The sequence below is a fragment of the Brevibacterium sp. VCM10 genome (assembly GCF_000583215.1).
Taxonomy (GTDB): Bacteria; Actinomycetota; Actinomycetes; order Actinomycetales; family Brevibacteriaceae; genus Brevibacterium; species Brevibacterium linens.
Genome location: NZ_JAJB01000012.1, coordinates 1 through 55735, shown reverse-complemented (window position 1 = coordinate 55735; position 55735 = coordinate 1). Strand labels below are relative to the sequence as shown.

The window sequence follows — 55735 nt, the reverse complement described above, 5'->3', positions numbered from 1 at the left end:
TCACCTTTTTCTGTGCTGTTCGCGGATTCCGGCGTCTACAGCAGTGAGCTCGTCAGGCGGGCCACGTTCTCCACATACTTCTTCAGCATCGGCCGCGCCTCCCATTCCTCGGCATTGAGTTCGACCGAATTCGGCGCGTAGCGTTCGGCTTCGAGGTCATACATGCGCCGGGTGAATTCCTTGTTGACGATGAAGAGGGTCACCTCGAGGTTCATCGCGAATGACCGTTCGTCCATATTTGACGAACCGATGATCGAAACGTCGTCGTCGATGATGAGGAACTTCGAGTGCAGCACCGTCGGAGCGTGGTACATGAAGATCCGCACCCCGGCCCGCACCAGCTCGTCATAATAGGACTGCTGCGCCTTGTGGGTCAGCCAATGGTCGCTCGTCTCACCGACGTACAGGCGCACATCGACCCCGGATCTGGCCTCCGTCGTCAGCGCGTGCAGCAGCGATTCGTCGGGCACGAAATACGGTGAGCAGACGACGACCCGGTGATTCGCGTTGTAGATGAGGTGGTTGAACAGGCGCAGATTGTTCTCGTCTTCGAACCCCGGACCCGACGGCACGATCTGAGCCTGGATGCCACCGAACTCGGGGGCCTCGAGTTCGAAGCTGTCGGGTTCGTCGAGGATCTCATCGGTCTCCGAATACCAGTCTGCGATGAACACGGCATCGAGCTCTTCGACGACCGGCCCCCGGCATTCCACCGACAAGTCCTTCCACTGGAAGCCCTTCCGACGGTTGCGGGCCTTGTTGTACGTGCGGTCGATGATGTTCTGCGAACCGGTGAACGCGACCTTGCCGTCGACGACGAGGATCTTGCGGTGATTGCGCAGGTCGGGCCTCTGGTATTCGCCCTTCCACGGTCGGATCGGCAGGGCCCGGCGCCAGCTGACGCCCGAGCCGTCGAGCTTCTTCACCAGCTCCGAATATCCCGGGTAGCCCAGCGACCCCACATGGTCGATCAGGATCCGCACGTTCACGCCGCGCCGGTGCGCGTCCACCAGCGATTCGAGCAACCGCCTCGTCGTGTCATCGATGGCGACGATGTAGAACTCGAAGTGGACGAACCGCTGCGCGCGGTCGACGGCGTCGGCCATCGCCTCCATGCAGGCATGGTTGTCGACATGGAGGTCGAAGGAGTTGCCGTGCGTCATCGGCAGGGCACCGAGGTCGAAGTTGAGCTGCGCCGCGGTGCGCAGCGGCTCGGGCATATGGTCGCTGCGCCCGACGATCGCCTGGTAGCGGGTCTGATCACGGAAGAGATCGTTCATCTTCGACTGTTTGTCCCGCCGCCGCTTCGGCAGCTTCGCCGAACCCAGCAGCAGGAACGCCGCGATGCCCACATAGGGGATGAGGAAGATCGCGAGCAGCCAGCCGAGCGCGACCGACGGCCTGCGGTTGTGCGGAATCCAGCCGAGCGCGATGATGCGGATGATCAGGTCGATCAACAGCAGGATGATGATCAGCCAGTTCGGCCACGCCTGGTCGATGGTGAAGAACGGATAGATCCCGAAACTGCTCATATAGTGCCCGTTCAGCTCCGCCCTGTTCGTCACAGCTGAGGTATTCGGCCTCCGCTGGAGGATGTCAGATTGTCCCCCATCGTATCCTGCCCGTCCCGGGCCCATCCGGCCCACCCCGCCGTCGGCCGTCTGACCGTTCCCGGGCATACTGGACGGTGACATCAATTGCTGAGAGCGAAGGTGCTGAACGTGATTCGAGACATCAACCCCGAGGGTTCCGACCGTTCGGATACCGCCGACAGCGCGAGCCGCGGACCCGATATCGCCGACGCCGAGGCGGTCCCGATCAAGCCCGCCGTCAGCGTGCTCATGCTCCGCGACGGGGACGAAGGACTCGAGGTGTTCGTCCAGCACCGGGTGTCGACGATGGATTTCGCCGCCGGCGTCGTCGTCTTCCCCGGCGGTCGCGTCGACCCCATCGATCACACGATCGCACCGACCATCACCGTCCCCGATCCGCAGGTGCACACCTCCGCATGGTCGGCATCGACCATCGCCAAGGATGCCGAGGGGTGGCGTGTACTGCTCGCCACCGCTGTGCGCGAGGTCGAAGAGGAGACGGGCGCGGTCCTCGACCCGGCCGGACTCAGACCGTGGGCGAACTGGGTGACTCCGGTTGGTCGACCCAAGCGCTTCGACACGTATTTCTATACGATCGCGGCTCCCGAACTCGCCGCCGCCCAGCATCAGACGACGGAGGCACACACGAGCGAGTGGCGTTCCGTGACCGGGATCCTCGCCGATGAGGGGGCCGGACGGCTGAAGCTCATGCGTCCGACGTTCGTGCTGCTGCGTGAGCTCGCGGGGTTCTCCACCGTCGCCGAGGTGGTTGCCGCCGAGAGGATCATCGACCCCGTCCGCCCGGAGTTCCCCTCCAACCGCGGTTCTTGAGTTCGGCTCTTCGCCCGAGTCCTGCTGCCCGCGTCTGAGCCCAGCATCCCGCTGGTCGCAGCAGGACGCGGGAGTACCCGACTTCAGGCCTTGGCGCGAGCCTTCATCGCGGCCAGGCGAGCGGCAACGACCTGCTTCTGCTCGTCGGTGCCCAGCAGTTCGGCCAGTGCTTCCTGTTCGGCATCGAGTCCGGTGCTGAGGTCGGAGTCATATGACAGGTCGACGAGACGCTTCGCCCACACCAGCGCCGACCGAGACCGGGCGGCGATCTGCCCGGCCAGCTCGAGCGCCCGGGCCATGGGATCCTCGACGACCTCGTCGACGAGGCCGATGCGCAGAGCTTCCTCGGCACCGATCGTGTCGGCGGTGACGATGAGCTTCTTCGCCTGAGCCGGTCCGACGAGGCGCGGCAGCAGCTGCGTGCCGCACATATCGGGGATGATGCCCCAGTTGAGTTCCATGAGGGAGAGCTTCGCATCGGGTCCGGCCACGCGCATGTCCGCGCCCAGGGCGATCTGCAGTCCGCCTCCGAGTGCCGGTCCGCGTACCGCCGCGATGACCGGAACCTCGACGAGCGACCACACATGCACGGCCTTCTGTGCCAGCGCCCGGGCCGAGCCGAGTCGCTGCCCGAGATCGACGGCGGTGGCCACGGAGTCCGACTCCCCGCCCTCCCCGCCCTCGGCGGCCGCTTCCCCGGCGGCAGCTTCCCCGGCGGCAGCTTCCCCGGCGGCCGCTTCCTCAGCGGATGAGCGGGTCGCGGCTCCCGCCTCGGCGATCCGGGCGAGCTCGGTGAAGTCGAGGCCGGCGCTGAAGGCACGACCGCGACCGGACAGGACCACGGCCTTGACCTCGCTCGAACCCTTCAGCGCCAGCCCCGCCTCGACGAGGTCTTCGAAGACCTCGCGGGTGAGCGAATTGAGTGTGTTCGCACGGTCGATCTCGACGTGGGCGACGCCGTCGGTGATCGCATAGACGACGGTCGAGTTGGTGGTCTCGGACATGGAGGGGCCTTTCGACGACGATGCCGGCACGGAAGCCACCGGCGGATCAGGAACACGCCGCGACCGCAGGCCCCGCGGTGCCGGCCCCGGCGACGCTGAACGAGCGATCAGCTGCGTTTCTTGAACCCTATCGGAGCTGCCGTCAACGTCAAGACCAACACGGCGATCAGCGACGCCGCACACATGCCGACGACCCCGGGCCAGGCGAAGTCCGAGAAGAGGACTGCAGACAGCCAAGCGCCGAGACTCGTGCCCAGGTAGTAGACGGTGAGATAGATGGCCGCGGATCGGGTCGAGTCGACTCCCGGCCGGGCGGCACTCGCCGCCGCGGAAGCACCCGTATGGCCGAGGAAGAATCCGGCGGTGAGCAGCGACATGCCGATGATGATCACCACGAGCGAATCGACGAGAGTCAGCCCCGCGCCGGCGAGCGCGATGACCATTCCCGCCACGGTGATCCGAGTGCGCGGGTACTGCGTGGCCAGGCGGCCGTAGTACGTGGTGACGACGGTGCCGACGAGGTAGATGAGGAAGAACAGGCCGACCGCGCCCTCGCTCAGGTGCCACGGATCCTGCTGCAGGCGGGTGCCGAGCATCGTGAACGAGCCGCCGAAGACGATCATGCACAGGAACCCGGTGAGGTAGATCCGCCACAGTCCCCCGCGCAGCGGAATCGCTCGCCGAGGCGGCCGTGCACTCCCGGTCCCACCGTCGTCGGCGGCGGTGCCGGCAGAGAGGGAAGCGTCGTCGGCGGACTCATCGGTGGCGGCCGGGACGCCATCACCGTCGACGAGAGCATTGCTGGCACTGCCGTCACCTGCGGTGACAGCGTCGGGGTCGGCCGCCTCGGTGAAGGTGGGATCCGCATCGGGCGGACCGGAATCGTCCGTGTCGAGGACGGCGCGGCTGCGGGCGGTGGAGAAGAGGTCGTGGCGCAGCAGCCAGACGACGATGAGGCCGAAGGCCAGCGACACGATCGCGGTGAATGCGAGTCCGCCGTGCCAGCCGAGGAGCTCCGAGGCCAGCCCGGTGAGCAGCCTCGAGCACAGTCCGCCGATCGTGTTGCCGGCGATGTAGACCCCGATCGCTCCGGGCAGCGCGGCCGGCGGCAGGCGCAGGGACAGATAGGCCATGGCCGTGGCCGGCACCGAGGCGATCGCCAGTCCCTGGAGGAACCGGACGGCGATGAGCAGCCCCGGGGTCGGGGTGAAGGGAAGGACGAGCGCGAGGATCGCCGCAACGATCACTCCCGCACCGATCTGGCGAGCGTGGCCGATGCGCGGGGCGAGCATCGAGAACGGGATGAGGAAGCAGGCCATGGCCACATTCGTCGCGGACACGGTCAGGCTCGCCGTCGGACCGTCGATTCCGTAGGCGTCTCGGATCGCCGGCAGCAGCCCTTGAGTCTCGTAGAGGACGAGGAAGACGGCGATTCCCGCGAGGAAAACTGCCGCGACGGTTCGCCGAGTGCTCGTCGGACTCGGCTCACCTGTGCTCATGAGTCCAACGCTATGCCTCCGAGAAGCACCCGCTCAAACGATTCCGAGTCCCGGACCGTGTGAGTCCGGACACCGCGGGTGCCTGTGAGCGCCCGCTGCTGGTGCCGCACGATCGCATGGCGCCGCGGATTCGACGGCGCTGCGGATGTGGAGGATAACCCCATCGCCGAGGCGGCCCGACGTTTCATAGGCTGAAACCAGAAGTTCGACGAGCAGTGAATGGACGTGCCAGCGATGACGGCGACCAACGAGATTCCCGCACTCAGCGCAGACCCCGCAAACCGCCCTGCCGCGCCCTCCCCCGGCGTCCCCACCTCGTCCCTGGAATCGCTCGCGCCGACCGACGGTCGGCGCACGGCCGTTCCCGGCAACCGCTCCTTCGTCATCACCTGGCTGCTGTCGATGCTCTTCGGCGTCCTCGGTCTTGACCGGTTCTACACCGGCCGGTACCTCACGGGCGCGCTCAAGCTGCTCAGCCTCGGCGGGTTGGGGATCTGGTGGATCATCGATCTCGGCATCGTTCTGGCCGGCGGTCTGCGCTGTGGGAGAGCTCCGCTGCGCGGCTACGCTCAGGACAAGGAGATCGCGTGGATCGCCACCGGCTTCACCCTCATCGTCGCCTATTCGATGCAGGTCGACGAGCTGGTCACGGCGCTGCTGAGCTCCCTGTTCTGACGCATTTCCCACGCCTGTTCCGATGCGCTTCGCCGACTGTTCACAACCGTCTCAGGTCTGCCTTTCCTGAAATCTGCGTCTCCCGGGTCTAGGCTCGAAGTCAGAACAGTTCAAGGAGGCACAATGAAACGGCAATTCCCCATTGTCAGGATGGTCACCGGTGACTCGGTAGGCAAACAGATCGCGGGGGCGGCGGCGGCCGCCTCGGCGCTCGGGTTCGGCGCACTCGCCGCATGGGATCTCACGCAGAAGAAGCACTCGATCCTGCGCAACTATCCGATCGCCGGGCACGCCCGATTCCTGCTGGAGTCGATCCGGCCGGAGATCCAGCAGTACTTCATCGAACGCAACTGGGACGGTCGCCCATTCAGCCGCGACACTCGCACCACCATCTACGAACGGGCCAAGGGCACCCACTCCGAGCACGCGTTCGGCACCCAGCGCGATGTCGACCGTGCCGGCTACGAGTCGCTCATGCACTCGAATATGCCGATCCCCAATCCGCCCCGTCCGCCGCGAGTGCGCATCGGCGGTGACGACTGCACTCAGCCCTACGACATCTCGCTGCTCAACGTCTCCGCAATGAGCTTCGGTTCGCTGAGCAACAACGCCATCCGTGCCCTGAACAAAGGAGCGGCACTGGGCGGATTCGCCCACGACACCGGTGAGGGATCGATCTCGCCGTATCACCGTGAGCACGGCGGCGACCTCATCTGGGAACTCGGCACCGGATACTTCGGCGCCCGCACCCCGGAAGGACAGTTCTCCCCCGAGGTCTTCGCCGAGAAGGCTCGGGACCCCCAGGTGAAGATGGTCTCGCTCAAACTCTCTCAGGGAGCGAAGCCGGGCATCGGCGGTGTGCTGCCCGGGGCCAAGGTGACCGAGGAGATCGCGGAGATCCGCGGCATCCCCGTCGGCCAGACGTGCATCAGCCCGCCCGGACACACGGTGTTCTCGACCCCGATCGAGCTGCTCGAGTTCATCCGGCAGATGCGTGAGCTCTCCGGCGGCAAACCTGCCGGCTTCAAGCTGTGCATCGGTTCGCGCACGGAGTTCCTCTCGATCGTCAAGGCCATGGTGGAGACGAACATCCTGCCGGACTTCATCATCGTCGACGGCTCCGAAGGCGGCACCGGTGCGGCACCGCTGGAGTTCGAGGACAATGTCGGTCTGCCGCTGACCCAGGGGCTGATGATCGTGCACAACGCGCTCGTCGGCGCGGGACTGCGGAAGAAGATCAAGGTCGGCGCCTCGGGCAAGATCGCCACCGGCACCGATATCGTCAAACGCCTCATCCAGGGCGCGGACTTCACGAACTCGGCCCGCGCGATGATGATGGCCGTCGGCTGCATTCAGGCTCAGGCCTGCCACACAGGCAAATGCCCCGTCGGCGTCGCCACTCAGGATCCGCGGCGAGCGCGCGCCATCGACGTGCCCACCAAGGCCGAACGTGTGCGCAACTATCACGACGGAGTCGTCGCCGAGGCAGTCCGGCTCATGGCGTCGATGGGTGCGGCCGCACCGGATGAGCTCGAACCGACGATGCTGCGTCGCAATGTCTCGGCCTCCGAGTCCTGGTCCTATGCCCGCCTCTACGACTGGCTGAAGCCCGGCGAACTCCTCGACGACACCCCCTCGGAGTGGGCCGACGACTGGTCCACGGCCCGCGCCGACACGTTCGCGATCCCCCGCGGACACAGCCGCTGATCCGCCGAGGCGGTCACTCGGCCCCGGCCGCTTGACGCTGACCTGACCATTCGGCTGCGGCCGCACGGTCGGTCGCTCGGCTCCGGCCGCTTGCCCTCGACCATTCGATTCCGACCGATTGCCCTCGACCATTCGGTTCCAAGCGCCTTGTCGACTTCGCCGATCCTCCGAAAGGAACTCGATGACCACCCTTGTCCTTCTCCACTCGGCTCTGGGACGGACGTCCGGAATGGATGCCGTCGCCGAACGCTTCGCACTGGCCGGGTATGCCGTCCACACTCCCGACGTCTACGCGGGCAGAACCTTCGACACCGCCGAAGCGGGAGTCGCCCACTCCCAGGAGGTCGGGTTCTCGGGCCTCGTGGATCGGATGAAGGAGGAGTGCGAGGATCTCGGCGACGACCTCGTCTTCGGCGGGTTGTCGCTGGGAGCCGCGCTCGCGCAGCAGATGGGCAAAAACGATCCGCGCGCTCGCGGCGTCCTGCTCTTCCACGGCGGCGGATTCCCGAAGCCGACGCGCTGGCAGGCCGGTGTGCCGGTGCAGGCGCATTTCGCCGTCGACGACTCGTGGCGCAGCCCGGGCACGATCGAGACCCTGATGGAATCCGCTGCGAGGGCCGGCGCGCAGGCAGAGTACTTCCTCTACCCGGGCAACACCCATCTGTTCAGCGACCCGACGACCCCGGATTACCGCGAAGACAGCGCCGAACTCCTCTTTGAGCGGGCCCTGGCCTTCCTCGACCGCTTCTGAGGTCTCCCACTCACCATCGGGGTCGTCCTCGCTGGCCGGCCTCCTCGCGGTGGAAGCGCCCAGCGCTCACGTCAGCGCCGAGCGCTCATGTTGCCGTCGACCGATCACCTCAGCACTCCACCTCCTTGCCGACCGCTCGAGTCAGCGCCGAGCGCTCAACGCAAACCTTGATACAGCGGCGTTGAGTCGAGCGGTCGGCGAAATCAGTCCCTTGCAGATGAGAGCTGACCACCCTCACATGCATTCGTTTAATTCCATTTGCTGAATTTTATTGCCATTTGACTTCCATGAAGGCACACTGTTGTCATGGTGACCGTCTTCAGCACCAAGAGACTTCGCAGCCTCGGCTTCGCGCACAAGGAAATCGTCAAGGCCCTGCAGTGCTGTCTGCAGAGGGTCCGACGTGGCCAATTCGTCCTCACCCGGCCCTGTGATCAGCAGGCTCACGCCGTGCTGCAGGACGTACACTCGGCATCCTCGACCTCGTACCCTCGGACCTACGGGGACATCAGAGACACAGCCGAAGACCTCAAGTCCCTGATCCGGTCTTACGCTGATGACCGGCTGCCCGACGCAGTCTTCTCCCATGTGTCAGCGGCCTTGTTACATGGTCTCGATCCACCGTTCCCCGCAGTCGACAAGTGCGAGATGATCCGGACCGGAACTCGCCGGAGCAGCGACACTCTCCACATTCGTGATCGGCACCTGCCTCCAAGCGACGTCGATTCGATCGGAGGACTCCCCGTCACGACATTGCTCAGGACCCTCGTGGACATTGCTCGCGAATACGACCCAGAGTTCTCGGTCCCATTGCTCTCGGACGCACTTCGCCGGCGGCTGGTCACCAAAGCAGCACTGCGAACCGCCCTTCCACCGGCCCGCCGAGGCTGTCGCACCGCCGCTCTTGCCATCAGCCTCGCGGACGCGAACCACGAGTCAGCAGCAGAATCGATCACTGCCGTCAAGTTCTATCGCTTCGACATCACCGGAATGATCCCCCAGGTCGAGACCTGCGACGCGGCTGGAAATCTTCTCGGCCGCAACGACTTCCGCCACGAGAAGTACGGACTCATCGTCGAATGCCACGGTGTCGGAAAGTATTTCATGGGGCACAACAGCCCCGACGAAGCCAGCAAGAAGAACCATGAACGCCACATGAAGCTGCTCAACGCGGGGTTCCGCATCTTCAATCTCGTCTGGGCGGACCTGTTCCGACCCCATGAGTTCATCAAGATCAAAGCTGAACTGGACACGCTGGCGAAGAGCGAACTCACCCAGCGCAGCGAATGACCTCGACTCCCCTGCCGACCGCTCATCTCAGCGTCGCTGTATCAAGTTATACGCCGCGCGCTCGACGCGGAGTCGAGCGGTCGGCGAGCTGAGCTGCTCTCTCGGCGACAATACGTGCGGTCGAGGCTAGGGCGCGCGGTGGGCACTGAGTCGAGCGGTCGGCGAAGTGACTGTGAGCTGAGTTGGTTCGCTCTACGTTGCGGCGGGACCGGTCACCCCATGACGAGGCCGTTGTCGACGATGAGGTTCTGGCCGGTCACCGCACGCGAAGCGGGAGAGGCGAAGAACACCACCGCCGAGGCGAAGTCCTCCGGAGTCGTCACCCGTCGCAGAGCGCTGGCGGCGGCGATCTGGTCGAAGACCGCTTCGGGTGTCGCCGAGGAGGCGTCCGTGGTGCGCAGCAGTCCGCCGGAGACCATGTTCACCCGCACCCCGGCCGGGCCGAGATCCTTCGCGAACGTCCTCGTCAGCGACAGCAGCGCCGCCTTGCCGGCCGTGTAGTCGTGGTACGGCACGACCGGATCCTGGAACAGGTTGGTGCCGATGTTGATAACGCGGCCGGAACCGAGCTCGCGGAAGCCGTGCATCGCGGCCTGGATCGTGTTGACCGCACCTTCGACCGAACCGCGGAACTGGTCGGCGAAATCCGAATAGTCGATCTCGTCGGCCGGCTGGCGCTCATCGCCGTTGAACGAGAAGTCGGCGAGCGCGTTGTTGACGACAGTGGATACCGGAGCTCCGAACTCGGCTGCCGCGGTCTCGAACATGGCGTCGACGGCGCGGGAGTCGGTGACGTCGGCCTCGATTGCCACGGCGCGCCCACCGCGAGCGCGGACCGCCTCGGCGAGCTCTTCCGCGGCCTCGGCCGAATACCGGTAGTTGATGACCAGCGCCGCACCCTCCGGCGCGAAGGCCTTCGCGATCGCAGCGCCCAGGCCGCGTCCGGATCCGGTGACAAGCACGACCTGCTCGTCGAGAGGCAGTGCCTCGGAGGTGAATGCCTGGGGGTTGCTCATCGCGTGTCTCCTTCGGACGTCGGTGGGCGGATCTCGCAGACCTGATCCCACCCTACCCAGGAAGCGGGCTCGCCGAGACTGAGCGGCGCGAGACGGGCAGCAGCGCGGCGATTGTTGGGTCGATCCACGGTGATATCGCGGCTTAGAACACCGCGGATCGACCCAACAATCGCGCAATGGCCGTGCCCGCACCTCCTCCAGCAGGAAGCAGATTGGCCACAGAACTGCACTGAACCGCGCGCATATGCGCTGAGGAACGTGCTCTGAGCGGCCTGAGTCCATAGACTGAAACGAAGACCACCGTTGTCCATCCCCAGAAAGTCACCCTTATGAACGAGCTCGGCGCCGGCATCTCCATCGGAGTCCTCGCGGCTCTCGTCGTCTTCGTCATCTACTTCGTCGGAGCGAAGATCGGACGATGGCAGCCCCGGAACCAAAGCGCCGGACCGGGCGCTCAGGGCGGCTATCCGCAGACTCAGGGCTACGGTCAGAACTCGTACGGCCAGAACCCCTACGGCCAGTCCGGCTACAGCCAGTCCGGCCGTCCGTGGAGCAGCGAGGATGAGACCCGCGTCCTTCCCTCCAATGCGCAGGGCTACGACGACGTCGACGCCGATCAGCCGCGGGCCACGAAGAGAGAACTCGCCGCCAACATCCAGCACTCCGGTCAGATGATCGAGGCCAACCGGCGGGCCGCCACCGCGGCCAACGGCGACACCGTCGCAGTGTTCACCTACATCCTCGGCGCCGCACTCATCGCCGTCGTCGCCTTCGTGTTCTTCAACAATCTGCTGCTGCCGGCCACGATCGGTGCGCTGACGGGCGCGATCATCTGCGTCGCCCTGTCGGCGACCTACACGATCAAGCATCTGGACTTCTGGCCGGACAATGCCACGATCTCGATCATCAACCTGCTCGTCGCCCTGGCCGCGTCGATCTTCATGTACATCGGGTCCGTGCAGACGGTGCGCGACAATATCAGCCTGTCCACGATCACCGACTCGTTCGACGCACTGCCCTTCAGCGACGGCTTCTCGGCCTTCGCCGTGGCCATCGGCGACCGGGTGGTGACGTTCTTCAAGGACTTCGGCTTCCTCGGCTTCGTGTTCCTGCTGTTCATGGGCATCGGCTGCATCATCGTGTTCACCCTGGCCGCGAAGTCGCTCGTCGACGTCATGGACTGGCGGATCTTCGCCCAGTTCGGCCACAACGTCACCGACCGCCCGATGTCGCATTCGCGTGCCGTGCGCTTTCAGACCTCGAAGGTCTCGCACACCGTGACCTCGCTCGTTCTCGCCGTCATCGCCGTGCTCGCGGCCACAGGATTGCTCTATGACGGCTTCACCTGGTTCACACGCTGAGGAACATCTCAGAAACCGGGCGGTAAGATAGGTCCGGAATTCCCCGTCGTGACGCGTCACGCGCGCGCCGCTGCGGCCGATATCGACACCGACGAACGACCCGAAAAGGGATGAGTTACTCAATTGGCGAATGGCAACGCAACATTTCGGCACTCGAACGTGGCCCTGCTCGGCCTGACCGAGACCCTGGCCCCGAACGAAGTGACCTCGCAGGAATTCGACGAACGCCTCGCCGATACGCTGTCATCGCTCAAACTGCCGCAGGGTCTGCTCCAACGCGTCGCCGGTGTGTACGCCCGCCGCAACTGGGATGAGCCCCACCAGTTCGCCGATGGTGCGATCGCGGCCGGAAAGAAGGCCCTCGCCGAGGCGGGGGTCCCTCCCGACGCCATCGGACTGATGGTCAACACCTCCGTGACCCGTGAGCACCTGGAACCGTCCGTGGCCGTCGGCGTCCACGCCGGCATCGGGCTCGGCCCGCAGGCGATGAACTTCGACATCGCCAACGCCTGCCTGGGATTCGTCAACGGAATGACCCTGGCCGCGAACATGATCGACGCCGGGCAGATCGAATACGCCCTCATCGTCGCCGGTGAAGACGCCTCCCGCGTCCAAGACGCGACGCTGCGTCGCCTCAACCGCCCGGAGATCACCCGCGAGGAGTACCTCAACGAATTCGCGTCTCTGACCCTGGGCTCCGGCGCTGCCGCCGCCGTCCTCGGCCCGGCCGACAAGCATCCGGAGGGCCACCGCATCCTCGGCGGGATCACCCGTGCGGCAACCCAGCATCACGAACTGTGCGTCGGCGACCACAACGGAATGTTCACCGACACGAAGGGGCTGCTCTCCGGCGGCATGGAGCTCGTCGTCGCCGCGTGGGAGGAAGCCCACGAGACCGGGTGGGACTGGCGGGAGATGGACCGCTACGTCATGCACCAGGTCTCCGATGTGCACACGAATTCGATCACGAAGGCCGCGAACCTCGACCCCGACCGGATCCCCGTGAGCTACCCGGAGCTGGGCAACGTCGGCCCCGCCTCACTGCCCATCACCCTGTCCCGTGAGGCCGAGAACCTCAGACCCGGCGACCGCATCCTGTGCATGGGCGTCGGCTCCGGCCTCAACACCGCCATGACCGAGATCGAGTGGTAGAGAGCTTCATGAGATTTCCTGCACGGCCGGCCACGATTCCCCCGCAGCTGCCCGAGTGGGACCCCGCCTGGTCCCGGATCGTCGAGGCCGCGACCGGCGATGAGACACACGAGTTCCACGTCCTCGACACCCTGCCCGCCCTGACCGAGGCCGGTGTCGAGCCGACGGGCACGATCGTCGCCCTCCACGGCAACCCCACCTGGTCGTACCTGTGGCGTCGGCTGGCCAGCGCCACCATCGCCGCCGCACTGTCGGGCGGACGTGCCTGGCGGCTCATCGCCCCCGACCAGCTCGAAATGGGCTTCTCCGAACGGCTCGCCCACTCTTCCATGCCGGCCCCGAAGTCCGCCGAGGTCCGTCGCATCGCCGATCGCCTCAGCGATTTCGATGCGGTCGTCTCCAACCTGTTCGCCGAGGTGGCCGCCACCGGATCCGCCACCCACCCGATCGTGACGATCGGTCACGACTGGGGCGGAGTCCTCTCTCTCGGTTGGGCCGCCAGAAATACCGACAGGGTGTCCGCGGCGATCAGCCTCAATACGGCCGTCCACCAGCCCGAGGACACGCCGGTGCCTGCACCGCTGCGGGCGACCCTGGCCGGGCCCATGCTGCCTGCGGCCACCGTGCTCACCGACGGGTTCCTGCGCGTGACTTTGGGACTCGGCGACCTCGCTGCCGAGACCAGGGACGCCTTCCGCGCCCCGTACCGCACACCTGCGGACCGGTGGGCGATCGGCAATTTCGTCGCCGACATCCCCGTCGACGACACACATGCCTCCGATCCCGAACTCCAGCGCATCGGCCGGGACATCGCCGCCTTCGACAAGCCGGCGCTACTTATCTGGGGCCGGAAGGACCCGGTGTTCCTCGAACGCTATCTGCGGGACCTGCGCCGGCGCCTGCCGCAGGCCGATGTGCATCGGTTCGAAACGGCCTCCCACCTCGTCAGCGAAGATCACGATGTGCCCGGTCTCGTCCTCGACTGGCTGGACGCGCAGTTCGATACACCCACCACTGCGAACACCCCCACCGAGGCGGCCCCTGCGAAGGGATCGTCCGCGCGGTCGGGCACAGCCGCCTCGGCGAGGGGATCGGCGTCCGATATCGCGGATGACTCCGCCGCCGGCGACGGATCCGCGGATGTCCGCTCGGTCACGGCGATCCTCGATGCGCGCCGTGACGACGAGGCGATCGCCTCGGTGGACTTCGCGCAGAACCCGGCGCAGCAGATCAGCTGGCGGCACCTGTGGCACGTGACGACGTCGATCGCGAACGGCCTCCTTGACCTCGGCGTGAAGCCCGGGGACCGGGTGTCCATGCTCGTGCCTCCGGGCAACAATCTCACCGCCGCGCTCTATGCGTGCCTGAAGATCGGTGCGGTCGCCGTCGTCGCCGATGCCGGACTCGGCCCGAAGGGAATGACTCGGGCGATCACCTCGGCGGACCCGCAGTGGATCATCGGGGAACTGCCCGGGCTCACTCTGGCGCGGGCCTTCGGCTGGCCGGGACGGCGGATCTCGGTGAGTCCGCTCGGGCCCGTGCGCTCGCGCCTGTTCAAGGCAGAGAAGAGCCTGACCGAACTCTCCCGCACCCCGCACCGGGCTGAGATGCCGACCCCGGCCTCGGATGCCGATGCGGCGATCCTCTTCACCTCCGGTTCGACGGGACCGGCGAAGGGCGTGCGCTATACGCATGGGGACATCTCCGCGCTGGCGGCCGTACTGACCAGGACCTTCAACGTCACCGAAGGCACTGGACTGGTGGCTGGGTTCCCACCGTTCGCCCTGTTGGGCCCGGCCATCGGCGCCACCTCGGTGACACCGGACATGTCGGTGACGAAACCGAAGACGCTCACGGCCACTGCGATCGCCGATGCGATCATCGCCGGACGGGCCACCATGGTCTTCGCCTCCCCGGCCGCATACACGAATGTCGCCGCGACCGTCGGGGAGCTCGACGACCAGCAGCGGGAAGCGTGCGCCGGGGTCGAACTCGTGCTCTCGGCGGGTGCGCCTGTGCCGCTGGACCTCATGGATGCCATCGCCGAGGTATTCCCGAACGCCTCCATCCACTCCCCCTACGGCATGACCGAGGGACTGCTGCTCACCGACATCGACCGTGACGGGGTGGCCGAAGCCGATGCCACCGGTGGCCTCGGAGTGTGCGTGGGACAGCCGATCGACGGTGTCGAACTCGCTCTGGCCCCCATCGATGAGTCGGGCGCATCCTCCGATGAGCTGCTGCAGGGCGAGGCCGTACAGGGCCGCCTCGGCGAATTCGTCGTCAGCGCCGCCCATATCAAGTCCGGCTACGACAACCTGTGGCACACGACTGCGGCTTCGGCCCGTGATGATCTGCACGGTCTGACCTGGCACCGCACGAACGACATCGGCCATATCGACGATGCCGGTCGTGTGTGGCTCGAAGGACGTCTGCAGCATGTCGTCACGACGCCGCGCGGACCGGTCGGACCCGGCGGGCTCGAAGCGCTCATCGACGCCGACGAACAGGTCAGCCGCAGCTCCGTCGTCGGAATCGGCCCCGTCGGCACTCAGGCTCTCGTAGCGGTGCTCGACGCCGAGGGCACCTCGCTCTCACCGGGTCTGGCGCCCTTGGACCTGACGGCGCGACTGCGGGAGACGGTCGCCGAGGCTGGCGGTCATGATCTGGCTGCGGTGCTCGTGGCGCCCGAATTCCCCACCGACATCCGCCACAATTCGAAGATCGACCGTTCCCGCCTCGCCGCCTGGGCCGACAGCGTCCTGGCCGGTGGGCTGGTGCGTGGAAGCGTCTGAGGAGTTGAAGTGAGAATCACCGTCACCGGAGCCTCCGGACTGCTCGGTTCGTCCGTCGCTCGTGAGCTCGTCACCGCTGGTCACGAGGTCACGACCCTGCAGCGTCGCCCCTCTGGGGTCGACGGCGCCACCGATGTGGTGGGGTCGGTGACCGATGCGGCTGCCGTTGAGAAGGCGGTCACCGGCGCCGAGGCGGTCGTGCATTTGGCCGCGAAGGTCTCCATGATGGGTGACCCCAAGGAATTCGAGGCCGTGAACATCGGCGGCACCCGCACTCTCGTCGATACGGCTCGGGCCGCTGGTGTACAGCGCCTGGTCCATATCTCATCGCCGTCGGTGGCCCATACCGGTGAGTCGATCATCGGCGACGGCGCCGAACCCGCGTCTCCGGAGTTCGCTCGCGGTGAGTATGCGCGGACGAAGGGCGCCGGTGAGCGGATCGCCCTGGGCGCCGACTCGCCTGACTTCCGAGTGCTCGTCCTGCGTCCCCACCTCATGTGGGGACCGGGAGACACTCAGCTCACGGAGCGGGTCATCGATCGCGCCCGTGCGGGGCGGATGCCGGTGCTCGGATCGGGCGCGGCGCTGGTCGACACGCTCTTCGTCGACAATGCCGTCGAGGCGATCGTCGCAGCGGTGACCGCGGTCGATTCCACTCATGGTGAGGCGCTGGTGGTGACGAACGGTCAGCCGCGACCCATCGGTGAGCTGATGTCACGCATCGCGATCGCCGGCGGTGCATCGGAGCCGAAGCTGCGCATACCGGTATCACCGGCGCTGGCTGCCGGAACCGTGGTCGAGAAGGTGTGGGAACTCGGAGAGCATGACGACGAACCGCCGTTGACCAGGTTCCTCGCCGAACAGCTGTCGACCGCACATTGGTTCGATCAGCGGCGGACGCAGGAAGTCCTCGGTTGGACTCCCCGTGTCAGCATCGAAGAGGGCATGCGGATCCTCGCCGCACACTACGCCTGAGCGGGTTCGCCGGCTGAGTTCACCTGCTCAGCCCCTGAACGGCTCGAGCCAACAGCAATTTAGAGCCGGTATTGGTTGTTCTCCTCGGCTGAGGGACCCTTGCGTTCAGGTGCCTCAGCATCCTCGGCCTCGTCGTCGGCAGGTTCGTCTTCTGCCGTGCCGGCAGACTCATCGGCTTCTTCAGGCAGCTTGCCGGAGAGCGCGTCGGCCGACATTCCGGGCTCACCGGTCGGCGGTGCCTCGAGCGAGGATCCGCTGGCGGATTCGTCGAATTCCTCCGGGTCGAGCGTCTCCGGATCATCAGCCCGCCCTTCGAGATCCGGGTCGGATGCCGGGGCGGACCCGCTGTCTCCGGCATCGTCCTGATTGCGCGACGGAGCTGCGGACTCGTCATCGTTCGTCGCGTCTGTGTCATCGCTCGTCGCGTCGGCAGCTTCGACCTGCGGTGCGGAGGTGGGTCGGGCGGGGAACGACGGCGGCATCGGCGGAGGCGGCGGCAGTTCGGACGAATCCCCTGCTTGCACGGTCGGCTTCTCGACGGGCCGAGAGGGTTCATCGGCGCCAGCCCCGGTGTCTCCGGATTCGGTGTCACCGCCGGCGTCGGCCTTGGCGGCGGCGTCGGCTGGCTGTGGGAATTCGGCGGAGTCTGCCGGCTCTGCGGTCTTCACGACCACTGCGGGCTTCGCTGACTCGGCGGGTCGTTCCTCATCGGTCGAGGCCTCGTCACCTTCGGCTCCGTCGGATTCCAGGGAGGAATCTGACTCATTGTTCTGCTCGGCTGCATCGTCAGCCGCTTCGCCCTCTGCGACCTCCCCCTCGGCAGGAGACGCTGCGGCGGACTCACCGCCTGCTCCTTCTTCCTCGGCGGTTGCCTCCTCTGCATCGGCCCCCTCGAAGCGAGACATCTCGGCGTCGGCACCCTCGATGGAAGCCGCCTCGGCATCGGCACCCTCGATGGAAGCCGCCTCGGCATCGGCGCCCTCGGTGGGGGCCGCCTCCGCGGTATCCGTCTCATCGGACGAGGTCGCCTCGGCGGACTGGGCGGTCGATCCCGGCAGGGCACCGTCGATGCCTTCGAGGCTCACTCCCGCCTCGGCGGCGAGTCGGGCACGTCGTTCGGCACGCGCCTGAGCGCGCTCCTCTTCGCTTTGCTGAGCCTTCGCCAGCTCGCCCTTGGGCTGAGTCGGGCGGACGACCTCCCAGATGAGGAGGACGATGAGCATCGTGACGCCGACGGTCGCGCCCATGAGGATCGAGCCCAGTGGCCGCGACATCGAGAAGAAGTCGAAGAGGGCGTTCAGGCCGAACATGACGGCCAGGCCGAGGATCAGTGCAACCAGGAATCTCATAACCCCATTGTGCCCTCTCCTGGTCCGAGTGCAGGGAAATGGGTCCACTTTCGTGCCGCACCGATCCTTCTCAGCCCTGCGGCACCTCACGCGCAGGACGAAGAATCCGGGCCCCACCTCGGCGAGATTCTGTGCCGTGAGTCACAATGGGGATATGGATACGCAACCCGACACCGCCGCCCCCAGCTACGACGACATCGTCGCCCGCATCGCCGCCGATGCCGACGGATTCTGGCTCGAGCAGGCCAGGAACCGCATCGACTGGGTCACCGAACCGACGAAGGCCGTCGACAATTCGAATGCGCCGATCTATCGCTGGTTCCCCGACGGCGAACTCAACGTCTGCTACAACGCGCTCGACCGACATGTCGCGAACGGCCGCGGCGGCCAGGCCGCCATCATCTACGATTCGCCCGTCACAGGCACCGTCCGTTCGATCACCTACGCCGAACTGCTCGATGAGGTCTCCCGCTTCGCCCGCGCCCTGGCCGACAAGGGCGTGGCCAAGGGCGATCGCGTCGTCATCTACATGCCCATGATCCCCGAGGCGGCCGTGGCCATGCTCGCCTGCGCCCGCCTCGGCGCGATCCACTCGGTCGTCTTCGGCGGCTTCGCCCCGAACGAACTGGCCGTGCGCATCGACGACACCGCTCCGAAGGCCATCATCTCCACCTCCTGCGGGGTCGAGAAGAGCCGAGTCCTCGAATACAAGCCGATGCTCGACGAGGCCATCGAGATCGCCGCGAACAAACCGGAATTCACCGTTATCGTCCAACGCGACGAACATCGCTGTGAACTCGGCGACACCGACCTCGACTACGCCGAACTGCTCAACCGGACGCCCCAGGGCATCGACCCCGTGCCCGTGAAGGCCACCGACGAGCTCTACGTCCTCTACACCTCGGGCACCACCGGCAAACCGAAGGGAATCGTCCGTGATTCCGGCGGCTACGCGGTGGCCAGCGCCTTCTCGATGCCGACAGTCTTCGGTCTTCACCCGGGCGACACGATGTTCACCGCGTCCGATGTCGGGTGGGTCGTCGGACACACGTACATCATCTACGCGCCCCTGTTGGCTGGCGTCACCTCGGTGCTCTATGAAGGAAAACCCGTGGGCACGCCTGATGCCGGAGCCTTCTTCCGCGCCATCGAGCAGCACAAGGTCAACGTCCACTTCACCGCTCCGACGGCCATGCGCGTGGTGCGCAAGGAAGATCCGAACGGCGAGCTGATGAAGAAGTACGACCTGTCGAGCCTGCGCGCGGAATTCCTTGCCGGCGAGCGGCTCGATCCTGACACCTATGAGTGGACGACGAAGATCCTCGCCGAGGCGACCGGACGCGACATCCCCGTCGTCGACAACTGGTGGCAGACGGAGACAGGCTGGCCGATCACAGCGAATCCTTTGGGACTGAACCGGTTCCCCCTCAAGGCGGGATCGTCGACGAAGCCGAATCCAGGCTTCCAAGTCGAGGTCGTCGACCCCGGTGGTCAGCCCGTTCCCGCCGGAGAGGAAGGACTCATCGTCATCAAGCTGCCGCTGCCCCCGGGCACCATGGCCACGGTGTGGGGCGATGACGAGCGGTTCATCTCCTCCTACCTCGCCGCCTTCGACGGCTACTACCTCACCGGCGATTCCGGCTACCTCGATGAGGACGGCTACGTCTTCGTCATGGGCCGCACCGACGATGTCATCAACGTCGCCGGCCACCGCCTGTCCACCGGCATCATCGAGGCGGTCGTCGCCTCCCACCCGGCTGTGGCCGAGGCAGCTGTCATCGGTGTCCACGATGACGTGAAGGGGCAGATCCCTCGCGCCCTCGTCGTGCTCGGGGATTCCGCCGAGGCGGCCGACCCGGACACAGTCATCGACGAACTCGTGGCGCTCGTGCGCAAGGAGATCGGACCTGTCGCCGCATTCAAACGCGTCGACATCGTCTCGGGTCTGCCGAAGACCCGGTCGGGCAAAATCCTGCGCAAGACGATGCGGCAGATCGCTGATGGCGACAACGATCCGGCCGTGCCGTCGACGATCGAAGACCGCACCGTACTCGACGACCTCGGGGCAGTGCTCTCCCGCGGCTGAGCAGTCTCAGGCTTCAGCACGCAGCCGCGATTCGGCTACGCGCGCCCCTGTTCGAAGCCCGCGGCGAATCCGCGTTCGAAGGCCTTTTGGACCTCCTGCTCGCGGCTGCGGCGCTCGTCGGCCCAACCGAAGGGGTCGAATCCTCGGCGGCCCGGGCCAAAGCCAGGACCGAAGCTCGGTCCGAATCCGCGGCGCCCGCGGCCTCCGCCGCGGCGGTGATCGCGGTCCCCGCCTTCTCGCCCGTGGGCTCCGTGGCGGTCAGGGCCGCCCCGGTGCTCGTCATGATCGTGGGGGCGTTCGTGATCGCGCGGTCCGTCGTGGCGGTCCGAGTCGTCTCCGCAGTGTTCGGGGCCGAAGTTCTCGACGATCTTCGACAGCGAGGCCTTGAGGTTCTCGAACTCCTCAGAGGTGAGCACCTCTTCGATGCGATCGCCGACTCCGTCGCGCATATCGCGGAAGCGCTGACGCAGTTCTTCGGGGTCGATGCTCTTCGACGGTCCCCAGCTGCCTCGGCCGCGCGGCGGCCCGTAGGTCACCGGCTCTTCGGGGTAGGCGGCGCCGTCAGCGACGACCTCATCGGAGTCCCAGCGGCGACGCCCTCGCCGCATGCGCCCGAGGTCGCGAGGATCGAAGCCGGAGTCAGCCGCGGCCGCGCGGAATTCGCGGCGCAACACGTGGCTGAACTCGCGGAGCAGCTGCGGCAGATCGTCGTCGGTGTCTTCGCCCTTGCCGTCGTCTGAGTCGGCGTCGTCTGCAGGCTCGTCGCTCACGGGCTCAGCACGTGCGGCCGAATCATTCTCCTCCGCCTCGACCGTGTCCGCTTCGCCCGGCTGTTCGCGATCGGAGCCGAGGCTCGAAGCGCTGCCGGCGGCGGTGTTCTCGTCGGCGTTCAGCGAGTCCTCCCGGTCATCGGCACCTGGTTCGCCAGCTCCTCCGGTCGGAGTGGTGGAGTCGTCGTTGTCATCGTTGAAGTCTTTGTTTTCAGTCATGTCATCTCCTTAGTTGTCATCTGACATGTACATGCAGAGTGACATGCAATTCAATTGCATGTCAAGTGGCATGTAAAATCGAATCATGAGCACGAACGATGACATTCAGGCGATCGCCGAGGCGCTCACCCGCCTGCAGTGGCGGCGCGGGCCCGGTGGTCCGCGCGGATTCGGCCCCTTCGGCGGGCTCGGTGAGCACGGCGGCCCCAATGAGCGCGGGGGCTTCGGCGAACGTGGTGGATTCGGAGGCGGCCGGCACTCAGACGACTTCCCGTTCGGCGGCAAACGTCATCCCGGCGGACCGTTCGCCGCTCACGGTCGCGGGCGTGCGCTCATCCGCCTGCTCGTCTCCCTCGTCCAGGCGGGGACAGCACTGGGAGTCAGCGCACTCGGCGATGCGATCGGCGTCGATCAGCCGCGCGCGTCCCGGCTTGTGGCCCAAGGCGTCGAGCTCGGTTTTCTGCGTCGTGAAGCCGACCCGGATGACGCCCGGCGAACCCTCATCGCGCTGACGGACAAGGGCCGAGCGATCACCAACAGGTTCCGCGGCGCTCAACGCGAGAACGTCGATCAGGCACTGAGCGCATTCACCGAGGACGAGAGAGCGCAGTTGGCATCGCTGCTCACCCGCCTCGCCGATGCCTGGCCGAAGTGAGCGCCTCTGTCCGTCTGTTCTGACCGGACTGCTGTCCCGGCGGGACGGGCACTCGAATGCGGTGAGCAGTCAGGCCTCGGCCGCGGCTGTCTGCCAGGCGCCGGATCTCAGCCTTCGGCGAGCTGCTTGAGTCTCGTGAGCGAGGCGAGCAGATTTGCCGCCGTCGTCGACTGCGCCCGCGACAGACGCTTCGGATCGCGCAGCTCGGTCCAGTCATAGGTGTGACGGACCAGGACCGAGTCGTTCCCGACTGGTTCGATCTCCCACACCCATTTCTGCCCGAACGGCTCTCCCCCGACCTCGGAGGGCTTCCAGGCGATGAGCCTGCCCTCGGCGAAGTCGACGATGTGGTTCTCGCGTTCCACGCCTTTGGTCAGGGTCGTGATGAAGGATCCGCCGGCCCCGCGCACTCGCTGACCGTCGACCGCTGAGCCGAGGTTGTCGTTTCCGTCCCATTCCGGCTGTCTCTGCGGATCGGCGATGAGTTCGAAGACCGCCTCGGCGGGGGCTGAGATCTCGATCTCGGCAGTGACGACCTTGAGAGCCGCATCAAGCGAATCGAAGACGGAAGGATCGGGGGTCTGGTCGGTCATGGAGTCCTGCCTTCGTGTGTGGTCCAGCCTCGGCGACGAACTGAAGTGCGGAGTGGATCGGACACGGTCAGAATACACGGCCCGCCGCCTCAGTCCTCGAGCGCGTGAGCCACCGCTCCAGTCCCCGCGTGCGCGGGCCGGCCACCTCAGTCCTCGAGGGCGCGGTCCTGCCGTTCGGCGCGCAGCGCGGCCGTGCTGAAGCGGGTGAACATCCGGGAGGAGTCGCTCGACAGCGCCAGCAGCACCGCCACCTGCATGGCGATCGTCGTCAGCGCATACATATTCGTCGCCAGGTCGCGATCGCCGGTGAAGTAGTTCGTCATCGACACGATCACGGAGATCGTCGAGAGAGTGAGGATCCACAGCCTCGCTCGGTTGCTGCCGCGGAACACCGACGTCGAGGCGATGACCTGCAGACACCCGATGAGGAGGCTGAGACCGACGAGGAATCCCGCGACGATGCGCGTGGCCGTGTCGTCGCTGACTGCCGCGATGTCCGAGCTGTAGCCGACAACTTCGGATCGCAGTCCGTTCCAGTCGAGGAGCATGCTGATCACATCCCACGCCTGGAAGAGCAGCAGGACGAGCACGAGGGCGGCCCCGACGACCGTCTGCAGGGGGCGCTGCCGCCACAGCGTCCTCGTCACTTCGGACACGCTGTGTGAATCGGAGTAGATCCGGGTGGCGTCGAGGGCCAGCTCCAAGCGTTCGGGGTGGTCGGCTTCGTCGGCGACCACCTCGGTGACGTCGACGATCGGCAGGTGCCCGTCGGTGACGATCGCATCGCCGCCGCCGTTGCGGGAGTGGTATCCGGTGGAGAAGTCCTTGATCCGATCGACCGAGATCACCTCGTCGGCACCGGTGACCGTGTCGACGATGTGGTCACGTTCGACGTCGGTGTTCTCTTCGATCTTGTGGGTGAACTGGAGAGTGAACAGCGAAATGCCGACGGCTTTGTCGTAGGTTCCGGCGGCCAGCCAATCGGCCTGATGCCCGCCGGGCAGCAGCCATCCGTGCGGGCATTTCCAGAACCGCACGTGGTGACGTTGTCCCGGATCGCCGTCGACTTCCTGCTGGTAGGCGAAGTCCTGACGGCGGCCGAACAGCAGCAGCGGGGACACCGGAGCCTGCGGGTAGCTGCGCTTCGTCACCGTCGAGCGGATGATCTCCCACGTCGATGCGGGAGTGATGCTGTCGGCAAGGGTCCACCCCGCCTCGCGCATCGCATGGTGGATCTGCGCTTCCTCACCGCGCCAGGCGAGGTTGACCGGATCGCCGAGCAGACCGTCGGAGGTGCGGGTGCGGCCGATGAAGTAGTTCGGCACATAGATCTGGGACAGGATGCGGTGCAGCCGGGGCAGAGCCAGGTAGGACACGACTGCCCAGAACACGAGCAGCGTGAGCACCTGCCACCAGCCGAGGCTGAATCCTTTGAGCAGGATCAGCAGCGCCAGCCAAGTCGAGGCCGCGCCGGCGAAGAGGAAGAACAGGTAGTCGAGCACCCCGGTGGCCGTGAAGTGGTGTCGCCGATAGACGAACGGCTGCCTCAGCCGGCGTTTCTGACCGGCTGCCGCACCGGCCGCATCCGTTCCGTCCGTCGACCCGCCCGAAGTCATGGGCGCCAGTTTAGCCAACCGCCTCCAGCGCCCGGAATGCGGATTCCCGCCATCCTCCGCCGAGGCGGCCCGACCGGAATCGTTCAGGCTCGCCCCTCCCAGGGCGGCTGCTCCCCTCGCCGAGGCGGTCCGACCGGAATCGGTCAGGTTCGTCCTGTGCGGGGCGACTGTTCCCGGCGGCGGTTGAGTGCAGCATGTGCGGTGGCCGCGAGTTCCGGGCTGTCGTCGTCGCTGAGCCCGGCGATGAGTTCATCGCTGCGGTCGCCGGGGATCTCGAGAAGGACTTGGAGCACCCTGAATCGTGCCCTCGTGTCGCTCGACTCCGCGTGCCGGTGCAGTTCGGTCATTATCCGTTCGCTCATATCGGCCTCTGGCCCGGCCGCGTCGACGATGGAGCCGATTGCCTCTGCCGCCTCGATGTCCTTCGGTCCGTTCATCGCCATGTCGAGCAGCACGGGGACCGCCTTCGCATCACCTGAGCGACCGAGGGCGAGCGCGGCGATGCTGCGGATGTCGGGGACGGCATCGTCGAGTGCGAGTTCCAGGGCCTGCTGGATCATCGACGTCGAGCGTGAGTCGAGTTCCTCGTCCGGTGTGGTTCGGCGGATCTCGTCGAGGGTGAGCAGTGCGTTGCGGCGCACCTGAGCGGATTCGTCATCCATCCCCTTCACCACATGAGGCACGGCCTCGGCGCCGGCTTGGGCGAGCGCCCACCGCATGGCTCCGGCCGCGTTGAGCACAGTTTCCTGCAGAACCGCCTGCGCCAAGGTCTCGATCGGCAGTCCTCCGTCGACTCCGCTGCCGAGTGCGGCCTTGTGCCTTTGGATGACGTCACCGGATTCGAGGGAGCGCATGAGGTCGATGGTGTACAGGAGCGATTCGCCATCGGTCCGGCCGAGCCGAGCGACGGACTCGAGGTGGTCGAGCAGACGCTGCTCGGCCGCGATCCGCTCACATGCCTGGTCGATGAGGTCCCCGAGCACGCTGCCGGGGTCGAAGCCCGGATCGGACAGCACCCGACCGACTTCGCTCAGAGACATCCCGAGTCTGCGCAGACCCTCGATATGGAAGATGCGACCGATGTCGGCATCGGAGTATTCGCGGTAGCCGCCGGGCGTCCGCTGGCTGGGCGCGACGAGTCCCAAGGATTCATAGTGGCGCAGCATGCGCGCGCTCACACCGGAGCGCCGGGCCACCTCGCCGATGAGCATTGCCACCTCTTCTCTGCTGTCAGCCACTCTATGCCGCAGTCGCGGCCCTCCGGGTGCAGTGTCCCGAAATTCGTCGGTGCCGGGGGACCGTTCGGACGTCGCTCACCGTTCGCAGGCGGTTTTCGCACAGGTGCTGAAACCACCCACTGAAGGAAGGGATCCGAGACCTCGGCCGTGTGCCGACGGGCTTGCCCCACCTGACGGCACACGCACGATCGGACCTTCCCTGTGCCGATCTAGACCGTGGTCTCGGATCCCAGTGCGACCACCCGCTTGGCTGCGTCCAAGGCGTGGGCGAAGCCGGCATCCGGGTCATCGAACATGTCCCGGGTCGCCATGGCGTGAGCCCGCACTGTGTCGTCCTCTGCATGAAGCCTCTCATCGACCACTGACACGAGATCCTCACCGAGGGCCACGATCGCTCGGCTGAGGCTCTTCTGCACCTCGACTTCACCGCGTCCCAACTGTGTCACCAGGGCGGATGCCAGTTCTCCGCGATTGTCACCGGGGACAAGGGCAACGGCGGCTCTCCACGCACTGCGGGCCACCTCGGTGTCGGTATGGGCGATGAGGGCCGCGCCGATCCGGGCCGGGTCCATGGCCGACCAGGCACGCACGTCACCGATCTTCGACAGAGTGTGCAGAGATTGGCTGATCGCCTGCGGCAGCGGCGAGTCGAGTTCAGCGATGAGGCGGGGAACGGTGTCGTCGGCGGGCAGCCGAGTGAGCGCCCAGGTGAGCATGTCGCGGACGAAGAAGTCCGGTTCGATGCGGCACCGGGCGACGAGCACCTCGAGGTCACGGGGTTCGGCCCGGGCGCCGATGGCCATCGTCGCCTGCAGGCGCTGCTGCGGATTCGACGCACTCAGCGCGTCGATCATGGGATCGCCGGTATCGTCCCGAAGGCTTCCGGTGTCGTTCTGAACGTCGCCGGCGCCTTTCCGAAGGTTTTCGGGGTCGTTCCGAACGTCGCCGCCGGTCTGTTGGTCAGCCTCGGTCGGGGGTTCCGGTCCGCGAGTCTGATGGTGCCCCAGTGGATGTGTCATGGTCTCAACCTCCTTGTCACCCAGTGAAGACCCTGACATCGTGTCAAGGTCAAGGAGGCTGGACTCGCTTCCTTCTCATCCTCAGTGCGGAGCCTCAGCCTCCGCTCGACCAGCCCCCGCTGACCGGAGCAGTGGTGCTCGGACCGAGGCCGCCGTCCGAGTCGGAAGCGGAGGATGAGGGTCCGATCGACGAGGAGTCCGAGGTCGGCGATGAACCCGTCGACGATGATTCCGCAGAGAGGAAGATGACTGCGACGAGGATGCCGGCAATGGTCAGGATTCCGACGGCGACGAAGGAGAAGACCACGATGAGGCAGGTCATCAGAGGTGGGCGGTTGCTGCGCCGAACGATTCTCACCATGGTTCAAGCCTAAGCTGTGCGGGGCCGTCCGAGACGAGTCCACGCCCGGCTCCGCTCGCACCCTCACCACCACCCATCCGTGACCTTCCTGTGACAAAAACCTCGGCACTGTCTCATGCGTCCTTAAGTTTGTTGCATTATCGTTATATTCATGCCTCGTCTGACCTCATCTCGCAAGGGCCGCCGGTCCGTGCTCACTGGTGCCCTGATCGGGCTCGGGGCAGCAGTGATGGCATTGATCGTGGGCGCCGTCATCATCCTCAATTCCCCCATCTCGTTCGGTTCCACGAAGATCAGGCAGATGCAGATGGCTTCGGTCAGTCAGCTCACTCAGCAGCAGATCGACAACGCTCGACTCATCATCGGTGTCGGCCGCGGCGGCGACTTCGATGACCACGCGATCCGCATCGCCCTCATGACGGCCCTGCAGGAGTCCTCGCTGCGCAATCTGGATTCCGGCGACCGCGATTCGGTCGGCCTGTTCCAGCAGCGCCCCTCACAGGGATGGGGCGAACCCCATCAGCTCACCGATCCCATCTACGCGACGAAAGCCTTCTACGGGATCAACCCCGAGGTCGAGAACCCCGGTCTCAACCAGATCGACGGTTGGGATGCGATGTCACCGACCGAAGCGGCACAGTCCGTGCAGCGCTCAGCTCTCCCCGACGCCTACGCGCAGTGGGAAACCTTGGCCGACGACATCCTCGGCACTCAGGCCGACGTCGAAGCCCTCGACTGATCCGCTGAGGCGGCCGCCGGGCTCCCTCGACTGACGCGCCGGCAGTCCGGGGCCGAAGCCCGCGACAGCCGCGGCCGCCTCACGGTGCCCGATATCGCATGACCACGCCCGGTTGTCCGGTAATCTGCACTCATGGCTTCCATTCCCGATTCCGTTCCCGTCAACGACGAGGTCGAGCAGCTCCTGCTCAATCCCGAGGACCATCTCGAAGCCATCACCGAGACCGCCGACCTCTTCAAGGCTCTCGCCACTCCCTCCCGGCTGAAGATGCTTCTCGTCCTCACCCACGGCGAGGCCACGGTCACGCACATCGTCGAGGCAACCGGACTGTCCCAGCCGCTGGTGTCCCAGCACTTGAAGTTCCTCCGCGGGCTCCACCTCGTCGGAGTCAATCGGATCGGCCGCGAAGCCTACTATTCGCTCAAGGACGACCACGTCGCCCACATCATCGTCGACGCCATCGCCCACACGATCGAGGCCCACGAACACTGAGTCCCGCCTGGGGCGGGGCTTCCACAGCGATTCCTTCGCCGAGGCGGCCCACCGTACCCCGGCTCGCCGACGCGGCCCGCCACACCGATTCGAGTCCGTCGGCTCTGCGCTACCGACGTCGCCGACGTGTCAGGGCCTCCGGTCCTCCACCGACGACCCAGACGATGAGGGCCACGAGGACGGCGCCGATCCACTGTCCCGCCTGCAGCCGCTCCCCGGCGACGAGGGATCCGAGCACCACTGCGGACAGCGGTTGGAGCAGCATGAGCGCCGCGGTCATCGGCACCGGCACCAACGGGCTGGAGATGCTCAGCAGCACCCACGACAGCGCCTGGCCGCAGACGGCCAGGGCGATCATCCACCCCCACCCGGCCCAGCCGAGGTCGAAGTCGAATCCGCCGAGGGTCAGCCCGGCTACGGCGGTCATCACGCCGGCGGCGATCGTGCCCACCTGGACCGGGGCGACGACGAAGTCTCCGGCGACCTTCCGACTGTGGTGGATGCCGAAGATGTACACGCCGTAGAGCACACCGGACAGGACCCCGAAGATCGCTCCCCGCATCGGATTCGCCGCCGTCTCGTCGGCGCCGAACACTCCCCCGGTCAGCAGCATGCCGATGATCATGACCGGCACACAGCAGATGAACAGCCATCCCGGCCGGGACCCGCCGAACACCCACACCAGTGCCGGGAACACGATGACTTGGACGCTGATGAGGACCGTGGACACACCCAGACCGGCATCGAGCACGCTCTGCGCCCACAGCACATAGTCGATGCCGAGCGCCGCACCGGAGACCGCGGCGATGACGATCGCCTTCGGCGGGAAACGCCCGTGCCGACGCAGCTCGAGCACCGCCAACGGAGCGAGCACAACGACCGCGATCCAACACCGCAGGAAGGCAGCGGTGGGAGCGGTAGCCTCGGCGAGGATGACGAACAATCCGGCCGATCCGAGCAGAACGGCGGCCAGGATGACACCGAGCACCGGCAGGGCTTTCGGGGCGGGAGGCGACCCTGCCGCGCGCACATCCTCGGCGCTCATCGGTCCACCACGGCGGGACTCATCTCACGACATTCAGGACTCATCCCATGAAGTCGAGGATGCGGTCGATGGCTTCGGCCGTCCGGTCCGCTCCGACGGCCAGCGACAGGCGCACCGACCTGGATCCGTCGACGGAGTCGAAATCGTCACCGGGGGCGAGCGCAACGCCGGTGGCCTCGAGCACCTGCTCACACCACTGGCCGGAGGTCGCCAGACCCGCACGGTCGAGGATGTCGTCGACGCGGGCGTACATGTAGAAGGCGCCGTCGGGTGGGGCCATCTCGCCGAAGCCGAGGTCGGCAGCGGCGTTCAGCACATGCTCGCGGGCCCCGGCGAATGAGGCCACGGCCGCTTCGCATTCGGCATAGGACTCATCGGCGAAGGCCGCGACCGCCGCGTACTGCGCCGGAACCGGGGCGCACAGGGAGAGATTTCCCGTGACGTTCTGGGCCGGGGCGACGAGCGCTTCGGGCAGGATCGCCCAGCCGAGGCGCCACCCGGTCATGCCCCAGTATTTGGAGAACGAGGAGATGACGATGGCAGTGTCGTCGTGGGCGAGTGCGCATTCGCCGCGGGTGCCGATATAGCTGATGCCGTGGTAGATCTCATCGGAGATCACCTGCACCCCGTTGTCTCGGCACCAGTCGACGATCTGCCCAAGCGCCTCGGGGCCGATCATCGTGCCCGTGGGGTTCGCGGGTGAGGCGAGCATGAGCCCCTTGAGCGGGGCCTTCGCATGGGCGGCGGCCAAGAGGTCGACGGTGGGCTGGAACCCTTCGTCGGCACCGCAGTCGAGTTCGACGACCTCGCAGCCCAATGCGGCGAGAATGTTCTTATACGCGCCGTATCCGGGCCGGGCCAGAGCCACCCGGTCGCCGACGTCGAAGCAGGTGAGGAACGTCGTCTGGAAGGCGCCGGAGGATCCGGTCGTCACGGCGATGCGGTCGGGTGCGATGTCGAGACCGTACCAGTCGCGGTAGTGGGAGGCGATGGCTTCGCGCAGTTCGGGGATGCCGAAGATCGGCGAGTATCCGAGTCCCGTACCGTCGTTCATGACTTCGGCGGCGCGGGTGAGCACTGGGCTGGGCGCGCCCTGGGTCGGTTCGCCCAGGCACATGGCGATGGTGTCGCGGCCGGACCGCTGCATCTGACCGACGGTGGCGACGATGCCCATCGCTGCGAAGGGCTTGACGAGCCCGGAACGGGTGGAGGCGGCCGGGACGGTGCCGGCGGGGGTGGATGAGATCATCGGTTCACTTCTTCTCTCGCGGGAGGCGGCCGAGGGTGTAGAACTCCGGGTTCGGGAGCATTCCGGAGATGTGGGCCATGCGGTTGGACAGCCCGAAGAAGCCGGTGATCGCGGCGATGTCCCAGGCGTCTTCGGCATCGAATCCGTGGTCGGCAAGCCTCTGGTGGTCGGCGTCGCCCACGGCCCACGGTTCGTCGCAGACCTTCACGGCGAAGTCGAGCATAGCCACCTGACGTGGGCTGATATCGGCTTGGCGGTAGTTCGTGGCGACGACATCGGCGATGAGCGCGTCCTTCTGGAAGATCCGCAGCATCGCCCCGTGCGCGACGACGCAGTAGAGGCAGTGATTGATCGCCGAGGTGGCCACGACGATCATCTCCCGATCGGCCTTGGTCAGGTTCCCCGTCTCCTTCTCCATGAGCGCGTCGTAGTAGGCGAAGAAGGCGCGGAATTCGTCCGGTCGGCGGGCCAGTGCGAGGAAGACATTGGGCACGAACCCCGACTTCTCGGCGACCTCGAGGATCTGGGCGCGAATGTCATCGTCGACGTTGTCGATGTCAGCAAGTGGGTATCGCATATCCCTCATGCTAGCCCGGGTGGCTCGGGCTGCGTCGAGCCCTCTCGCCGTGAGGGCAGGTGGCGGTGTGCGCCCGTGAGATGCCCAGACGGAGCGGTGCGAGCGATACAGTGAAGGCGTCAGGTCCGTCCCGGCTTCCGCCGCAGGCCGTTCGCGCATCGAAGGAGATCACCATGACCGCAGACAATGCAGCAGACACCGGTTCGACCGGCGAGGTCCAGCTCGACAACGGCGTATTCCGGGTGACCAAGTGGACGATCCGGCCCGACGGCGTCATCCCGATGCACAAACATGAGTATGAGTACGTCGTGGTGCCGATGGTCACGGACACGATGCTCGTGCGCAATTCGGATGGCACCGAGATCCGTGCCGAACTCGAGGCCGGAGTCTCCTACACACGCCCGGCAGGGTCCGAGCACGAGGTCTCGAATCCCGGAGGCAGCGCCGACGTCGTCTTCGTCGAGGTCGAACGCCTCTGAGCCTCGTCGACTGAGTCCAAGAAGTGGTCAATATCGGATACTTTCTGCGTGGCGAAGTGTCCGATTGCGACCTACGTTTAGCGCAGAATGTCCGATAGCGACCTATTTTCGGCAGAGGCCGCGACTCAGCGGGTGGGGATCTCCCACGTATGGACGGGCTTCCCGGTCGCCTGGTTCGCCAGGTAGGCGTCCATCATCGCCGTGATGCCCTCGACGCGTTCGGGCGAATGCTGCCGACTGCCGGGAGCAAGACTCTCGAGGGCCTTCAGCTGCCAGGTCGCGCCGTTGACCCGGCTCTCGGCACGGCCTTCGATGATCGACATGTACTCGTCGATGACGTCCTTGTCGATGTTCAGCCGCGCCAGCCCGCGCCTGGCCTGGGGCGCAAGCACATCGGTGACGAGGTCGGCCACGCCGATGCGACCGATCTTCGGCCACGTCACTCGCGCCTCGATCCCGTCCTTGGCGCAGGCGTTGAAGTTCTCCTCCGCCTCGGCGAACGACATCCGCGACCACACGGGACGGTTCTCACCGACGAGGAACTCGGCCAGACCGTAGTAGAAGGCGGCATCGGCAACCATGTCGACCGGGGTCGGGCCGGCCGGCAGCAGCCGGTTCTCGACACGAATATGGGCGCCGCCGTCACCGGAGTTGTAGATGGGGCGGTTCCAACGCCACACCGTGCCGTTGTGCAGATTGAGTTCGAAGAGCTTCGGAGCGTCGGCGGCACGGAATTCGACGAAGTCCTTGATCTCGGGCAGCAGCGGCGGGAAGTAGCGGACGTTCTCCTCGAAGAGGTCGAAGACGCTGGTGATCCACCGTTCGCCGAACCACACGCGGGGACGCACGCCCTGGTTGACCAGTTCGGGCGTGCGGGTGTCGATGGACTGCGCGAAGATCGGGATCCGGGATTCGTGCCACAGCTTGCGGCCGACGAACAGCGGTGAGTTCGCTGCCATCGCCACCTGCGCCCCGGCGATCGCCTGCGAGGCGTTCCACGCGTCGGCGAACCGGTTCGGTGCCACCTGCAGGTGCAGCTGCATCGAGGTACAGGAGGATTCCGGAGCGATGTCGGAGAACTCCGCCTTGTACCGCTCTTCACGGCCGAGTTCGATGCGGACGTATTCGCCGCGGGCGTCGATGACCGAGTTGCTCAGCGCCTCGTAGCGGTTCTCCTCGGTCATCCACTTCTCGTCGGTGAGGAATTCGGTGGTCAGGGTCGGCAGGGTGCCGATCGACACGACCTTGAGTCCGTCCTCCTCGGCGGCTTTCTGCGCTTTCTCCAAACGGTGGGCGACACCGGCTTCGAGGGTCTTGAGTCCGCGGCCCGCGACCTGGAGCACCGGATGGTTGAGTTCGAGGTTGAAGCCGCCGATCTCGGACTGGTACTCGTCATCGAGGCGATCGAGCACCTCTTTGTTCCGCAGGCTCGGCTGATTGCCGTCGCCGACGAGGTTGAGCTCGAGTTCGAGCCCGATCGTGCCCGCCGATTTGAAATCCGCATGGCGAAGGTAGGTATCGAACAGCTCGAGATTCTCTGCGAGCTTCTCCCGATACAGTGTGCGTTCCTCCGGCGTGTACCGCTTCGAGCTGACTGCCTCACCCATAGGACAAGCAAACCACAGACGGCTGGGTTTGTGCGCGGTGATCTCCGTCCCGCATCCCGGCACACATCTGGTGCCGTCACCGGTCATGCACCGATCGCACCATCCGGACACCGCGGGAGACGGCAACCGGCCTTCCGTAGACTCGCCCTATGACTTCCACCACTTCACCCACGTCCCAGCCTGCCGACTTCGTCGAAGAGGCGAAGCGACGCCTGCCCGACATGCTCGCCGACATCGAACGGGTCATCTCCCTCGAGACCCCCTCACACGACAAGGCGGCCGTGGCCGCAGGAGCACGGGACTTCGCCGCGCTTCTGGGGGACCGCCTCGGTGCCGAGGCGGAACTGCTCGAGGTCGACGGCACCGCCCACCTGCGCCTGCGCTTCGGCACCGGGCCGGCCCGCGTCGTCCTGCTCAACCACCAGGACACGGTGTGGCCGCACGGCACCCTCGAACGCATCCCGTTCTCCACCGAGGACGGCATCCTCCGCGGTCCCGGCAGCTTCGACATGCTCACCGGGGCGATCATGAGCGTGCACGCGACCGCGATGGTGGCCGACCACCTCGGCGAAGGAGGGCTGAACGGTCTGTCGATCCTCGTCACCGGCGATGAGGAGATCGGATCCGTGACCTCATCGGATCTCATTCGCGCCGAGGCGGCCGAGGCGAAGGCCGTGTTCGTCTTGGAGGCGAGCGCCGGCGGCGCGCTCAAACTCGAGCGCAAGGGCACGAGCAACTACGTGCTGAAGTTCACCGGCAAGGCCTCGCACGCCGGCCTCGAACCGGAGAAGGGCATCAACGCAGGCATGGCCCTGGCCCTGACGCTTCAGTTGGTGGCAGGTCTCGCCGACGCCGAGGCGGGGACGACGGTGGTGCCGACCGTGATCAGCGCGGGGACGACGTCGAACACTGTGCCGGCCGAAGCCCGGGTGGACATCGATGTGCGCGCCCGGACGGCGGCCGAACTCGAACGCGTGGACGCACAGATCCGCGAGCTGGCCGCGAAACCGCAGGTGGAGGGCTCGACGACGGAGGTGCTCGGCGGGATCAACCGGCCTCCGTTCGAACGGGAGCAGTCGGCTGCGCTCTTCAACCGGGCGACGGCCCTTGCGGGCGAGCTCGGACTGCCCGCGCCGCAAGGAGTGTCGGTGGGCGGCGCCTCGGACGGGAACTTCACCGCCGGTGACGGCATCGCCACCCTCGACGGTCTGGGCGCCGTCGGTGATGGGGCGCACGCCGAACACGAACACGCCGTCATCGACGAGATCGCCCCGCGCACCGCACTTCTCGCCGCCCTCATCGCCGATCAGCTGCAGGGCTGAAGCGGAGCGGCGCCGGCGGCTAGTCGACCGGTCCCGCTGTCAGTGCGCTGGGGCCTCCCCTGCACACAGTTGACTGTCGGCAGCAGAGCATCAGTCGACCGGGTAGCCGGCGGCGCGCATCTGATCCGGTGACTTCAGCGTGAACAGCCAGTCGCGCAGGTGCGCATCGGGCCGGATCACCGTCCGTGCGTACAGTCGGTCTTCGCCGACGAGATAGTAGTGGTAGCTGTGCTCGCCGAGGTGGCTCATGAGTTCTCGTGGCTTCGCCCGGTCGGAGAGGACTTCGCACAGAATGTCCGGACGGAAGGTCGAGAGGAATTCCCGCCCGTGGGCGAAGACGTCGTTCTCCCCGCCCTCGACGTCGATCTTCACCGTCACACGCGGCGTCTCGCCCTGTCCCGAACCGTCGTGGAGGCCCTCCCCTGGCTGTGACTGGGTGTCTCGGTCCGGCACTTCGGCCAGCATCTCGGGCAGGAGGGCGTCGAGGGAGGTGAAGCGCACCTCGGCGTCGGAGTCGAAGTGCATGTCCGAGGAGTAGAACGACGGCAGCGCCGATCCCCCGTCCCCGATGGGCACCTTCATCCAGGTGTCGGGACTGCCGACACCGGTCGGGTGGACGGTCACGCGGGTGTTGAAGCCGTTGCGGTCGATGTTCTTCTCCGCGCCGGCGACGACAGCCGGGATGATCTCGAAGACGTGGGCGCGCACATTCTCGTTCGCCGCGAGGACGGCCATGGTGAAGACCCCGGTGTAGGCACCGATGTCAAGGAAGACGTCCGCGTCCGCACTGAGCGCGACCATGAGATCGAGGGCGAACGCGTCTTCGGGTTCGGTGCGTCGGCCCTTGCCCCAGTAGAACTCCTTGGCGATTTCGCAGCGGAAGGGATCGACGAGGACGAAGTCCGCTCCGCCCGATCGTCCGCCGGCTCGTCCGCGCACCTCGGTGAGTTCGATCGGTGCTGGGAGGCGACCGGTCTTCAGTCCTCTGATCCGGGGCGCGATCGTTCGCAGCAGCGGGTGGAGCGCCGGTTGAGCGAGGGCGGTTTTGATCGGCAGCTTGAGGCCGAACCAGGACTGTCTGCGTGCGGTGAGAGTGCGCAGGTGGTCGTTCACGACGGTGGCCCCCTTGCTGACAGGAAGACTTTTGTTCACATTATCAATCCCCGGACCGCCGCTCCAGGGTTTCTTTCCCGGAGGTATTGCAATGAGGCTCCAGAGTCCTTCCCGACCTGAATCGCGATACTCGCCTCCTCATTGCGGACCGCTGGCATAAGGTGGAAGCGAAGACCCATCCGCCCCGTTGCGAAGCAGGAGCCCGGCACATGAAGCTCAAGTCAGTCACCCTCCACCAAGTCTCGATTCCTCTCGTCACCCCGTTCGAGACCTCGTTCATGCGGGAGACGGAGAAGGACTGCTACCTCGTCGAGGCGGTGTTCGACACTCCGAAGGGCGAGATCACCGGGTGGGGCGAATCCGTGGCGATGATCTCCCCGCTCTACTCCTCCGAGTACGTGGCCGCCGGCATCGACGTCACCCGCCGCTGGCTGGCGCCACTCCTCTTCGACGTCGAGGACCTCACCGCGGAGACCGTCGGGTGGCATCTCCGCCATGTCATCGGACACCCGATGGCGAAGTCCGCACTCGAGATGGCCGTCATCGAAGCTCAGCTCAAGCTCAACGACCAGTCGTTCAAGGACTACTTGGGCGGAGTCGTCGATACGGTTCCCTCGGGCGTATCGGTGGGCATCCAGGATTCCGTCGAGAGGACCGTCAAGGTCATCGGCGGCTACCTCGATGAGGGGTACGCCAGGATCAAGCTGAAGATCAAACCCGGCAAGGACATCGCTCCTGTGGCCGCCGTGCGCAAGGCCTTCGGCGACGACTTCGGCTTTCAGGTCGACGCGAACGCCGCCTACACGCTGGTCGATGCTGCTCATCTGCGGCGCCTCGACGAATACGGGCTGCTGCTCATCGAACAGCCCCTCGGCGAAGCCGATATCCGCCAACATGCGGAACTTGCGAAGCTCATGGACACACCGATGTGCCTTGATGAGTCGATCGTCTCCGCCGAGGCGGCCGCTGACGCGATCATGTTGGGAGCCACCTCGGTGATCAACATCAAACCCGGACGTGTCGGCGGGTTCATCGAGGCGAAGAAGATCCACGATCTCGCCGCCGCCCATGGCGTCGCCGTCTGGCACGGCGGAATGGTCGAAACCGGCCTGGGGCGGGCTGCGAATGCGGCGCTGGCATCGCTGCCGGGCTTCACCCTGCCCGGCGATATCTCCGGCTCGAACCGCTTCTTCCACGAGGACATCACCGAGGAGATCGTCATGTACGACGGCAAGGTCGATGTGCCCACGGGCGTCGGCTTCGGCGTCTCCATCGACCCGGCCAAGCTCGAACGCTTCCGCACCGAATCAGTGGAGATCCTGCCCGGACAGTAGGACAAGGTTCGCCGAGGCGGCCCTCCCGTCACCGGCCACCGACCGGCAGGTTGGGCCGCCTTCACTGCAGAATCCCGCCGGCCCGACCTCACTGACCGAGGCCGACGACCCCGATCATCACCGGTACCAGTGCCACGATGAGGATGGCTCCGGCGATGTCGAAGGAGAATCCGGTACGGATCATCTTCGTGATCGGCACGGCTCCGGTGCCGTAGACGATCGCGTTCTGCGGCGTCGAGACCGGGAGCATGAAACCGAACGACGCTGCGAAGGTCGCGGCCATCGCCGGCACGAACGGATCGATGCCCGCCGCCTGGCACAGCGGGATGACGATCGGCACGATCACGGCCGCCGCTGCGGTGTTCGACGTCGTCTCCGAGATGAGGATCGCCAACACAACGGACACTGCGGTGATGGCGAGCAGACTCGTGACGCCCAGGCCGTCAGCGAATCCGGTGCCGATCGTCTCGGCCAGACCGGTGTCGGCCAGCAGGGCTCCGAAGATGATGCCGCAGCCGAAGAGGATGATCGTGCCCCAGTCGATCTTCGCCGCCTGGGTCCAGGTCAGCGTGGGCTCGCGACGCTTCCAGTCGACGGGGAGGATGAAGAGCAGCGAAGCGCCGATGACGGCGACGATCCCTTCGTCGAGGCGGGAGTCGAGGAACTCGTAGATCGCCGAATCGGTGCCTGTGAACAGGGCAGCGAATGCCGGCAGCAGCCACAGCACCACGGTGACTCCGAAAGCGAAGAGGGTGTTCTTCTCCGCACGGGACACGGGACCGAGGTCGGCAAGCTCCTTCTTCACATACTCTTCGACGCCTTCGATCTTCCGGATCTCCGGCTTGTTGAGCAGGAACAGCACGACGGCGAGGATGATGAACATCGCCACGCAGATCGGCAGGGCCACAGCCATCCACTGGCCGAAGGAGATCTTCGTCCCCGTCGCCTCCTCGATGAGTCCGCGTCCGATGAGATTCGGAGGTGAACCGACGGGAGTGAGCAGCCCGCCGACGCTCGCGCCGTAGGCCAGCATGAGCAGCAGTGCCGCACCGACCCGGAGCCGCAGCGGGTCGAAGTCCTTCTTCACGATGCCGCGCTCCTGCATGAGCTCGGCGATCACGGCGAGGATGCCCAACGCCGTGGGCATGAGCATCGCCACAGTCGCCGTGTTCGACACGAAGGCGGAGAGCACACAGGTGATGAGGCCGAAGGCGAGGATCACGCGGTAGACCGACTTCCCGACACCGGGCAGTGCGAGAACGGTCAATGCCAGCCTTTGGGCGATTCCGTGGTGGAGCATCGCTTGGGCGAGGATGAACGCACCAATGAAGGTGAAGATCGTCGAAGAGCCGAAAGGCCCGACCGCATCTGCGGCCGGCACGATCCCGAGGACGACGACTGCGCCGACACCGATGAGACCGCCGATGGGGATCGGCACCGGTTCGGTGATCCAGAGGACGATGACGCCGAGGAGGATCGCCGCCAGCATGTGCTGCTGATAGCTCAGCCCCATCGGGATGAGTGCGAAGACGATCGTCACAAGCGGAGCAAGGATGAAACCCGAAGTCATCCGAGCCCGTTCGAACTTCTCCTCCCGCGGAGAGAGCTTCTGCTCGCTCAGACTTCGGAATGTCTTGCCGCCCAGCAGGGCCTCACGCACATCGGTCATCAGCCCTGACGAACCGTTGCTGCCGTGTTTCTGCGAAGTACTCACCGTCATTGGTCCTTTCATCGCCGTCGTTTCAGCCTGCCGGACGGGGCTCGAATAGTCCAAGGCTATTTTGCGATGCAATCGATAGTCTTGACCTATGGATATTCGTCAGATCCGCCATTTCCTCGCCGTCGTCGACACCGGCAGCTTCACGAAAGCGGCGGAGTCGCTCCTCGTTGCGCAGCCCTCCCTGTCACAGACGATCAAAGGGCTCGAACGGGAGCTCGGTGTGACACTCTTCCATCGGGTCGGACGTCGCATCACGCTCAGCGAAGCGGGCAGGGAACTCGAGGGACCGGCCAGGCTCGTCATCCGCGACCTCGAGACGGCGGAAGCGCACGTGCGAGGCCTGCGCGGACTGCGGTCGGGTCGGATCCAGATCGCGGCGATGCCCACCCCGAGCATCGAGCCGCTGACGTCTCTGCTGTCGACTTTTACGCGTGAACACCCGCAGGTCTCGTTCGATCTCAACGGCACCTTCACCGTCGACGAGACGGTCGAAGCCGTCCGCTACGGTCGCGCCGAGATCGGATTCCTCGGCGGACGCGGACCTCTGCTGGTCAGCGACCTTCAGGTCGTCCCGTTGGCGGACCAGCCCCTCATGCTCGCCACCGGCCCGTCCATGCCCGCTTCATTCGATGCCGAGGAGTTCACCCCGGAATCCCTCGCCGGCACACGACTCATCGTCTCCCACAGGGGCTCACTCATGCGCGCGTACGTCGACGAGCTCATCGGGCGCGGCATCGACATCGACATCGTCGCCGAGGTGACACACCGCAATTCGATCCTCCCCCTCGTCAGGGCCGGCATCGGCCAAGCGGTGCTGCCCGCGTCCTGGCAGAGCTTTGCCGCCGAGGGGCAGGTGCGCCTGGTCCCGATCTCCGGCGCACCGTCTCTGCACGTCTCGGCCATCGCACGCCAAGAAGGTCTGACGCCCGCGGCTGCTCGACTGCTGCAGCTGGCGATCGATCTTCAGCTATAGGCACCACCTATCTGAATCATCACAATCCGATCTTGGACTTATCAACGGATCGAGTGCTCAATGGAGTCAGAGCGATACTCACGAGCGCCGCAGGCGCCACGAGCTCTCCACTCCCTTCGACCAAGGACGAAAGAATCATGACCGAACCACAGACCTTCTCGATCGCCTCCATCCCCGGTGACGGCATCGGCGGCGAGGTCGTCGCCGCCGGACTGCGCGTGCTCGACACCATCGCCAAACAGTCCGAAGGGACGGTCGAGTTCGAGGTCACCGAGTATCCCTGGAGCTCGGAGTACTACCTGAAGAACGGCTGCTACATCCCCGAAGGCGGACTCGAGGAACTCGAGAAGCACGACGCCATCTACTTCGGTGCGGTCGGTTCGGCCGACGTCCCTGATCACACCAGCCTGTGGGGGCTGCGCCTGGCGATCACGCAGCCCTTCGACCAGTGGGCGAACATCCGCCCCGTCACCTTCCTGCCCGGCGTCGAGTCCCCGCTGCGGAAGGCCGACGATACCGAGCTCGACTGGATCGTCGTCAGGGAGAACAGCGAAGGTGAGTACGCAGGGATGGGCGGCCGCAACCTCAGCGGGCGCGGCCCCGGCAACGAGGTGGCGCTGCAGACCAGCCTGCACACGGAGAAGGGATGCGAACGGATCATCCGCTTCGCTTTCGATATCGCGCGCACTCGGGACGTGAAGAAGGTGTCCAGCGTGACGAAGTCGAACGCTCAGCAGTACGGAATGGTGCTGTGGGACGAAGTGTTCGTCCGTGTCGCCCAGGACTACCCCGATGTCGAAACCGAGAGCGTCCTCGTCGACGCGATGAGCGCGAAATTCGTCCTGCACCCGGAGCAGCTGTCCGTTGTCGTCGCATCCAACCTGCACGCGGACATCCTCTCGGATCTCGGCTCGGCGTTGGCCGGCAGCCTCGGCCTCGCAGCGAGCGCGAACCTCAACCCCGAGCGACGCTTCCCCTCGATGTTCGAACCTGTGCACGGCTCCGCTCCGGACATCGCCGGGCAGGGGATCTCGAACCCGATCGGAGCGATCTCGTCGGCCGCACTCATGCTCGACCAGTTCGGACTGACAGCAGAAGCCGACCGCGTACGCCGGGCCATCGAGAATGCCACCGGAGCCGGGATCCTGCCACGAGACCTGGGCGGCGAGTCGAATACCGTCGAGATGACCGAAGCGATCGTCGCTCAGCTCGAAGCCATCAACGCCGAGGGTCTCGCAGCCGTCTGAGCAGCGGCCGACAACGACCTGAATCCCGTCGAGGCGGCCCTCCCCTCACCGGCCACCGACCGATGAAGGGCGCGCCGCTTCAGTCGTGGGTGTGGGTCTCCTCGGCGGCGTCCTTCGCCCGGTCGAACTGGAAGGTCGAGTGTTCGATCGCGATCTTGTGGTGTTCCGTCAGGCACTCCTGCAGAGCCTTGAGGATACGCGGGGCATGCCCGTCATAGAAGCACTCGTCGGCGAGCACCACATGAGCGGTGAGCACCGGCAGATTCGAGTCGATGCGGGTGATGTGGAGGTCGTGGACCTCCTGCACATGCTCGACCGCCTCGAGATGCTCGCGGACCTTGTCCAGATCGAGCTCCTTCGGTGCTTCTTCGAGCAGGATCGACCCGGTCTCGCGCAGGATGGCGAACGCTCTGGGAACGATGAGCGCCGCGATGACTAGAGCAGCCACCGCATCGGCGCGCTCCCAACCGAAGAGCCAGATCGCCAGAGCGGCGAAGATCACGGCCACCGAGCCGAGCGCGTCGGCGATGACCTCGAGGAACGCCGCCTTGAGATTGAGGGAGTCTTCCTTCGATGAGCTGAGGATGACGATGGAGACGAGGTTGCCGACGAGGCCGATGGCACCGAAGAGCAGCAGGCCCGGTCCGGGCACCTCCGGCGGGACGAAGAACCGCCGGATGCCTTCGATCAGGCTGTAGACGCCGAGCCCCAGCAGCAGGGTCGCCTGAGCACCGGCCGCGAGCACTTCCGCCCGACGGAAGCCCCAGGTCTTCTGTCCGCCTGTCGGTTTGCTGACCAAGCTCGCCGCGAAGAGCGCGATGCCGATGCCGATGAGATCGACGGCGTTGTGACCGGTGTCGATGAGCAGCGCCAGGCTGCCCGTGACGACAGAGCCGATGAGTTGGAAGACGAAGATCGTCGCGACGATGCCGAAGACGATCCTCAGCTGGCGCCGCGAACCTGAACCATGCGCATGATCATGAGCCATAGATACCTCCTCGACTCAATATATTAACATATGCACATTTATTTATGCATCTGATCGGCTTCAGCGAAGAATCGGAGCCAGTCGGCACCGTCGCGCTCCATGCAGGAAGCGACCGCCGAGGATGCCCTCGGCGGCCGTTGTCTGCGCGTTGTGGGCGCCTCGGCACCCGAATTTGTCAGCTCTGAGTGTCCTGACCGTCGCTGCCCTAGCTGACGGTGCCCTGACCGTGAGTGTCCTGACCGTCGTCGTCCCGACCGTCGCTGCCCTGGCTGTCGGAGTCCTGATCGTCGCCGGGCTCATCGCCACCGGGCGAGGCTGCGCCCGAGCCGGACCCGTCCTGACCGGTCCCCGCCGCGCCTGCACCGCTGTCGTCGAGGCGGCGCTTCGCCTCGTCGATATAGGCCTGGACATCGAAGCCGGTGGCCTTCTTCACCTCGTCGCCGATCCGGTCGAGATCGACCCCGCTGTCGTCGAGGAAGGCCTTCGGGTCGAAGCCGGAGCGGTTCGATCGCGGGCCGGAAGCCGCGCCGTCTGCCACGACCCCGTCGACGACCTCACCTGACCTCCCATCCGCGGCGGAGGCTCCGTCCGGTCGCCCGCTGTCGGATCCGCCGGAACCACCGGGTCCTCCCGACCCTCCGGGGTCGTCTGACCCAGCACTATTCGAACCGCCCTCGCCGGCCCCCTTCGCCTTGGCCACGAGGTCGGTGAGGTCGACTCCGGTCGTTCCGCGCACGACCTCGAGGACCTGCGAGAGGTTGTTCGACACGGAGTTCGCGAGCTTCGATTCGCCGTCGGTGGACACGATCGAGAGATCTTTGATGTTCGCGTACGGCGCCACCAGCTCTCCGGCGACCGAGGGCAGCACCTCGAGCACCTTCGACAGCACGGCCGCATCGTTGAACTGCTTGTAGGCCTCGGCCTGGGCCCGCAGCGCCTCGGCTTCCGCCTCACCGCGCGCCCTGATCGCATCGGCTTCGGCTTCACCCTCGAGCCGGATCGCCTCGGCGTCCTTCGACCGCCGATGCAGTTCGGCAGCGGCCTCGGCTCGGCCCTGCGCCTCGATCTCATAGGCCCGGGCATCGGCCGCAGCCTGCTGCCGGTAGCGTTCGGCGTCGGCGGGTCGGCGCACTTCGGCGTCGAGCTGTTCGGCACGCAGCTCCGCGGCCTCCTTCGCCACGATCCGGTCCTTCTCGAGCAGCTTCTGCTTCTCGGCTGCCGCCGCCAGCGGGCCCGCATTATCGGCCGTCGCCTGACGCTGATCGGCCTCTTCCTTCAGCGCGGCCCGCCGCAGAGCCAGCTGCTGCTGCTGTTCGGCGATGGCCTGGTCGGTCAGCGCCTGCTGCTTCTGGGTCTCCTCGTTCTGCTGCGCCTGCTCGACGGCCGATGCGCGGCCGGCGTTCGCCTCGGCGATGGCGGCGTTCTTCGCCACCTCGGCGGCCTGCGGACGGCCCCAGTCGCGCAGGTAGCTGCCTTCGTCCTCGACCGCCGAGATCTGGAACGTGTCGATGATGAGGCCCTGATTGTTCATCGAATGCGCGGACTCCTCCTGCACCTGCGCGGCGAAGGAAGCGCGATCCTGGATGATCTGCTCGACGGTGAGCGTGCCGACCACGGCGCGCAGGGTACCCGAGAGGATCTCCTTCGAGTAGTGGTCGATCTGATCCTGCTGGTCGAGGAAGCGCTGCGCGGCCTTGCGCACATCATCCTCGGTGCCGCCGACCTTGACCTGGGCGACTCCGCGCAGACGCAGGGCGATGCCGTTGATGGAGATGCCGTCGATCTCGACGGAGATCTGCCGCGAGGACAGCGACAGGATGAACGCCTTCTGCACGATCGGATAGACGACCGAGCGACCGCCGATGACGATGCGACCGGTGCCGGACGACCCCGAAGCGTTCCGGCCGGTGATGATGAGCGCCTCGGACGGTGAGGCGATCTTGTAGGACCTGAGGATCACGAGCAGGGCAATGAGAATGATGACGACGAGGATGCCGATTCCTCCGACGCCGAAGAGCAGGTCCATCGGTGGGCCTTTCATCGCGGTTGGGCGGCCGTTGTCCGGCCCGTCCCATTCATCCTATGCGAGCCCACGGACACAGGACAGGGAGGATGTCCGCCGAGGCGGCTCTTCACGCCCGCCGTCCGTCCGGATCCGCACCTGCCGCCCCTCGCCGAGGCGGTCGGTCAGAGCCGTCCGCGCTGCGGGCTCGCGGTGTCGATCAGTCGATCATCTGCCCCAGTCGCCGGGAGGGCCCGCCAGCAGCAGCCCGGAGAAGACGAGAACGACGAAGATGATCCCGAGGCTGACTGCCAGCCACGGCGACCGGATGCACCAGGAGGTGAGCTTCTCGAACCAGGTCTGCGGGGTGCGGCCGTTGCGGCCCAGTCCCCAGTCGCCTTCGAGGGACCCGGTCTTCTCCACCGAGCGTTCGAAGGGAATCGTGGCATAGGGGATGATCGCCGACCCGAGGCCCGTGGCGATACGACGCTTGCTCCACTGCTGCGAGGTGCCGACCCCGATGACGGCGATGACGAAGCAGATGAAGACGAAGCCGTGGATGCCTCCGCCGATCCGCACCCCCACCTCGGTGGTGTGGGTGACGTATTTGAGGAACATGCCGATCAGCAGCAGAGTCCAGGTCACGGTCTCGGCGATGGCGAAGAAGGTGAAGAAGCGTTTGGGAGTCACGGAAGACCATTGTGCCCGGACAAGGTGAACGACCCCTGAGGAGCGCCGCCAGGTGAGTCGCTCGATCTCAGATCTGGGTCAGTGCCGACTCAGCTGCGCCATCCGAGCTGCGCCGCCGGATCACTCCGCAGCCATCGCCATCTTCGCAGACGATAACGACCCGATACGGGCCGGTGACCGTTACCAGTCACCGACCACGCATCGGGCCGTCCGTGCCGATCAGGGCACGTCGTCTCGGCTGTCGCTCAGCTGCGGCGGCGACGCGAACCCAGCGTCATCGCCAGACCGAGCGCGATGAGCGCTCCGGCCGAGAGAATCAGCGGCAGGGCTTCGTTACCGGTCCGCGGCAGGTCTCCTCCACCGCCGCCGTTGCCGCCGTCACCGGCTCCCGGCCCGTCACCTTCGGCGACGACCTCGAAGGATCCGGTCAGCGGGTCTCCGCCTTCGCAGTCGACGGCGACGTCGTAGGTGCCGATGTAGCTGTCGACCATTGACGCGTCGAGTCCGCGGACTCCGAATCGGGCAGTGCCGTCGGCTCCGACCTCGGCGGTCTGCTCGAACGTCTCGATCTTCCCGTTGTTCGGGGTCACCGTCATCGTCGCCGTGGTGTCGGCGGCGCAGCCGGTGGCCGCGACCTGGACGCCCTTCTCACTGACGAAGTCCGGCGCTTCGATCGTCTTCGGATCGATGCTCAGTGTTCGTTCATCAGGGGCCTCGGTCGGTGTCTCCGTGGGCGGATCGGTGGGGTCCGTGGGCGGAGTCGTCGGATCGGTCGGCGGATCCGTCGGCGCGTCGGCCAGCTCATAGGCCAGCGTGTGGACGGCGAAGCCGATGGCGGGGGCGAAGATGTCGATGGACTCCTTGCTCACGTTCTCGATCGTGTCCGTGGGCTGGTGGTAGTTCGTGTCGTGCTTCTCGCCGACGGTGCCGCCGAACATCTCAGCCTCTTCAGCCGTCTTCGTGCCGTCTGCTCCGGAGAACAGGCCGCTGGCCGGGATGCCGTTGTCGATGAACGCCTGGTAGTCCGAACGTCCGGAGAAGTCGGTGCCGACGTTGGGCTGGTCGATGTCGGCGAAGTAGTCGGTGAAGATCTTCTCGAGTTCGGCCGAACCTTCGGGGACGTTGACGCCGTCGGGGATCGGCACATCGGAGCCGTCGGAGTCGAGCGTGCCGACGATGTAGTTGTCGGAGCCGATCATGTCGAAGTTCATGTAGGACTTGATCTTGCCCAGCTCGGCATCGTCAAGGCTCGCGACGTACTCCGTCGAACCGACGAGTCCGACTTCTTCCGCGCCCCACCAGCCGAAGCGGATGGCGTTGTCGACTTCGGTCGGCTGCTCGGCAAGCGCTTCGGCCGAAGCGAGGAGCGCCGCGGTCCCCGAACCGTTGTCGTTGACGCCGGGGCCTTCTTCGACCCCATCGAGGTGTGCGCCGAACATCTGGACGTTGTCATGGTCGCCGGCCTTGGTCTCAGCGATGACGTTCCAGGTCGTCTCGGTGACGAACTCGGTCTCGAGCGTGAAGTCGGCGGTCAGGGCCGCGGCTTCGGCCGCCGCATCGTCGGCGGCGGCTTCCTCGGTCTCGTCGGCACCCTGCCCGAGGCCCGCCTCGGCATCAGTCTGGCTGCCGGCTTCTGCGCCGGCCTCGGCACCTGCGGCTTCGACCTTCTCGAGGAGGTCGGTGCCGACGTTGTAGGTGACCGTCACCGTCGGGGCACTGCCTTCCATCCGCTCACCCAGGGTGGCGTTGAGCTCCTCGTCCGGGTTGTCCTTGTCGTTGTTGTAGATGATGACCGCTGCGGCACCGGCTTCGGTGGCGGCCTTGGTCTTCTCACCGAAGGCGCATTCGCCGCGGGACACGAGCACAAGCGCACCTTCGGCGCTGGAGTCGAAGTCACCGGCCTGACAGCCGAGCTGACCGCCGGCCAGGTCGCTGTTGTCGTCATCGACCGGCAGCACCACCGGCAGATCGGTCAGCGGCTCCGTGGTTCCCTCTGTGTATGAGGCGGTCGCAACCTCGACCGCTTCCCCGTCGACCTTGACGTCGACGGTGCCGAAGTCCTGGCTCTCGACGTCGAAGGCCTGACGTTTCACATCGAAGGCTCCGGTCGCCTCGAGGGTCGACTCGACGTATTCCACCGCTTCTTCGTAGCCCGGGGTGCCCAGCGCACGGTGACCTTCATCCGCGTGCGAGGTGGAGATGTCGGAGATCTTCTGCAGATGCTCCATCACGGCATCGCCGTTGACTCCCATATCGGTGTGTTCGGTCGGTCCCGCGGTGCCCGCTGCCAGTGCCGGGCTCACCCCGCCGAGGACCAGTCCGGCTGTGGCGGTGACTGCCAGCCAGCTCTTCGTGCTCAACTTCATGGAGTTCCTTTCGCTCCTTTGTCTGTGTCCAGAGGAATCGCACATGACGGCGCACCGGAAATGACCGCCACGGCATGACTGTTCGTCCATGCCTGTGTCGGCCCATCGACGGCTGCACTTGCGGGGAAGCTCGATTCTGACGCTTCGCCATGACTCGTCATTGGTAACGAATCACATGCTTCTATAACGAAACGGTGACACAACTCACATTGGTCATTAATCTAACGCACACCAGCCGACTTTTATATTACGAATTGATAACGACCAGTCACTGGTCGGTTTCATACACGCGGACGGCCTGCGGTCCACATGCGGATTCTCTGCGGTCAGTGCGTCCGCGCCGACGGTCGCTCCCGCGGCACCCCGGCCGCACCGGAATCGCGCCCATACGCGCCAGACCGAACAGCGCCACACCGAGCGTCACCGGCCGAGCAGCGCCGGCGCAGCGTCACCGCCACTCGGCCGAACCCCGCCCGGCCGCTCACCGCCCACCCAGTGCCGAGATCAGACCGCACGACTAGACTCGGACCAGTGACGACCGATGACTCCGCGGGAGCGACTCCGCCCGCCTCCCCCGACAGACGAACCATTCGCCGCTGGCAGCGCTACCTCGCCAACGAACGGCTCGAGGAACGGGTGTACCGCAACCTCGCCGAACGCCGCAGCGGCGAGGACCGTGAGATCCTGCTCAGCCTCGCCGCCGCGGAATCCCGGCACCAGGAGCATTGGATCACGCTGCTCGGCGAGCATGCCGAGAAGCGTCGTTCCGCCGATCTCCTCACCCGCTGCCTGGCCTTCCTCGGCGGCCTGTTCGGCTCCGTGTTCGTCCTCGCTCTTGCTCAGCAGTCGGAGACGAGCTCGCCGTACGACGAAGACGAAGCCGCCTCGGCCGAGATGGCCGCCGACGAACGCATCCACGCCGAGGTGGTCCGCGCTCTGGCCGCCCGTTCCCGCGCCCGCCTGTCGGGGAACTTCCGGGCCGCCGTCTTCGGCGCCAACGACGGCCTGGTCTCGAACCTCGCGCTCGTCCTCGGCGTCGGCGCGGCGGGAGTCTCGAACACCGTCATCCTGCTCACCGGCGTCTCTGGGCTGCTCGCCGGCGCCTTGTCGATGGGAGCCGGCGAGTACATCTCGGTGCGCTCCCAGCGCGAACTCCTCGACGCCTCCACCCCGGACCCCGAGTCCCGGCACGCCCTGGCCGACCTCAACATCGACGCCAACGAGCTCGCTCTCGTCTTCCGCGCCCGCGGCATGGAGGCCCGCGAAGCCGAGGCCCGCGCCAACCGCACGATCGCTGCGGCGAAGAACAGGCAGGCGCCGCGCCTGCCGAACCTCGACTCCGAGGTTGACCGTGACGAACTGGGCACCGGCATCGGCGCTGCCCTCTCAAGCTTCTGCTTCTTCTCCTCCGGCGCGCTTATCCCGATCCTGCCGTATATCTTCGGCATGTCCGGGCTGCCCGCCGTGTTCCTCTCCGCCGGACTCGTCGGCATCGCGCTGCTGTTCACCGGCGGCATCGTCGGCCTGCTCTCGGGCAAATCACCCGGCCCCCGCGCCCTGCGCCAACTCGGCATCGGCTTCGGCGCCGCCGCCGTGACCTACATCCTCGGCCTGCTCTTCGGAGGTACCGCATGACCGACCCGCTCATCCTCGTCGACCCCACCACGGCTGAGTTCGAGCTCACCGATCTCGGTGCCGCTCAGCTGCCCGTCACGGATCTCTCCGCTCATCGCGGAGACGGCATCTTCGAAACCGTGCTGGTCAGCGTGGGGGCGCACGGTGCCACCGTGGTGTCACGGGAACGGCACTTCACCCGCTTCCGCGCATCCGCCTCGGCGCTGGATCTGCCCGATCCGGACCAAGGACTGTGGGATCGGGTCATCGATTCCCTCATCGCCGAGGTGGCCGCCGCCGGTCCCCACAACATCGAGTTCGGGATCCGCTATGCCCTCTCGCGCGGGGAGCAGGACGCGAACGGTCGGTTCCGGGGCCGCGGATGGGCCTTCCCCGTGCCCGTGGACGACCATATCCTCACCGCCCGGGAGCAGGGTGTCACCGCCGTCAGCCTCGACCGCGGATTCGACGCCTATATCGGCAGCAAGGCCCCGTGGCTGCTCATCGGCGCGAAGACGCTGTCCTATGCGGTCAATCAGGCGGCCGGCCGCTATGCCGCGGCGAACGACGCCGACGAGGCGCTGTTCGTCTCCCACGACGGAATCGTGCTGGAAGGCCCGACCGCAAACCTCATCATCCGCCGAGGCAACCGCCTCCTCACACCGAATCCGGAGGCTGGTCTGCTGTCGGGAACGACGCAGCGCCTGATCTTCGATCATGCGGAGGGCCTGGGGCTGCGCGCCGAATACGCCGACCTCGGACTCGACGACGTCAAGGACGCGGACGGGGCCTGGTTCGTCTCGTCGATGCGCACGGCCGCCGCTCTGCGTGAACTCGACGGCAACGCGATCGCTGTAGATCAGAATCTCACAGACCGATTCCAGGCGATCATCCGCGGCCGCTGACACCCCGGTGAGTCTGTGGGGATGACCTTCCCTCGGCCGTCCGGTCTCTGGGTGCTGTCGGGATGCGCTGTCGGGGATGCGTGCTGTCGGGGATGCGCTGCCCCGAGCTCTTCAAGCTCGGGGCAGAGCGTCGGCGGGTTTCGCCGAGGGGAGAGTGAAGGCGAGAACGAGCCCGAGGATGCAGGCGGCGCAGCTGATCAGCCACACGGGCCAGAAGACGCCGGAGAGTCCCGGCAGCAGCGCAAGCAGGAATCCGAGGGCGCCACAGACGAACAGTCCGGTGACGACGCGCGTCTTCCACTTCCTCAGCATCGTGTGCCTTTCTCTTCACGTTTCGGTTCAGACCTTCCCTTTGCCCGACCGAAGCGTGCTCTCACGCTATCCCCGCCGATCTGCCCGGCACATCCCCCAAAAGTATGAAATGAGGGAACTTTCTCGACCTCGTTCGATCGGGGGTGGCCGCGGGCGCATCGTCCTGCGTTAGTGTTGTCTTCGACGGAATACGTTCCTGCGGCTCCCTCGAGCTCAGGGATCCGAAGTTCAAAGGAAAGGACACGAGCATGGGAAAGCTCGCTTGGCAGATCATCGGCGTGGGAGCGCCCATCGCAGCCGCGTTCGTCGCTCGCAAGACCCTGACCTTCGCGTGGGAGAAGTCGACGAAGCGCCCGGCGCCGTCGAACCCTGTCGATGACGAGATCTCGATGTCCGAGGCTCTGGCCTGGACGATCGTCTCCGGCGTCGGCGTGGCCGTGGCTCAGCTCGTCGTTCAGCGCATCGCCGCGAACACCGTGCGCAACAACTTCGGCGATGAGGCCCTGCCGAAGAAGTTCCGCAAGCAGATCGAAGAGACCACCGACTGATCCTTCGCTGACCTCCACCAGCGAAACGGCCCGCGAAGCACATGCTTCGCGGGCCGTCTGCTTCCCCGACGGACTCTGCCGGTTGAGCCAGGCCCGTCAGCAAACGTGGGTCAGAAATTCATACGCCCTGATCGAGATCACTGCGTATGAACTTTGAGGCCGCTCATACACACCTACGCCCGACGCAGCGGAGCCCGGTGGTCAGCCTGTGACGCGGTCGAGGATCTCGGCGAGGACCGATGCCTCGATCTGCCCCGGGGCCGAGGCCCGACCGATCTGCGCGAATGTGGCGCAGCTGCCGAAGTCGGCGCCCATGATCCGGCTCGTCCGGCCCAAGAGTCCCATCGCGATCCCGAGCACGGGAACCGGCAGCGAGGCATCCGCCGCGGCCGTCGCCTCCAGGAGACGCAGAACATCGGCCGGCGTCTGCGGCATCATCGCCACCTTGGCCACATCCGCGCCGGACTCGCTCATCGCAGCGAACGTCTTCAGCAGGCGTTCGGCAGAGTCCGTGGACTCGAAATCGTGGTGTGACGCGACAACGGGCACGCCCGCTTCCCGCGCCGAGGCGATGAGGGAGCCCGACTCGGCTCGGTCGATCTCAACGTCGACGGCGACGGGAACGCCTGAGTCCACGGTGCCGAGATCGCCCGACGCCGCGGGGTCGGCGGTGCCGGCTGAGGAACCAGACTTCGCCTCGACATCAGCGACCCCGGCGATCAGCGCCCGCACCACCTCGGCGTAGTCGTCCTCCGTGATCGCCACCTGCCCGCCTTCGAAACCGGTGCGCACGGTCAGGAGAATCGGCAGCCCCGCTGCCAGTGCATGCGGAAGCAGACGAAGGGCTGCCTCGGCGAGGCCGTGCACACCACTGTGCGCCCCACCCTGCGCCCCACCTTGTGCGGAACCGGAAGCGGCGGCGAGCAGCAGATCGATGCGCCATTCGACGGCGTCGACGATCCCGGCGGAGGCGGCTGCAGCGCATTCGGCGGAGAGGTCCTCGGCGTCGAGCGCCTGCGTGGGCACGATGATGGCCGGTCGGCCGGGATTGCGCACGGCGGGCGATCCTGCGTCAGGATTGAGGAACGGCAATGATTTCATCTCTCAAGCGTAGGCGGTGATCCGACGCGCGCAGGCAGGAGGACACGGGTGGGAACGATGCAGATGGACAGGATCAGCGCACGCGATGGCTTCCCCCTCGAAGCCCAGGTCAGCGGGCCGGAGGACGCCCCAGCGCTGCTCCTGCTGCAGGGACAGTCGAATTCGCACGAGTGGTGGGACGATCTGCGCGGGGACTTCGAAGCGGACTTCCGCACGATCACGTTCGACTATCGCGGCACGGGCGGCAGCCGGGGCAAGCTCGGCGAACCGTCGACGGCGAGCTTCGCCGACGACGCCGCGGACGTGCTCGACCGCTTCGGTGTGGATCGGGCCGCGGTGTACGGCACCTCCATGGGCGGGCGCATCGCGCAGATGCTGGCGCTCAACCACCCGGATCGAGTGAGCGCACTCATCCTCGGGTGCACCTCCCCCGGCGGTCCGCACGCGGTCAAGCGTCCCCGCGAGGTCGGCCAGGCATTGGCGCGGCTGCGCGGAGATGAGCACACTCAGTACCTCTTCGACCTCTTCTACACCCCCGAATGGACGGTGTCGGCGGAGTACAGCAAGATGCTCGGCGACGACACGATGACGGCCGCCGAGTCATCCGCTCATCTGCGTATCAGCGCCAATCATGACGCGTGGGAGCGGCTGCCGGAGATCGCCTCTCCGACGCTGATCATGCACGGCGACGCCGACAGGATGAACCCGGTCGGAAATGCCCGCATCCTCCACGAACGCATCCCCGGTTATCAGCTGCGCATTCTGCCGGAGGGCCGCCACGGATTCTTCGAAGAGTTCGCCGAGGTGGTCACTCCGGCCGTGATCCGCTTCCTCACGGAATCGCTGCGGACGCCCTGAAGACAAGGCCGCCTACTGCATCAAAACCTCATATCCGGTAACAAATCCATAAACGGCACATCTACATGCTCCAATCGATGATTATAACAATCAAGTAACGCACGAGCAGTTATTTCCCCAGGTCAGAGCGCCAGTCAAGGCTGGCACGCCGGATACGTGCAATAAAATCTCTGCCGAGAACCCTGATCAAAACTACAATGGTGGATCAGATATCCGTGTGCGGTGAGGCGCGTGCGCAATTGAGCTATTCGGATCTGATCTGCGAGCACCGAACCGTGCAAACGGGGGTGAAGCCTCTCGTTCTTGCGGACTGCCAAGAATGCAAGGAGGAAGCACGTGAGCGTTGTCAAAGCGTCACACGTCTACAAAGTTTTCGGAAAGCGCGAAGACGAAGTCGTCAAACGACTCGAATCCGGCGCCGACCGCGATGATCTGACCAAACTCGGAACGGCCGCCGTCATCGACGCGAGTTTCGACGTCGAGGCCGGCGAGATCTTCGTCGTCATGGGCCTGTCGGGCTCGGGCAAGTCGACCCTGATCCGCACGCTCAACGGGCTCTGGGCACCCACTGCCGGGTCCGTCGAGGTGCTGGGCACCGATATCGCAAAGGTCGACGCCGCGACACTGCGCAAGGTCCGCAGCGAACACATCTCGATGGTGTTCCAGCACTTCGCGCTGCTGCCGCACCGCACTGTCCGGGACAACGCCGCCTATGCGCTCGAGATCCGTGGAGTCGCGAAGGCGGAGCGGGACGCGACAGCCGACCGCTGGCTCAAGGCCGTCGGCCTCGATGGCTGGGGCGACAAATTCCCCGAACAGCTCTCCGGGGGCATGCAGCAGCGCGTCGGCCTGGCCCGCGCGCTTGCGGCCGAGACCGACATCCTCCTCATGGACGAGGCCTTCTCCGCCCTCGACCCGCTGATCCGCCGCGAAATGCAGGAACAGCTCGTCGAACTGCAGCGGGAGCTGAAGAAGACGATCATCTTCATCACCCACGACCTCAATGAGGCGATGTTCCTCGGTGACCGGATTGCGGTGATGCGCAATGGACGCATCGTCCAGGTCGGCACCCCGGAGGACATCCTCACCGACCCTGCCAACGACTATGTCGCGCAGTTCGTCCACGACGTCGATCGAGCACGGGTCCTCACCGCGAACAACGTCATGGAGAAGGCACGTCAGACCGTGACCAATCAGAACGGCCCCCGCGTCGCGCTGCGCACCATGCGTGAGAACAACGCCTCGGGCGTGTATGTCACGGACAAGGACCGGAAGTTCCTCGGACTCGTCAGCGACCGCGCCTGCGTCGAGCACATCCGGACAGGCGCCACGACTCTCGACGAGATCATCAAGCCGGTCGCCCACCCTGCGTCTCCGGACGACTTGCTCATCGACCTCTTCCTCCCGACCGCGGAGATGCCTCTGCCAGTGCCCGTCACCGATGCGGACGGCGAACTCGTCGGTGTCGTGCCGCGGGCAACCCTGCTCGCCGCGCTCGGCAACCAAAACGGCAACGACGAGCAGGCGACGGACGCCTCAGTCGAAGACTGGCCGGAGCCGGTCGACACCGGGATCATCGACCAGGTACTGGCCGAAGGTGATGATGCCGTCGCACCGCAGGCAGCCGGCGAAAGGGGTGAGCGCTGATGGAGAACATCAGAATTCCGATCGGAGCCTGGGTCGACACAGTATTCGACTGGCTCAAAGAGAACGTCGCGTGGTTCTTCGACGCCGTCACCTGGCTGTTCAACCTCCTCATCGACGTCCTCACCGACGTGCTCGTCGACCTCCATCCGCTCGTCATCATCATCCTGTTGGCGCTCATCGGCTGGGTCTTCCGCTCGTGGCAGATGGCCGTGGGCACCCTCATCACCCTGTTCTTCATCATGACGATGGACCAATGGGTGGCCGCGATGCAGACCCTGGCGCTGATCATCATCGCCGCTGTCATCGCCGTCATCGTCGCCATTCCGGTCGGCATTCTGGCCGCACGCAGCGACAAAGCCTCAGCGGTCATCAAACCGATCCTCGACTTCATGCAGACGATGCCGGCATTCGTCTACCTCATCCCTGCTGTCACCTTCTTCGGCATCGGCGTCGTCCCCGGCCTCGTGGCGACGGTGATCTTCGCTCTGCCTCCGGGCGTGCGGTTCACCGAGCTCGGCATCCGCGGCGTCGATTCGGAGACGGTCGAAGCCGGACAGTCCTTCGGTGCGACTCCCGGCCAGATCCTCCGCGGAGTCCAGCTGCCCTTGGCCACGCCCACGATCATGGCCGGCATCAACCAGGTCATCATGCTCGCACTGGCCATGGCCGTCATTGCCGGCATGGTCGGCGCCGACGGACTCGGCAAGAACGTCGTCGAAGCGATCGCCACCCAGAACCTGCCGCTCGGTGTCGAAGCCGGACTCGGCGTGGTGATCATCGCGGTCTACCTCGATCGCGTCACCGCAGCCCTGGGCAATGCGAAGGACTACCCGCGCTCGCTCGTGGCAGGGCTGCGCCGTCGCCGCACGAAGAACAAGGCGACTGCCGCGGCAGCCTGAATCGATGGACCACACAGTCTGAAATGTCGAACACTAGAGAAAAGGAACACATAATGAAGAGAAGATTTCTCACCCCGTTCGTCGCTGCAGTCGCAGCCCTCGGCCTCGCTCTGACCGGTTGCTCGCAGGAAGCGTCGAGCGACGATGGCAGCGGCGGCGACAAGGGCGACATCAAGCTCGGCTATGTCACCGGCTGGACCGACGGCCAGAGCATCTCGCTCCTGCTCGAGGATCAGCTGGGCAAGATGGGCTACAACGTCGAGACTGAGACCTTCAACGACGCCGCCGTCCTGTACGCCGGTGTCGCCAACGGCGATATCGACATGTATCCGTCCTCATGGCCCGAGGTCACGCACAAGCAGTACATCGATGAATACGGTGACGATCTCGAAGACGTCGGCGCCTACTACGACAACGCCGTCCTCACGATCGCCGTCCCGAAGTACATGGACGACGTCAACTCGATCGAGGACCTCAAAGGCAAGGGCGAGGACTTCGGCGGCGAGATCATCGGAATCGAGCCCGGTGCCGGTCTGACGAAGGCCACTAAGGCGATGATTCCCGAATACGGTCTCGACGACGAGTACGAACTCGTCACCTCGTCGACGGCTGCCATGCTCACCGAGCTCGGCAACGCGACCGATGCGGAGAAGGACATCGTCGTTACCCTGTGGCGTCCGTTCTGGGCGAACAACGAGTACCCGGTCAAGGACCTGGAGGATCCGAAGGGCGCGATGGGCGATCCCGAGAAGCTCCACTTCACCGCGACCAAGGGCTTCAGCGATGAGTTCTCCGACGCTGCTGACTACATCGGCAACATTAAGCTCGATGACAAGCAGTACGGAGACCTCGAGGACCTGGTCGTCAACAAGTACGAGGATGATGGCGAAAAGGCCATCACCGAGTGGCTGAAGGCCAACCCTGACGCCTACGAAGGTGAGCTGCCTGACGAGGAGTGATCCTGTTGCCGCGGCAGCAGCTGCCCTGAGGTCGACGTCCTCTGCTCAGCTGCTGACTTCCCCGCCGCGCGGCGCGCAGTCATGAATATGCAGTGCCCTCCCGACTCGACAGAGTCGGGAGGGCACTGCTGTATGAGTAGACTCGATGAGGCAGCGCCGTTGGCACCGCGTTCGGTGCGCGGAACTCGAACGGAGGGCATCTCATGGCGATCCATTCGGCATCCGTCGACACCTTCGTCGGTCCCCTGACAGTCTCCAGCGATGGCCGGTCGATCGTCCGGCTCGAATGGCGCACATCCGCCGAGGCGGCCGTGTCCGCCGAAACGATCCCCGCCGAGGCAGCCAGACAGTCGGACCCGATCCTCGTCGAGGCGGTCGCCGACGTTTCGCTCCCC

Annotated in this window: 49 protein-coding genes and 1 pseudogene; 26 read left to right on the top strand and 24 right to left on the bottom strand. The window is 65.9% G+C overall.

Translation table 11 applies throughout. From position 1 onward, the window contains the following. Nucleotides 1-35: 35 nt before the first annotated feature. A complete protein-coding gene (cls, locus tag AD89_RS0103025; protein ID WP_025777127.1) occupies nucleotides 36-1532 on the bottom strand; it encodes a cardiolipin synthase in 1497 nt (498 codons plus the stop codon). Nucleotides 1533-1721: 189 nt separating this feature from the next. Between cls and AD89_RS0103020 the strand changes: the two genes are divergently transcribed. Further along, a complete protein-coding gene (locus tag AD89_RS0103020; protein ID WP_081770316.1) occupies nucleotides 1722-2423 on the top strand; it encodes an NUDIX hydrolase in 702 nt (233 codons plus the stop codon). A gap of 83 nt (nucleotides 2424-2506) precedes the next feature. On the opposite strand, the gene AD89_RS0103015 is transcribed toward AD89_RS0103020, so the two are convergent. Together AD89_RS0103015 and AD89_RS0103010 are read right to left on the bottom strand one after the other, a co-directional pair. Next, nucleotides 2507-3427, bottom strand: coding sequence for an enoyl-CoA hydratase-related protein (locus tag AD89_RS0103015; protein ID WP_025777125.1), 921 nt, complete (start codon nucleotides 3425-3427; stop codon nucleotides 2507-2509). A gap of 107 nt (nucleotides 3428-3534) precedes the next feature. Then, nucleotides 3535-4926 (bottom strand): MFS transporter, encoded by a 1392-nt coding sequence (locus AD89_RS0103010; RefSeq protein ID WP_025777124.1) that lies wholly within the window; start codon nucleotides 4924-4926, stop codon nucleotides 3535-3537. 234 nt (nucleotides 4927-5160) lie between these two features. Between AD89_RS0103010 and AD89_RS0103005 the strand changes: the two genes are divergently transcribed. The 3 genes from AD89_RS0103005 to AD89_RS0102995 all read left to right on the top strand — a co-directional run bounded on the left by AD89_RS0103005 (nucleotide 5161) and on the right by AD89_RS0102995 (nucleotide 8059). Then, on the top strand, nucleotides 5161-5601 hold the full coding sequence (locus AD89_RS0103005) for a TM2 domain-containing protein (protein WP_197021707.1): 441 nt from the start codon (nucleotides 5161-5163) through the stop codon (nucleotides 5599-5601). 123 nt (nucleotides 5602-5724) lie between these two features. After that, a complete protein-coding gene (locus AD89_RS0103000) occupies nucleotides 5725-7308 on the top strand; it encodes an FMN-binding glutamate synthase family protein (protein WP_035319740.1) in 1584 nt (527 codons plus the stop codon). Between the two features lie 181 nt (nucleotides 7309-7489). After that, a complete protein-coding gene (locus AD89_RS0102995) occupies nucleotides 7490-8059 on the top strand; it encodes a dienelactone hydrolase family protein (protein ID WP_025777121.1) in 570 nt (189 codons plus the stop codon). A 234-nt stretch (nucleotides 8060-8293) separates the two neighbouring features. Here AD89_RS0102995 and AD89_RS20105 read toward each other — a convergent pair whose 3' ends face one another. Next, complete coding sequence (locus tag AD89_RS20105; protein ID WP_197021709.1) at nucleotides 8294-8527, bottom strand: hypothetical protein; 234 nt, start codon at nucleotides 8525-8527, stop codon at nucleotides 8294-8296. 300 nt (nucleotides 8528-8827) lie between these two features. On the opposite strand from AD89_RS20105, the gene AD89_RS20305 reads away from it, so the two are divergent. After that, nucleotides 8828-9349, top strand: coding sequence for a hypothetical protein (locus AD89_RS20305; RefSeq protein ID WP_231488390.1), 522 nt, complete (start codon nucleotides 8828-8830; stop codon nucleotides 9347-9349). Nucleotides 9350-9561: 212 nt separating this feature from the next. Here the strand turns inward: AD89_RS20305 and AD89_RS0102985 are convergent, their stop codons facing one another. Further along, nucleotides 9562-10365: a 3-oxoacyl-ACP reductase gene (locus AD89_RS0102985; protein ID WP_197021706.1), complete on the bottom strand. Its 804-nt coding sequence runs from the start codon at nucleotides 10363-10365 to the stop codon at nucleotides 9562-9564. A gap of 329 nt (nucleotides 10366-10694) precedes the next feature. Here AD89_RS0102985 and AD89_RS0102980 point away from each other — a divergent pair, with 329 nt between their 5' ends. From AD89_RS0102980 to AD89_RS0102965, 4 genes are all read left to right on the top strand, one after another. Continuing rightward, nucleotides 10695-11726, top strand: a complete 1032-nt coding sequence (locus AD89_RS0102980; RefSeq protein WP_025777118.1) for a hypothetical protein — start codon at nucleotides 10695-10697, stop codon at nucleotides 11724-11726. 123 nt (nucleotides 11727-11849) lie between these two features. Next, the gene (locus tag AD89_RS0102975; RefSeq protein ID WP_025777117.1) at nucleotides 11850-12878 is read left to right on the top strand and encodes a 3-oxoacyl-ACP synthase III; all 1029 of its coding nucleotides are present in this window, start codon (nucleotides 11850-11852) and stop codon (nucleotides 12876-12878) included. Nucleotides 12879-12886: 8 nt separating this feature from the next. Continuing rightward, nucleotides 12887-15673, top strand: a complete 2787-nt coding sequence (locus AD89_RS0102970; RefSeq protein ID WP_025777116.1) for an alpha/beta fold hydrolase — start codon at nucleotides 12887-12889, stop codon at nucleotides 15671-15673. A 9-nt stretch (nucleotides 15674-15682) separates the two neighbouring features. Beyond that, the gene (locus AD89_RS0102965; RefSeq protein WP_025777115.1) at nucleotides 15683-16648 is read left to right on the top strand and encodes an NAD-dependent epimerase/dehydratase family protein; all 966 of its coding nucleotides are present in this window, start codon (nucleotides 15683-15685) and stop codon (nucleotides 16646-16648) included. Between the two features lie 59 nt (nucleotides 16649-16707). On the opposite strand, the gene AD89_RS0102960 is transcribed toward AD89_RS0102965, so the two are convergent. After that, entirely contained in the window at nucleotides 16708-17997 is a 1290-nt protein-coding gene (locus AD89_RS0102960) for a hypothetical protein (protein WP_025777114.1), read from the bottom strand. A 154-nt stretch (nucleotides 17998-18151) separates the two neighbouring features. Between AD89_RS0102960 and AD89_RS0102955 the strand changes: the two genes are divergently transcribed. Continuing rightward, nucleotides 18152-20083, top strand: a complete 1932-nt coding sequence (locus AD89_RS0102955; RefSeq protein WP_025777113.1) for an acetate--CoA ligase — start codon at nucleotides 18152-18154, stop codon at nucleotides 20081-20083. Nucleotides 20084-20118: 35 nt separating this feature from the next. Here AD89_RS0102955 and AD89_RS20100 read toward each other — a convergent pair whose 3' ends face one another. Beyond that, the gene (locus tag AD89_RS20100; RefSeq protein ID WP_025777112.1) at nucleotides 20119-21072 is read right to left on the bottom strand and encodes a hypothetical protein; all 954 of its coding nucleotides are present in this window, start codon (nucleotides 21070-21072) and stop codon (nucleotides 20119-20121) included. 85 nt (nucleotides 21073-21157) lie between these two features. On the opposite strand from AD89_RS20100, the gene AD89_RS20095 reads away from it, so the two are divergent. Continuing rightward, nucleotides 21158-21727, top strand: a complete 570-nt coding sequence (locus AD89_RS20095) for a MarR family winged helix-turn-helix transcriptional regulator (RefSeq protein WP_197021705.1) — start codon at nucleotides 21158-21160, stop codon at nucleotides 21725-21727. A gap of 107 nt (nucleotides 21728-21834) precedes the next feature. Here AD89_RS20095 and AD89_RS0102940 read toward each other — a convergent pair whose 3' ends face one another. The 5 genes from AD89_RS0102940 to AD89_RS0102915 all read right to left on the bottom strand — a co-directional run bounded on the left by AD89_RS0102940 (nucleotide 21835) and on the right by AD89_RS0102915 (nucleotide 26554). Beyond that, the gene (locus AD89_RS0102940) at nucleotides 21835-22320 is read right to left on the bottom strand and encodes an SRPBCC family protein (RefSeq protein ID WP_025777110.1); all 486 of its coding nucleotides are present in this window, start codon (nucleotides 22318-22320) and stop codon (nucleotides 21835-21837) included. 146 nt (nucleotides 22321-22466) lie between these two features. Then, nucleotides 22467-23936 (bottom strand): LssY C-terminal domain-containing protein, encoded by a 1470-nt coding sequence (locus tag AD89_RS0102935; protein ID WP_025777109.1) that lies wholly within the window; start codon nucleotides 23934-23936, stop codon nucleotides 22467-22469. Between the two features lie 143 nt (nucleotides 23937-24079). Further along, complete coding sequence (locus tag AD89_RS0102925; RefSeq protein WP_231488388.1) at nucleotides 24080-25174, bottom strand: MerR family transcriptional regulator; 1095 nt, start codon at nucleotides 25172-25174, stop codon at nucleotides 24080-24082. A 209-nt stretch (nucleotides 25175-25383) separates the two neighbouring features. After that, complete coding sequence (locus tag AD89_RS18020; RefSeq protein ID WP_025777107.1) at nucleotides 25384-26193, bottom strand: HEAT repeat domain-containing protein; 810 nt, start codon at nucleotides 26191-26193, stop codon at nucleotides 25384-25386. 94 nt (nucleotides 26194-26287) lie between these two features. Further along, entirely contained in the window at nucleotides 26288-26554 is a 267-nt protein-coding gene (locus AD89_RS0102915) for a hypothetical protein (protein WP_155807359.1), read from the bottom strand. 151 nt (nucleotides 26555-26705) lie between these two features. On the opposite strand from AD89_RS0102915, the gene AD89_RS0102910 reads away from it, so the two are divergent. Then, nucleotides 26706-27293 carry a peptidoglycan-binding protein gene (locus AD89_RS0102910; protein ID WP_231488386.1) on the top strand — a complete coding sequence of 196 codons (588 nt, stop codon included), beginning with the start codon at nucleotides 26706-26708 and terminating at the stop codon, nucleotides 27291-27293. A 132-nt stretch (nucleotides 27294-27425) separates the two neighbouring features. Next, nucleotides 27426-27785: an ArsR/SmtB family transcription factor gene (locus AD89_RS18015; protein WP_025777104.1), complete on the top strand. Its 360-nt coding sequence runs from the start codon at nucleotides 27426-27428 to the stop codon at nucleotides 27783-27785. A gap of 109 nt (nucleotides 27786-27894) precedes the next feature. Here AD89_RS18015 and AD89_RS18010 read toward each other — a convergent pair whose 3' ends face one another. From AD89_RS18010 to AD89_RS0102890, 3 genes are read right to left on the bottom strand one after another with little or no spacing between them, the layout of a single operon-like run. Then, nucleotides 27895-28830 carry a DMT family transporter gene (locus tag AD89_RS18010; protein WP_025777103.1) on the bottom strand — a complete coding sequence of 312 codons (936 nt, stop codon included), beginning with the start codon at nucleotides 28828-28830 and terminating at the stop codon, nucleotides 27895-27897. A gap of 40 nt (nucleotides 28831-28870) precedes the next feature. Further along, entirely contained in the window at nucleotides 28871-30079 is a 1209-nt protein-coding gene (locus AD89_RS0102895; protein WP_025777102.1) for a pyridoxal phosphate-dependent aminotransferase, read from the bottom strand. Nucleotides 30080-30083: 4 nt separating this feature from the next. Further along, the gene (locus AD89_RS0102890; RefSeq protein ID WP_035319739.1) at nucleotides 30084-30656 is read right to left on the bottom strand and encodes a peroxidase-related enzyme; all 573 of its coding nucleotides are present in this window, start codon (nucleotides 30654-30656) and stop codon (nucleotides 30084-30086) included. 173 nt (nucleotides 30657-30829) lie between these two features. Between AD89_RS0102890 and AD89_RS0102885 the strand changes: the two genes are divergently transcribed. Next, a complete protein-coding gene (locus tag AD89_RS0102885) occupies nucleotides 30830-31135 on the top strand; it encodes a cupin (protein ID WP_025777100.1) in 306 nt (101 codons plus the stop codon). A gap of 125 nt (nucleotides 31136-31260) precedes the next feature. Here AD89_RS0102885 and AD89_RS0102880 read toward each other — a convergent pair whose 3' ends face one another. Continuing rightward, nucleotides 31261-32742, bottom strand: a complete 1482-nt coding sequence (locus AD89_RS0102880) for a glutamate-cysteine ligase family protein (protein ID WP_025777099.1) — start codon at nucleotides 32740-32742, stop codon at nucleotides 31261-31263. 149 nt (nucleotides 32743-32891) lie between these two features. Here AD89_RS0102880 and AD89_RS0102875 point away from each other — a divergent pair, with 149 nt between their 5' ends. Next, a complete protein-coding gene (locus AD89_RS0102875; RefSeq protein ID WP_197021704.1) occupies nucleotides 32892-34064 on the top strand; it encodes a M20 family metallopeptidase in 1173 nt (390 codons plus the stop codon). Nucleotides 34065-34154: 90 nt separating this feature from the next. Here AD89_RS0102875 and AD89_RS0102870 read toward each other — a convergent pair whose 3' ends face one another. Further along, entirely contained in the window at nucleotides 34155-35216 is a 1062-nt protein-coding gene (locus AD89_RS0102870) for an FkbM family methyltransferase (protein ID WP_231488384.1), read from the bottom strand. Between the two features lie 170 nt (nucleotides 35217-35386). On the opposite strand from AD89_RS0102870, the gene menC reads away from it, so the two are divergent. Beyond that, nucleotides 35387-36511, top strand: a complete 1125-nt coding sequence (menC, locus tag AD89_RS0102860; RefSeq protein ID WP_025777096.1) for an o-succinylbenzoate synthase — start codon at nucleotides 35387-35389, stop codon at nucleotides 36509-36511. An 88-nt stretch (nucleotides 36512-36599) separates the two neighbouring features. On the opposite strand, the gene AD89_RS0102855 is transcribed toward menC, so the two are convergent. Beyond that, nucleotides 36600-38231, bottom strand: a complete 1632-nt coding sequence (locus tag AD89_RS0102855) for a DASS family sodium-coupled anion symporter (protein ID WP_025777095.1) — start codon at nucleotides 38229-38231, stop codon at nucleotides 36600-36602. A gap of 88 nt (nucleotides 38232-38319) precedes the next feature. On the opposite strand from AD89_RS0102855, the gene AD89_RS0102850 reads away from it, so the two are divergent. Together AD89_RS0102850 and AD89_RS0102845 are read left to right on the top strand one after the other, a co-directional pair. Then, complete coding sequence (locus AD89_RS0102850) at nucleotides 38320-39204, top strand: LysR family transcriptional regulator (protein ID WP_025777094.1); 885 nt, start codon at nucleotides 38320-38322, stop codon at nucleotides 39202-39204. 137 nt (nucleotides 39205-39341) lie between these two features. Beyond that, entirely contained in the window at nucleotides 39342-40451 is a 1110-nt protein-coding gene (locus tag AD89_RS0102845; protein ID WP_025777093.1) for a tartrate dehydrogenase, read from the top strand. 79 nt (nucleotides 40452-40530) lie between these two features. On the opposite strand, the gene AD89_RS0102840 is transcribed toward AD89_RS0102845, so the two are convergent. The 4 genes from AD89_RS0102840 to AD89_RS0102825 form a co-directional block, all read right to left on the bottom strand. Continuing rightward, the gene (locus AD89_RS0102840) at nucleotides 40531-41439 is read right to left on the bottom strand and encodes a cation diffusion facilitator family transporter (RefSeq protein WP_025777092.1); all 909 of its coding nucleotides are present in this window, start codon (nucleotides 41437-41439) and stop codon (nucleotides 40531-40533) included. 205 nt (nucleotides 41440-41644) lie between these two features. Beyond that, entirely contained in the window at nucleotides 41645-43465 is a 1821-nt protein-coding gene (locus AD89_RS18005) for a flotillin family protein (RefSeq protein ID WP_025777091.1), read from the bottom strand. Nucleotides 43466-43669: 204 nt separating this feature from the next. Next, a complete protein-coding gene (locus tag AD89_RS0102830) occupies nucleotides 43670-44131 on the bottom strand; it encodes a DUF3817 domain-containing protein (RefSeq protein WP_025777090.1) in 462 nt (153 codons plus the stop codon). A gap of 245 nt (nucleotides 44132-44376) precedes the next feature. Further along, the gene (locus AD89_RS0102825) at nucleotides 44377-46497 is read right to left on the bottom strand and encodes a M28 family peptidase (protein WP_025777089.1); all 2121 of its coding nucleotides are present in this window, start codon (nucleotides 46495-46497) and stop codon (nucleotides 44377-44379) included. 531 nt (nucleotides 46498-47028) lie between these two features. On the opposite strand from AD89_RS0102825, the gene AD89_RS0102820 reads away from it, so the two are divergent. Both AD89_RS0102820 and AD89_RS0102815 read left to right on the top strand, forming a co-directional pair. After that, nucleotides 47029-48132: a VIT1/CCC1 transporter family protein gene (locus AD89_RS0102820; protein ID WP_025777088.1), complete on the top strand. Its 1104-nt coding sequence runs from the start codon at nucleotides 47029-47031 to the stop codon at nucleotides 48130-48132. Further along, entirely contained in the window at nucleotides 48129-49016 is an 888-nt protein-coding gene (locus AD89_RS0102815) for an aminotransferase class IV (protein ID WP_025777087.1), read from the top strand. Before AD89_RS0102820 ends, AD89_RS0102815 begins: the two co-directional genes overlap by 4 nt. A 111-nt stretch (nucleotides 49017-49127) precedes the next feature. Here AD89_RS0102815 and AD89_RS0102810 read toward each other — a convergent pair whose 3' ends face one another. Then, on the bottom strand, nucleotides 49128-49328 hold the full coding sequence (locus tag AD89_RS0102810) for a hypothetical protein (RefSeq protein WP_025777086.1): 201 nt from the start codon (nucleotides 49326-49328) through the stop codon (nucleotides 49128-49130). A 248-nt stretch (nucleotides 49329-49576) separates the two neighbouring features. Between AD89_RS0102810 and AD89_RS0102805 the strand changes: the two genes are divergently transcribed. Next, nucleotides 49577-49876, top strand: a complete 300-nt coding sequence (locus AD89_RS0102805) for a DUF4235 domain-containing protein (protein ID WP_025777085.1) — start codon at nucleotides 49577-49579, stop codon at nucleotides 49874-49876. Nucleotides 49877-50077: 201 nt separating this feature from the next. Here the strand turns inward: AD89_RS0102805 and AD89_RS0102800 are convergent, their stop codons facing one another. Beyond that, nucleotides 50078-50977, bottom strand: coding sequence for a type I 3-dehydroquinate dehydratase (locus AD89_RS0102800; RefSeq protein WP_025777084.1), 900 nt, complete (start codon nucleotides 50975-50977; stop codon nucleotides 50078-50080). 57 nt (nucleotides 50978-51034) lie between these two features. Here AD89_RS0102800 and AD89_RS0102795 point away from each other — a divergent pair, with 57 nt between their 5' ends. The 5 genes and pseudogenes from AD89_RS0102795 to AD89_RS18000 all read left to right on the top strand — a co-directional run. Then, nucleotides 51035-51835 (top strand): alpha/beta fold hydrolase, encoded by an 801-nt coding sequence (locus tag AD89_RS0102795; RefSeq protein WP_197021708.1) that lies wholly within the window; start codon nucleotides 51035-51037, stop codon nucleotides 51833-51835. A gap of 336 nt (nucleotides 51836-52171) precedes the next feature. Beyond that, nucleotides 52172-53482: a quaternary amine ABC transporter ATP-binding protein gene (locus AD89_RS0102790; protein WP_025777082.1), complete on the top strand. Its 1311-nt coding sequence runs from the start codon at nucleotides 52172-52174 to the stop codon at nucleotides 53480-53482. After that, nucleotides 53482-54381, top strand: coding sequence for an ABC transporter permease (locus AD89_RS0102785; protein ID WP_025777081.1), 900 nt, complete (start codon nucleotides 53482-53484; stop codon nucleotides 54379-54381). The genes AD89_RS0102790 and AD89_RS0102785 overlap by 1 nt, the downstream gene beginning before the upstream one ends. Nucleotides 54382-54434: 53 nt before the next feature. After that, a complete protein-coding gene (locus AD89_RS0102780; protein ID WP_025777080.1) occupies nucleotides 54435-55340 on the top strand; it encodes a glycine betaine ABC transporter substrate-binding protein in 906 nt (301 codons plus the stop codon). A gap of 203 nt (nucleotides 55341-55543) precedes the next feature. Next, nucleotides 55544-55735: pseudogene (locus tag AD89_RS18000) on the top strand (hypothetical protein); the annotation flags it as partial.

Bases quoted from the DNA above. Each gene is read 5' to 3' on its own strand.
- cls (WP_025777127.1), bottom strand. From the start codon at position 1,532: ATGAGCAGTTTCGGGATCTATCCGTTCTTCACCATCGACCAGGCGTGG.
- AD89_RS0103015 (WP_025777125.1), bottom strand. From the start codon at position 3,427: ATGTCCGAGACCACCAACTCGACCGTCGTCTATGCGATCACCGACGGC.
- AD89_RS0103010 (WP_025777124.1), bottom strand. From the start codon at position 4,926: ATGAGCACAGGTGAGCCGAGTCCGACGAGCACTCGGCGAACCGTCGCG.
- AD89_RS0103005 (WP_197021707.1), top strand. From the start codon at position 5,161: ATGACGGCGACCAACGAGATTCCCGCACTCAGCGCAGACCCCGCAAAC.
- AD89_RS0103000 (WP_035319740.1), top strand. From the start codon at position 5,725: ATGAAACGGCAATTCCCCATTGTCAGGATGGTCACCGGTGACTCGGTA.
- AD89_RS0102995 (WP_025777121.1), top strand. From the start codon at position 7,490: ATGACCACCCTTGTCCTTCTCCACTCGGCTCTGGGACGGACGTCCGGA.
- AD89_RS0102985 (WP_197021706.1), bottom strand. From the start codon at position 10,365: ATGAGCAACCCCCAGGCATTCACCTCCGAGGCACTGCCTCTCGACGAG.
- AD89_RS0102980 (WP_025777118.1), top strand. From the start codon at position 10,695: ATGAACGAGCTCGGCGCCGGCATCTCCATCGGAGTCCTCGCGGCTCTC.
- AD89_RS0102970 (WP_025777116.1), top strand. From the start codon at position 12,887: ATGAGATTTCCTGCACGGCCGGCCACGATTCCCCCGCAGCTGCCCGAG.
- AD89_RS0102960 (WP_025777114.1), bottom strand. From the start codon at position 17,997: ATGAGATTCCTGGTTGCACTGATCCTCGGCCTGGCCGTCATGTTCGGC.
- AD89_RS0102955 (WP_025777113.1), top strand. From the start codon at position 18,152: ATGGATACGCAACCCGACACCGCCGCCCCCAGCTACGACGACATCGTC.
- AD89_RS20100 (WP_025777112.1), bottom strand. From the start codon at position 21,072: ATGACTGAAAACAAAGACTTCAACGATGACAACGACGACTCCACCACT.
- AD89_RS20095 (WP_197021705.1), top strand. From the start codon at position 21,158: ATGAGCACGAACGATGACATTCAGGCGATCGCCGAGGCGCTCACCCGC.
- AD89_RS0102940 (WP_025777110.1), bottom strand. From the start codon at position 22,320: ATGACCGACCAGACCCCCGATCCTTCCGTCTTCGATTCGCTTGATGCG.
- AD89_RS0102935 (WP_025777109.1), bottom strand. From the start codon at position 23,936: ATGACTTCGGGCGGGTCGACGGACGGAACGGATGCGGCCGGTGCGGCA.
- AD89_RS18020 (WP_025777107.1), bottom strand. From the start codon at position 26,193: ATGACACATCCACTGGGGCACCATCAGACTCGCGGACCGGAACCCCCG.
- AD89_RS0102915 (WP_155807359.1), bottom strand. From the start codon at position 26,554: ATGGTGAGAATCGTTCGGCGCAGCAACCGCCCACCTCTGATGACCTGC.
- AD89_RS0102910 (WP_231488386.1), top strand. From the start codon at position 26,706: ATGCCTCGTCTGACCTCATCTCGCAAGGGCCGCCGGTCCGTGCTCACT.
- AD89_RS18015 (WP_025777104.1), top strand. From the start codon at position 27,426: ATGGCTTCCATTCCCGATTCCGTTCCCGTCAACGACGAGGTCGAGCAG.
- AD89_RS18010 (WP_025777103.1), bottom strand. From the start codon at position 28,830: ATGAGCGCCGAGGATGTGCGCGCGGCAGGGTCGCCTCCCGCCCCGAAA.
- AD89_RS0102895 (WP_025777102.1), bottom strand. From the start codon at position 30,079: ATGATCTCATCCACCCCCGCCGGCACCGTCCCGGCCGCCTCCACCCGT.
- AD89_RS0102890 (WP_035319739.1), bottom strand. From the start codon at position 30,656: ATGCGATACCCACTTGCTGACATCGACAACGTCGACGATGACATTCGC.
- AD89_RS0102885 (WP_025777100.1), top strand. From the start codon at position 30,830: ATGACCGCAGACAATGCAGCAGACACCGGTTCGACCGGCGAGGTCCAG.
- AD89_RS0102880 (WP_025777099.1), bottom strand. From the start codon at position 32,742: ATGGGTGAGGCAGTCAGCTCGAAGCGGTACACGCCGGAGGAACGCACA.
- AD89_RS0102875 (WP_197021704.1), top strand. From the start codon at position 32,892: ATGACTTCCACCACTTCACCCACGTCCCAGCCTGCCGACTTCGTCGAA.
- menC (WP_025777096.1), top strand. From the start codon at position 35,387: ATGAAGCTCAAGTCAGTCACCCTCCACCAAGTCTCGATTCCTCTCGTC.
- AD89_RS0102855 (WP_025777095.1), bottom strand. From the start codon at position 38,231: ATGACGGTGAGTACTTCGCAGAAACACGGCAGCAACGGTTCGTCAGGG.
- AD89_RS0102850 (WP_025777094.1), top strand. From the start codon at position 38,320: ATGGATATTCGTCAGATCCGCCATTTCCTCGCCGTCGTCGACACCGGC.
- AD89_RS0102845 (WP_025777093.1), top strand. From the start codon at position 39,342: ATGACCGAACCACAGACCTTCTCGATCGCCTCCATCCCCGGTGACGGC.
- AD89_RS0102840 (WP_025777092.1), bottom strand. From the start codon at position 41,439: ATGGCTCATGATCATGCGCATGGTTCAGGTTCGCGGCGCCAGCTGAGG.
- AD89_RS18005 (WP_025777091.1), bottom strand. From the start codon at position 43,465: ATGGACCTGCTCTTCGGCGTCGGAGGAATCGGCATCCTCGTCGTCATC.
- AD89_RS0102825 (WP_025777089.1), bottom strand. From the start codon at position 46,497: ATGAAGTTGAGCACGAAGAGCTGGCTGGCAGTCACCGCCACAGCCGGA.
- AD89_RS0102815 (WP_025777087.1), top strand. From the start codon at position 48,129: ATGACCGACCCGCTCATCCTCGTCGACCCCACCACGGCTGAGTTCGAG.
- AD89_RS0102810 (WP_025777086.1), bottom strand. From the start codon at position 49,328: ATGCTGAGGAAGTGGAAGACGCGCGTCGTCACCGGACTGTTCGTCTGT.
- AD89_RS0102805 (WP_025777085.1), top strand. From the start codon at position 49,577: ATGGGAAAGCTCGCTTGGCAGATCATCGGCGTGGGAGCGCCCATCGCA.
- AD89_RS0102800 (WP_025777084.1), bottom strand. From the start codon at position 50,977: ATGAAATCATTGCCGTTCCTCAATCCTGACGCAGGATCGCCCGCCGTG.
- AD89_RS0102795 (WP_197021708.1), top strand. From the start codon at position 51,035: ATGCAGATGGACAGGATCAGCGCACGCGATGGCTTCCCCCTCGAAGCC.
- AD89_RS0102785 (WP_025777081.1), top strand. From the start codon at position 53,482: ATGGAGAACATCAGAATTCCGATCGGAGCCTGGGTCGACACAGTATTC.
- AD89_RS0102780 (WP_025777080.1), top strand. From the start codon at position 54,435: ATGAAGAGAAGATTTCTCACCCCGTTCGTCGCTGCAGTCGCAGCCCTC.